Raw genomic sequence first — 57671 nt, 5'->3', positions numbered from 1 at the left:
ATAACGTGAATCATGCGTTATATGCGAATACCATTTCAAGCTGCGGAAGTTATTTGGCCAAGGTTGCCGGTATTTCCGTAGGGCAGCCGTTAGCCTATCTAATAGCTCCCCCTCTTGAAGCAATGATTGGACTAGATGCTGCATTAAAGTCAGCTGACGTAAGAGTATGTGAGCTTTTTACACCTCCGTCTGAAACCAACTTTGGCGGTGGTTTACTCACAGGCAGTCAATCATCCTGCCAGGCAGCTGCGAATGCTTTTCGTGATGCTATCTTGAATATGGCGAAACGGCCGTTAGATTACTAAGAAAGGAGGGAGTGTGATGGTAACAGTTATAGATACTGATTTACTCGCTCTTCAGGAAATGCGCACAGCTGTAAAAGCAGCAAAAGAAGCGCAATTGGCTTATATGAGTTTTACACAAGAACAAGTGGACCGAATTGTTAAGGCAGTTGCTGATGCAGCATTTAAACAGTCCGAACGACTTGGCAAAATGGCAGTAGAGGAAACGGGAATGGGTGTGGCGGCTCATAAAAAAATAAAAAACGAGGTTGGCTCAAGAGACGTTTACGAAAGTATTAAAGATTTAAAGACAGTGGGTGTGGTTGGGGAAGACAAAGAAAAGAAAGTTATCGAAATCGCGGCCCCATTCGGCGTTGTCGCTGCAATTGTTCCAACGACAAACCCAACATCAACTGCCTTTTTTAAAACACTGATTGCTTTAAAAACAAGAAATTCAATTGTCGTCAGCCCTCATCCGTATGCCGTGCAATGTACACATGAAGCGTTAAAGGTCTGTGATACAGCTGCTGTGGCTGCAGGAGCACCCAAGGGACTGATTCAATGCTTAACGATGTCCTCCTTGGAAGCAACACAAGAATTGATGAAACACCCTGATGTGAATTTAATCTTGGCAACTGGCGGAGGAGGATTAGTTAAAGCGGCTTATAGTTCGGGAAAACCTGCTTATGGAGTTGGACCAGGAAACGTTCCAGTTTACATCGAACGGTCTGCAAAGATCGAAAAAGCCGTGGAAAACATCATTAATAGTAAATCCTTTGATCACGGAACGATTTGTGCAACAGAACAAGCCATCGTCGTGGATAGGAGTATTTTGGAGCTAGTTAACCGCGCATTAAAGAAAAATGGAGCCTATGTTTTGTCAGATGAAGAAAAACGTCTAATGGAAAAAGTGATTTCTCCGATTCCAGGGAAAGTAAATCCTAACATCGTTGGAAAGAGTCCGCAGGTAATCGCAAAATTTGCGGGAATTACCTTGCCGGAAGGAACCCGTGTCATCGTGGGAATGGAAAAAAATTTAGGTAAAGACATTCCTTTCTCACTTGAAAAACTATCGCCTATTTTCGCCATGTATGTTGCAGCGGATGTGAACCATGCAAAGGAACTATGTTTATCGCTGTTAAATTTGGGTGGAAGAGGACATTCGCTTTCCATTCATACGGAAACAGATATGATAGCCCGCGAATTTGCGATTGACATGCCGGTCTCTCGTATTCTAGTAAATACAATGTCATCGGTGGGAGCGGTTGGCGGCACAACCGGATTATTGCCATCCATGACATTAGGCTGCGGGACATTTGGTGGGAACATAACTTCAGATAATGTAACAGCCAAACATTTATTAAATATTAAACGTATGGCTTATGGCATTAAAGAAGTAGAACTTCCAAAACAAACAAATGATTTAACTGAAGGTGTTACAAATCAAGTCGTTTCACAGGTATTAAATTCAATGGATACTACTCAAAGTGTTGATCCTGATATGGTCAAAGACTTGGTTAGTGAAATCTTAAAACAATTACAAAATAATTAGTAGGAGGAAACAGAGATGAATAGAGAAGGAACAGCATTAGGAATGGTAGAAACTAAAGGATTAGTCGGATCAATTGAAGCTGCAGATGCAATGGTCAAGGCAGCAAATGTAAATTTGATTGGTAAAGTCCACGTTGGCGGCGGAATTGTAACGGTTTTAGTACGTGGTGATGTAGGTGCTGTTAAAGCTGCAACAGATGCTGGTTCAGCGGCAGCACAACGTGTTGGGGAATTGTTATCGGTTCACGTCATTCCACGACCACATAATGAATTGGAAATGATTTTACCAAAATTAGAAAGTTAAATTTTAATCGAAAGGTGGAAACGACTTGAACCAGCAATTGATTGAAAAGATTGTCGGAGAAGTACTCAGTCAATTAGGAAATGTTGAAGCAGCAAAACAACATCCTGCAAATGCAATTCCTATCGCTGTTTCTGCTCGTCACATCCATTTGTCGCAAGAACATGTCGAGGAACTATTTGGTGCTGGGTACAAGTTAACCAAAAAAGGTGATCTCTCCCAGTTAAACCAATTTGCAGCAAATGAGACAGTAATGATTGCTGGACCAAGAGGCAGTATTGAACGTGTTCGTGTGCTTGGTCCTGTACGCTCTTCTACGCAGGTGGAGGTTAGCTGGACAGATGCCATGAAGCTCGGAGTGAAACCACATCTCCGTGATTCAGGCAACATTATCGGTTCTGCTCCTTTTACATTGGTAGGTCCAAAAGGAAGTCTATATCTTGATGAGGGGTTAATCATCGCCCAAGCTCATATTCACATGGATCTCCAAGACGCAAAGCGTTTAAATGTAGAAGACGGCGAGTATGTAACGGTAGAAGTAGATGGAGTACGACCAATTGCCTACCGAAATGTAAAAATTAGAGTTTCTGAACGATACCGTTTGGAAATGCATATTGACACGGATGAAGCAAATGCAGGCTTCATTGCAAAAGGCACAATAGGCTATATAAGTCGACCAGGTGAGGAACGCACTAGATTAATAGAACAAGATTCATTGCCTGTTCGTTCAGAGAGCAAACCACATAACTATCGAAAAAAGTTACTTAGCAATAATGATATCAGAATAATAAATGAAACTGAGATTGTGATCGAAAAAGGAACAATTGTCACACCGCTTGCAAGAGATACAGCACGTGAACTGGGAAAAACGATTTCATTTAGAAAGTAGAAGAAGGTGACAGTGGGATGAGATTAGGGAGAGTTATCGGAAACGTTTGGGCAACTCGCAAAGAGGAAGGTTTACAAGGTTTGAAATTACTAATTGTTCAACCTATTGATGCTTATGGGAAGGCAGTCAGGACCCATTTTGTTGCTGCTGACCGTATCGGTGCTGGAAAAGGTGATCATGTCCTTGTAACAAGCGGGGGTTCATCACGTTTCATCGATAAGGATAATCCCATTCCCATTGATGCAGTCATTATAGGGATAATCGATTCAACCGAAGTGGAAAGAGGTGAATTTGGTGGGACAAGCAATTGGAATGATTGAAACAAAAGGATTAGTCGGTTCTATGGAAGCAGCAGATGCCATGATTAAAGCTGCGAATGTTTCATTAGTCAAACAAGAATTTGTTGATGGTGGAATTGTGACAGTCATTATTCAAGGAGATGTTGGTGCCGTTCAAGCTGCTGTGGATGCCGGTCGTGAAGCGGCGAAGCGTGTTGGCGAACTATTAGGGGCTCATGTCATTCCACGTCCGGACCAATCTGTTAGGGAGATGTTGGATACTACTAATCCTGATAAGCAAAAACAGAAGAAAAGGGCATCTAATATAGGAAAGAAAAATATAAAAGAAGTCAATGAATAATGATTGTGAAAGGGTGAGTTTATTTGGCGTTTCGAAGAAATAAAATCGCCGTTGTCGGTGCAGGTTATACCGGTGCCACTGTTGCTTTAATGATTGCGCAGAAGGAATTGGGCGATGTTGTATTAGTGGACATCCCGGACCAAGAGAACCCAGCAAAAGGGAAAGCACTTGATATCCTTCAGGCTGGGTCGGTACAACGTTATAATGTGAAAATTACTGGAACATCTAATTATCAGGATATTCAAGATGCAGACATGCTCATCATCACTGCAGGTATTGCCAGAAAACCGGGAATGAGCAGAGAAGATTTAGTCACAACCAATGCAAAAATCATGCGCCATGTATCTGAACAAGTAAAGACATACGCACCAAACAGCTATGTTTTAATCTTAAGTAATCCTGTAGATGCGATGACATATGTTTGCTATCAAACAACCGGTTTCCCAAAGAACCGGGTTATTGGCCAATCCGGTGTATTAGATACAGCCAGGTTTAATACCTTTGTAGCCGAAGAACTGGGTATCTCGGTGGAAGATATCTCTGGATTTGTTTTAGGCGGACATGGTGATGATATGGTACCTTTTGTCAGGTATTCCTATGCAGGCGGAATTCCCTTGGAAAAAATTATCCCGCAAAAACGTTTGGATGCAATTGTGGAGCGGACAAGAAAAGGCGGCGGGGAAATTGTCTCTTTGCTTGGAAATGGAAGTGCTTACTACGCACCAGCTGCTTCACTAGTAGAAATGGCCGAGGCAATTATTCGTGATAAAAAGAGAATTCTCCCCTCCATTGCATATTTAGAAGGAGAATATGGCTACAACAATTTATATTTAGGTGTACCGACAGTAATCGGCGGGAACGGAATAGAAAGCATTATAGAACTGCCAATAACGATTGAAGAAAAAGAAGCCCTAGATAAATCAGTAGAATCTGTAAGGAAAGTAATTAAAATTTTAAATTTTTAAAATTTATTGACTATTCTAAATGTAAACGTTATTATGAATTTAGGTTGTATCCCGCTTGTATACAAGTCGTATTTAAAAGTTAAAGGGCTTCTAATGTTAGATATAATTTAGTAGAGTGTGATTTTTTACTTTTAAAGGTAATTTATCCCTAACTTGTATACAAGTTGTACTCTTATTTTGTATACAAGTTGTACTCAAGGGAAAACATTAAACTATTTTGAGAGGGGGGAAGGACATCATTCACTATCAAACTAAACCTCAATTAAAGGATATAGCCTATCAGAAAATTAAAGAAATCATTATGTCAGGTGAGGAAGAGTTTACTTCAGAAAGCAGTTTAGTAAATTTACTAAGTATGAGTAGAACTCCTATAAGGGATGCTATTCATCGCTTAGAGAATGAAGGATTTCTTAAGGTTTATTCCAATCAAGGAATCTATTTTTGGAATCCTACTGCTGAAGAAAGAAATGAATTATTTGATATGAGAATAGCTATTGAAACTTATTCCATTAAACAAGTTCCTGTATTCACAGATGAAAATATTACATACCTTAGAGAAAATATTAGGGACCAATATCTTGCAGTAGAAAAAGAGGATTACTTAGTTTTTAATGAACTAGACATGGATTTTCATCAATATTTGCTAGAAGTAAACGGCAATTCGCAGTTCTTAAAGAGCTATAAGAATGCTAGAGAAAGACTAATGACTATCCGCAGTGCCAAGTATCTATTGAAAACCCAATCAGAAGTGATTAAAAGGTTAATCAAAGATCATGCAGAGATTGTAGATAACCTTAACAAGGATTCCAATGTTATTAGTGCAGAAATCCTAGAAAAACATATTAATAAAGGCAAAATAAATTTTTCATAAAGGGAGATATAAAAAATGACAGTTTTTTTGAAAAATATGAGCTGGGTAAACTTCCAGAAAAAGAAAGAAAATACTAATTTAGTAATTATCCCTACAGGAGCATTTGAAGTATATGGTCAGCATTTGCCACTTGGTTCTGATATTTTGGTTGCTGTGAAAATTTCTGAAATGGTTGCAGAAAAATTAGGTGCAATCGTTGGTCCATCTATGGAAGTAGGAGATTCATCGATGTTAGATGATTTCCCTGGAACGATAACCATCCGTCCAGAAAGCTTTAAAAATTATCTTTTGGACATCTTAGTAAGCTTAAAAAAATGGGGATTTAAGGACTTTTTATTTGTTAATAATCATCTTGGAAATGTTCCTATCATTGACCAACTTTCCAGGGATTTACAACGTGATGATTCCATAAGATGTGCGCAGATTGACTACTGGAGATTTGTTCAGACTGTTGATAAGGGTATCGTTGAAACCGAAATACCACACGGACATGCAAGTGAAGCAGGAACGTCAGTACTACAATATCTATATCCAGAATGTGTTGATATGGATTTGATTGTGGATGAACATCCTTCTATTTCAAACAACTTTCCTGATATTATTCAATATGTAAAATACGGTGATTTAAGTAAATCCGGAACCATTGGGGATGCAACTGCAGGAACACCTGAGAAAGGGAAACAACTTGTCGACCGTTCGGTAAACCGAATCGTAGAATTTTTAGTAGAAAGTTGGGGTTATAGTGCAAAAGATTGAAAAGATGCTTGAGGTAATCTCAGCAATCCTGCTAACTATACTCGCTTTGATTGTTACGGTTCAAGTGCTTGGCCGAGCATTATCGATGTCACTACCCTGGTCTGAAGAGTTGTCCAGGCAGGCATTGATTTGCCTTTCCTTCATAGGAGGAGCGCTAGCGTACTATAAAGGAGAGGAATTAAAGGTTACGATAATAGTAGATTTATTCCCTCCAACTGTACGCAAATGGAATGATTTAATCATCTCCATACTTTCAGTGCTAATTTCTTTATTAGTGTTGTACAGCGGGATCAACTTCCTAGGGGATGTCTGGGGTACACCGACAGTCGCTCTTCAATGGAATAAGGGAATCTTTTTCTTAGCCATTCCAATTAGTTTTGCTCTAATTTTTATAAAACTATTTAGAAATTTAATCAGCAGTTTTATACCGAAGGAAACAATATAGGAGGGATCGCATGTTAATCGCACTTTTCCTTGCGCTGTTTGTATTGTTACTTTTGGGAATGGATATTTCTCTAGTCATGATAACGAGTGCAGCGATTGTCGTATTTTTAAGTCAATATAGTGATTTTCCTCTATTAATTGAAACGTTGTCCCAACACCTTTTTAGCGGAGTGGATAACTTTAGTTTTACTGCCATCCCTCTATTCATTCTTGCGGGTGAAATCATGAATAGGGGAATGATTACCGATAGGCTGGTGAGATTTTCACAAACTTTTTTGGGTCATATTCCAGGTGGTGTGGCTCAGACAGGTGTGGGACTAAACGTTATTATGGCAGGTATGTCTGGCTCTGCTGTTGCAGATTGTGCTTCGACCGGAAGTATTTTAATCCCTGCTATGGAAAAAGATGGGTACAAACGGGAGCGTGCTGCAGCAATTATTGCGACTGCTTCTACGATCGCACCCGTTTTTCCTCCTAGTATTCCAATGATTATTATTGGGTCCATTGCAGGACTATCGGTAGGGCAACTTTTCTTGGCGGGTGTTGTCCCTGGGTTGTTAATGGGAATCTCCGTTATGATTTATATTTATTATCACGCAAAAAAAGTAAAAATGGTATTAAAACAGAAATCTACTTTTAAGGAAAAGTTAGTTGCTACAAAGGAAGCTTTTTTGGCATTATTATTGCCAATCATTATCATCGGAAGTATTATCTTTGGAATCGCGAGTCCAACAGAATCGGCAGTTTTAGGTGTACTATATGCTCTGTTTGTAACCATGTTTATTTATCGCTCTCTTAATCTTAAAAACTTATACAAAACATTAGTAGGTGCTTCAGTAGCTTCTGGAACGATCATGATAGTATCTGCAGCGGGAGTACTGTTTGGTTGGCTGGCTACTTATTATAATCTAGGAGATGTAGTAGAAACTTTACTATTCTCAATTAGTGAAAATAAGTACGTTATTTTAATTGTTGTCAACATCATTCTCATTATCTTAGGGATGGTGTTAGAGACAATTCCTATTATTCTATTAGTTGTACCAATTTTACTCCCAATACTGGGTAATCTTGGGATTGATCCTATTCATTTCTCTATTATGATGGTGGTTAACTTAATGATTGGCTTAATAACACCGCCAGTAGGATTACACCTATTTATTACATCATCCATCGCTAAAGTACCAATTACAGCTGTTATTAAAGAAGCCATACCATTTATATTTGTTCTTCTCATTGTGTTAGTTCTGGTCACTTTTGTTCCAAGTGTGTCCTTATTCTTGCCAAGTTTATTTAATTAAAAATTCTATTCAATTAATAAAAATTAAAGGGGTTGAGCTACTTGAAGAAAATTCGAAATATTCTTTTATTATTTGTGGTTATTGGTTTAATTGCAGGATGCGGAAATCAAGCAAATAAAAGCAGTGGGAATAGTTCAGAAAAAAGTTCTGGAACAGTTAAAATGCGGTCTGCAGATGTTGTAGACATTAACAGTCCTTACACAAAAGGAATGGAAGAATTTGCAAAAGATATTAATTCCGCAACGGATGGAAAGCTTTCTCTTGAGCATTTTCCAGCTGGGCAATTGGGTAATGACAGCCAAATTCTTGAATCAGTAAAACAAGGAAGTATTGATTTTGGTCTTCAAGGTGCTATACCTGGAAGCGCAGTTGCTGGTGCATTTTATCTTCCATACTTGTTTCAAGATGCTGATCATTTAAAAGCAGTAATTTTTGGAAGTACTGGGGACAAGATTAAAGCAAAAATTGAAGAAGAAACAGGAGTAAAAGTAATTGGTTTTGTCCCATTCGCTGCAAGAATGCTGACTACAAATGGAGTAGAGGTTAAAACTCCAGAAGATTTAAAGGGGTTAAAAATCCGTGTACCTGAGTCACCAGCAGTAATCGAAGCATGGAAAGAATTAGGTGCTAATCCAACTCCGCTATCATTTACTGAACTATTTACATCACTTCAAACCGGGGTTGTTGATGGGCAAGAAAATCCATATGAGATTATACTAAATAATAGTTTTTATGAAGTACAAGATACTTTAAATGAAACATACCATAACTTTCCGGTCCGCACTCTAATTATGAATAAAGAAAAATATGAATCTTTAACTGCAGACCAACAAAAAGCCCTTGAAGAAACTTGGGTTGAGGCTGCTAAAAGTATCGATAAGATGTATTCTGAACAAGAAGCAGGATATAAAGAACAATTGTTAGAAAAAGGCATGAAGTTTGTAGAGTCTGACATTGAAAGCTTTGCAGCGAAATCAAGAAAAGTAACTGATAAACTTGGAACTGAGATCTTTGGTGAAGAAATCTATCAAGAAATCGTTGAACTTAGAAAATAAATTTAAGGTGGTTTAGTTAATGTTAGTTTCAGCTATTCAATTAAATTCGAAACAAGATAAAGAAGAAAACTTACGAAAAGCAATCAGTTATATTGAGAAGGCTGCTGATGCCGGAGCTAAACTAATTGTATTACCTGAATACATGAATTATATTAGTAGCAAAAAACAGGCCCTTGAACATGCAGAAACGATTCCTGGTCCAACTACTAATCTTTTAATGGAAAAGGCAAAGGAATTAAATGTATTTATCCATTGTGGCAGTATCTTAGAATACTATGATAATGAACGTGCCTATAATACAAGTGTGCTTATCAATGATAATGGTGAAATCGAAGCAAAGTATCGGAAAATCCATCTTTTTGATATCGATGTAGAAGGAGTAGCCTCCTATAAAGAGTCTGATTTGATCAAAGCTGGAGATGAAATCGTTACTGCTGATACTTCTATTGGTAAAATCGGATTAAGTATTTGTTATGACCTTCGTTTTCCTGAGCTATTTAGAAATTTAATGCTGCAAGGCTCAGAGATTTTAGTGTTACCAGCGGCATTTAATCAGAACACAGGTATTCATCATTGGGAAACGTTATTAAAGGCAAGAGCAATAGAGAATCAATGTTATGTAATTGCAGCAGGGCAGATAGGTTCTTATGGTGAAGGAAGTTCCACTTTCGGAAGTTCAATGATTATTGACCCGTGGGGAATTGTCATTGCGAGAGCATCTGATACGGAAGGCTTTATTACTGCAGAAGTAGACAAGGAATATATTACTAGACTCCGACAGCAGTTACCATGTCTAGCAAACCGTAAACCTCATCTATATTAGGTTAGAATGATACAAAATTAGTAGGTCACACACAATACAGTTGGAAAAAGTAAGATAAAATCAGTTGTATAAGTGGTAACAAAAAAGACGATTCATCCCCCTCGAATCGTCTTTTTTCTATTTATTTCACTGCTTCTGCTAACAAATCTACGATATGAACGCCGCGCATTTTACCAGATAGACCTTCGCGCTCAATTCCGAGCTGCATTTGTAGCAAACAACCGGGGTTTGCGGTTACGATGGTGGTTGCATGCGTGGCTTTCGCCTGAACCATTTTATAATCGAGCATGACCATCGACATTTCAGATTCGACAATATTGTAAATTCCAGCAGAACCACAGCAGCGATCGGCTTCTTTCATTTCTTGGTACTGAACCCCTTTTATGGACTCCAACAGTGTTCGTGGAGCCGAGGCGGTCTTCATCACATTTCGTAAATGGCAGGAATCCTGATAAGTAATCACTTGAGGCGGGAGCTCTAATTTCACTTTTTTATGAAAAGAGACCGCTACAAGGATTTCAGAAATATCCTTTATCTTCTCTTTAAACGCCACTGCACGTTGTTTCCAAACGGGGTCATCCTTCAACAGATGATCATAATCAACAAGGAAGGCCCCACAGCCGCCGGCATTGGTAATAATAAAGTCTGCACCTAAATCCTCAAAAGCTGCGATGTTTTTCTTCGCAAGCTCTTTGGCAGAATCCTTTTCACCACTGTGTCCATGCAGTGCACCACAGCAGGTTTGCTCTTTCGGAATCACAATCTCGCAGCCTGCTAATTGCAACAATTTCATGGTAGAATCGTTTGTCTTCATGAACATCGTGTCCATCAAGCAGCCGCTGAAAAACGCCACTTTGTGTACTTTTTCAGAAAGAGCTGGCAGATGTTCTGGTCTATTCTTCATTTCTTTCATCGTTGGTACTTTCGGAAGCACTTTTTCCATTGTGGCTAAATTCTCTGGTAATAGCCCTAGGTAACCAGTTTTACGCGCCAATGTTTGAATCCCAGAGCGTTGATAAAATCCAAGAAGACCTACCATCGTCCGCATCCGATTTTGGTGAGGAAATAACCCTTCAAATACCGTTTTTCGGACAACCCTAACAGGCAGAGAATGCTTTTTATTTTGATTAATAATATCTCGTGCCTCTTCAAGTAAATGACCGTAATTGACACCGGAAGGGCAGACCGGCTCACAAGCACGGCAGCCGAGACAGAGCTCGAGGGAGCGTTCAAAATCCGCATCGGGTTCGACCATTCCATCAACAACGGCTTTCATCATCGCAATCCGACCGCGAGGCGAATGAGACTCTTTATAACCTGATTCAATATACGTTGGACAGGTTGGCAGACAAAAACCGCAGCGCATACAGTTTAGCAGCTCGTCCTCGTTCATCCGCTCTTTAAATTGCTGTTGAATTTTTTCTTGTTCGAGTAAGGTTGTCATCTTGTCATCACCACGCGTTTCTTGCTGTCCTTCGCAAAAACTTTCCCTGGATTCATGATATTGTTCGGATCAAATGCCTGTTTAATTCCCATCATCGCAGCGATTCCTTCTTTTTTCAGCTTCCACTCTAAGTACGGTGCCTTCATCGCTCCGACTCCGTGCTCGCCGGTAATCGTCCCACCTAGTTCAATCGCCTTTTCAAAAATCTCAGCGAACGCTTTTTCGACGCGTTCCATTTCTTCATGATTTCTAGCGTCTGTTGCACAGGTAGGGTGGAGATTACCGTCGCCTGCGTGTCCAAAGGTACAAATCGTCAACTGATATTTTTCTGTAATTTCATTAATGGCTTTCACCATATTGGCAATTTCTGAACGAGGAACGGTTGCATCCTCTAGAATGGTTGTCGGTGCTAAACGGGCAATGGCTGAAAGTGCAGCACGTCTTGCTGTTCTAAGCGCCATTGCTTCCTCTTCAGTTGCGGCGATTTGAATGGATACTGCATTCTCCTGCTTACAGACTTCGGCAATTTTTTTAATATCCCGGTCAACCACTTCAGCTGGACCATCCTGCTCAATTAAAAGCACAGCTTGAACATCTGTTGGTAGACCGATTTGTGCATAATCCTCCACGACCTTTAATGTTGCTTGGTCAAGGAATTCCAAAGTAGTTGGAATGATTTTATTGGCAATAATTTTGGATACGGACCTTGCTGCTGCCGAAAGGTCCTGATAGAGAGCCAGCATTGTTTTTCGTGTTTCCGGCATTGGAATCAGCTTCAATGTGGCCTCGGTAATCACGCATAAAGTTCCTTCTGAACCAACAAACAGACGAGTTAAATCATATCCGGCAACATCTTTTGCAAGCTTTCCGCCGGTCCGAATGATATCGCCGTTCGGCAATACCGCTTCAAGTCCAATTACATAATCCCGCGTTACCCCGTATTTTAGTCCACGTAAACCGCCTGAATTCTCGTTGATATTGCCGCCTATTGTAGATATTTTCATCGAACTTGGATCTGGCGGATAGAAAAGTCCTTTTTCTTCAATGGCATTAATCAAATCAAGGGTAATCACACCTGGCTGAACGGTAATCGTCAGGTTTTCTTCATCAATCTCAAGGATTTTGTTCATATGTTTAAAAAGAAGGACCACTCCGCCCTCCGTTGGGCACGTTCCTGCACAAAGGTTGGTACCTGAGCCGCGCGGAACAATCGGAACTCCATATTGATTACAAATCTTCAATATCTCTGATACTTCCTCTGTATTGCGCGGACTGACTACTGCATCCGGCATCGATTGGAAGTTTGGTGTTGCATCATAGGAGTAGACTAAACGTTCTATTTTAGAATCATCGAAGTTCTCTTTCGTTACAATCGAGATTAATTTATCTTTTACTTCATTCGAGAGCATGCTATTTCCCCCATTTACCCACTATTTTCATACTCCTTAAAGTATAAAAAAAACAGGCCTAAGCCTGCTATAGATAAACATCCAAATTATCAATCTAAAATTACTTTGTTTTTGGTTATTCATCTAAAAAGAGAACAGCAAGGTACAAACAAAACAAATCATGGATGGTGTTGGGGTTTAGCCGGGTCAGCTCCTCGATTTTCTTCAAACGATAATGAAGCGTGTTGATATGAATGTGTAGGGAGTGTGCTGTATTTTTTAACGAATGATTTTGTTTAAATAGCTCACTTAAGGTTTCCAGCAAGTCTTTTTCTTTTAAAAGGGGGCCAAGGGTCCGCTGAATGTATTCAGATTTGACCTCTGGTGTAAGCTCACTCGTGATCATTTCAAGGACTAGTTCCTCATCAAAAACGATATTCCTAGTACGTCTAGCTATTTTCAATGCTCGTTCTGCTTGAGCATAAGAAAGGTGCAGACCTGAGGGAGGTGCACACTGGCCAACCCCGGCATAAGAGGTTATTCCAAAACTATGATTGATATACTGCAGAAAGTGTTCTAGGCGGGTTTTAAGGGAGGTCGGTTGAACAGAATCAGAGCAATCAATTAAAACAATGATTCGCTCGTTTCCAGACCTTGTGATCACATCGTTTTTATTTTGGGAAAAAGAATTCAAAATCGTGGACCATACGTCCCTTGATAAAGGAAATTTACTTTGTCCAAGTTCAATGATGACCGCTGTGCGGTGAAGGTCAAGATTAATCGTGAGTGCACGGGCGCGTTCAAGCAAACTGGGACTTGGTTCTTTGTTCTGCAGCCACTCGAGGACGAAGGTTTCCATCGCTCGGGAGTGATATTCAAACTGTTCACCAAAGTAATTTTCACTAATCAACAGCTCGGTCATTTTACGAATGATTTCTCCAAAAGGGGTGACACTTTCAGGGTCACCTGTAATCCCAATAACTCCAATGACCTCATGCTGAAAGAATATCGGGAGATTGATTCCGGCTTTTACCCCCTTTAATTGAAGAGTTTCTTTTTCGCTAATAATCAGCTTTTTCTTCTGCTGTGAGGTGATTAAGGCTCCTTCATGGAAGGTACCTAGTCGGTCCCGATTGGTGCTTGCCATGATGATGCCATCGGTGTTCACCACGATAATTTCTTCTGTCATTAATTTCTGAACTTCCCTCACTATTTTTTCAGCGAGTTCTGGTTGAAGCATTTGGCATCACCATCCCTTGTATATCAGTATTTCCATTAGTAGGGTAAAAACTATTTTTGAAATAATATTTTAGTTAATATTATAATTATAATGAAATAAAAGTACAAAGGGGAGAATATCTTGAAATATAAAATGTTAGCGACAGATTTGGACGGAACACTATTAAATGAGCAAAGAGAGATTGATAAGGAAAATATTGAAGCGATTCATGAATACCGCAAAAATGGGGGAAGGGTTGTCATCTGCAGCGGCCGGTCTCCACTTTCAACCAAGTGGATTGCCAATACCATTGGTCTTAAGGGTGAGCCGATAATTGCTTATAATGGCGCTGTTATCCTTGATGAAAATGGAGAAATTAGTGAGCAGGCTGTTTTCGAACATGACCACCTCATGAGTTTCTGGGAATTATGTGAAGGAGAAGGAATTTATGCTCATTTTTATGAGGGAGATACCTTACTCGTTCCGAGTGAAACGAAATGGAATCAGAACTGGATTGAGAATAATATCCTCGCCCTTGAAAAAACAGGGGCAAACTTGGAAGAATGTGAGAGTTTCCGCAGCCGCTGTCAGGTGAAAATGGTCGATGATTTTTATCGCTATGTAAAAAGTAATCAACCTGTAATCACGAAAATTGCTGTTTTTGACGATGAGGGTAAACTCGCTGATTTTTCAAAAGCGATTGATAAACAGGTGGGTGGAATGGAGATCAGCAGCAGTTTCAACTTTCTGAATCTAGAAATTTCACCGGCTGGTGTGAGTAAGGCTTCATCTTTAATAAAACTCGGTGCTATGCATGATATTCACATCTCGCAAATGGCTGCGATTGGGGATAATTACAATGATTCCCTTATGCTAACTGCTGCGGGACTTGGAATTGCAATGGGAAATGCACCGGACGATGTGAAAAAACTGGCTGATCAGGTGACAGCAAGTAATCATGAAGCAGGTGTTGCAAAAGCGATTCGCCGTTTTTTACTAGAATAATTTTGAAATGACATTTCATTATTTTTATAAAAATATTGAATTATTATTTCACTCGCGATATAATGAGTGCATAGTAATCGCTTACAACTAGAAAAACTTACGAGGAGGATAAGGAAATGATCGAAGAAAATCTCGAATTATTAACGACCGAATCCCGAAATAATGAGACTATGCAGATTGATACGGCAAGTCCAATTGATATATTACGAATCATGAATAAACAAGACCAACTGGTATCACTTGCTGTCAACGAAGTACTACCAGATATAGAAGCAGCCGTTCAGTTTGTTTTTGAATCCTTTAAAAAGAGCGGCCGCCTGATTTATTTAGGGGCAGGAACAAGCGGCAGGTTAGGTGTACTGGACGCCGTTGAATGTCCGCCAACCTTTAGCACCGAACCAGAAATGGTTGTAGGATTAATGGCTGGAGGAGAGGGCGCCTTTTTAAAGGCGGTTGAAGGTGCTGAGGATGATATGGAGCTTGGCGTAAGTGACCTGAAGGATTTGAATCTTACGGAGAACGACACAGTAATTGGAATCGCAGCCAGCGGCCGGACACCTTATGTAATTGGAGCGCTTCGTTATGCTAGAAGCATTGGAGCAAAAACCGTTGCTTTATCTTGTAATAAGAATGCAGCTATTAGTAAGGAAGCACATCAGGCCATTGAAGTTATTGTCGGCCCAGAGGTACTAACTGGTTCAACCCGTTTGAAATCAGGTACAGCTCATAAAATGATTTTAAATATGATTTCAACTTCATCGATGATTCTTTTGGGCAAGGCTTATGAGAATTTAATGGTTGATGTAAAGGTGAGTAACCTGAAATTAAAGGAACGTGCGATTGGGATTATCCGCAAAATCACCGGCGTTTCCTATGAAGTTGCTTTAGAAACGTTAGAAAAATCAGGGCTGCAGGTGAAAACAGCCATTGTGATGATCAAACGAGAGACAACGAAAGAGCAAGCAGAAAAGCTATTAACGGAAGCGAATGGCTATGTGAAAATCGCCATTCAACAATAGATTTGTGAAAAGGTGGTAATAGGCGTGGCTGCAGGCGGACTCAAAATGCTTCAAAATATGCTCGAACAGCTTCCAGCTTCTGAGCGGAAAATTGCTCAATTCATTCTTGAAAATCCACAAAGTATTTTAAACAGTACGGTCAATGATATCGGAGTCCAGGCCAAAACGAGTGGAGCAGCAGTCATAAGATTGTGTAAGTCACTTGGTTTGAATGGATTTCAGGATTTAAAAGTGAGGATTGCAGGCGATTTGGTAAAGCCCGCTGAACAAGGCTATCGTGACATCGAGCCTGGGGAATCTTATTTTTCGATTGTCCAGAAGACAACCAGCAATAGTATTCAGAGTATCCGAGATTCTGCCGAGATGATCAATTACGAGGAATTGGAGAGGGCTGTGCAGACATTACTGTCAGCTCAGAACGTCCATTTCTTCGGGATTGGTGCCTCTAATATTATTGCGAAGGATGCGCAGCAGAAGTTCCTAAGGATACAAAAAAATGCAACCGCTTTTACCGATACACATCTTGTGGCTACCTTGATTGCGAATGCCAAAGAGGAGGATGTGGTGTTTGCCATCTCTCACTCGGGGGAAACGGCTGAGGTCATTAAAGTCATCTCACTCGCAAAAGAGCGTGGTGTGAAGACAATCAGTTTGACCAAATACGGACAATCGTCTGTCGCTTCGCTTGCAGATATAAAGCTGTTTACCTCTTATTCAGGGGAAGCTGCTTTCCGAAGTGCAGCAACATCATCAAGACTTGCACAGTTATACATGATGGATATTATGTTTTTATCTATGGCAACGGTTCAGTATGAGCAAACCGTTCAAGCGATTGACCAAACAAGAGAAGCCATCCAATTTATTAAAAAAGAAAATTAACTTGTAGGTGGTGATGTGAACACTATTTACACTGTGTTTACTAGGGGAAGAGCTTCATGATTAAAAAAATAAAATACAATAGAGAGTAGGGGAAATGATATGGCTGGAGAGAATAAAATTTTAGCTGAAAAGATCCTTGAACAATTAGGCGGAGCAACGAACATTGGCAATTACACACATTGTATGACAAGACTTCGTGTGACACCAAAGGATGATTCAGTTATCAATAAGGCTGCTTTAAAGAAGATAGACGGGGTTATTGGAGTGGTAGAAGAGGAAACCCTTCAAATCATTCTTGGACCTGGAAAAGTAAATAAAGTAACAGAAGAGTTTGGTAAGTTGATTGGCGAAGCGGGCGGAATCAATCTAAAGGAGAAAGCAGCGAGCACGAAAGCTGAAATCAATAAAAAGAATGCAACACCATTTAAGATGTTTTTACGTAAAATCGCTGGAATCTTCATTCCATTAATCCCAGCCCTTGTTGCATCAGGATTAATTACAGGGATCACAAAAGCGGTTATCCAAGCTGGTTGGTTAGCGGGTGATTCTCAGCTAGCAACGATTTTATCCGTAATTGGCGGTGGATTATTCGGTTACCTTGGAATTTTAGTGGGTACGAATGCAGCAAAGGAATTTGGCGGTTCACCAGCACTTGGTGCCATTGCGGGTATCTTAATTATTAACCCGGCTGTTGCAGGTATCCATTTGTTTGGCACAGATTTACTTCCTGGTCGCGGTGGTTTAATTGGCGTATTGTTTGCAGCCATCTTTATCGCTTTAGTCGAAAAACGAGTACGTAAGTTTGTTCCAACATCTCTAGATCTTTTCATCACACCAACTGTGGCTTTATTGGTTACTGGTATTGTTACTTATCTTGTATTTATGCCGCTTGGTGGTTTCTTCTCAGATATTATCACAAAAGGTTTAACATCATTGCTTGATATGGGCGGTGTCGTTGCAGGATTTGTTCTTGGTGCAACATTCCTTCCGCTTGTTGTAACTGGTTTACACCAAGGTTTAACACCAATCCATTTAGAGTTAATTAATACAATCGGTGATGACCCACTTCTTCCAATCCTAGCAATGGGTGGAGCAGGTCAAGTCGGCGCAGCGTTTGCCATCTATCTTAAAACCAAGAAAACTCGCTTAAAAAGAGCGATTGGCGGTGGTCTGCCAGCAGGAATTCTTGGAATCGGTGAGCCATTAATCTTTGGTGTTACACTTCCATTAGGCCGTCCGTTCTTAACTGCATGTCTAGGTGCCGGTGTCGGAGGTGCGTTCCAAGCAGCGTTTGGAATTGCAACCGTTGCAATCGGGGTATCTGGTTTACCACTTGCGTTCCTAGTTGTTACAGGTCAAGTTCTCCTTTATTTAGTAGGGGTATTAATCGCCTATGCAGCAGGATTTTTGTTCACGTACCTATTCGGTTTCAATGATGATATGGCTGGTGAATTTGATTGATCGGCATTTCCTTCTATCTAAATGATTCTTTAGCAGAAGAACGAATTGCACTAGCTGGAAAAATGGGTGTGAAGCGGGCGTTTACCTCGCTTCACATTCCAGAAGAGTCTGGAGATTTGGCGGGGCGTGCGATGAACCTGCTTCAGTGTGCAAAGGAAGCCGGGATAGAAGTTTATGCAGATGTTTCATTAAAAACACCTGGGCACTTGGGGTTAGACAGTTTGTTTGATTTAAAGTCACTTGGGGTCAGCGGCCTCAGGCTGGATGATTTTTTTGAGAATGAGTTGATTTTGAAACTTGCGGGAGAATTCAAGCTTGCGCTGAATGCGAGCATTATCTTTGAGGATGATGTCCGGGCACTTTTGGAAGGCGGTTTGCGAGCAAACCAGCTTTTAGCTTGGCATAATTTTTATCCAAGAAGAGACACGGGATTATCTGATACCTTTTTCCAAAAGCAAAATGAACTCTTTAAAAAGTATGAAATTCCGGTTAGTGCCTATATTCCAGGTGACGGGGAGAAACGCGGACCGTTGTTTGAAGGACTGCCGACCTTAGAGGAGCATCGTGACCTCGATTCCTTTATGTCAGCATTGGGATTGTTCCATTCTGGGATTGAGGATGTTTATATCGGTGACCCAGGGGTAAGTGAGAGTCTTCTTCGAAAACTAATTGACTTTGATGAGCATCATTGTGTAGAGGTGCGAATCGAAGGGTTTCAAGAGGGGGTTTATAGACTCCGGCCAGATCTTTCTCGTGATGTTCTTAGGTTTATGGACACGAGAAGTGAGAATTCTATCTCCCCTTTGAATACGGAGGCTCGATTGACTGGTTCCATTACGATTGATAACGATCTCTATGGAAGGTACCGAGGTGAGGTTCAAATCACGCTTTGGGATATGCCGGCTGATGAACGGGTGAATGTAGTGGGAAGAGTCATAGAAGACGATTGGCTGCTTCTTTCCTATCTCAAACCTGGTCAAAAAGTTAAATTCGTACATGTTTAATGAACTGCCCTCCTTTTGGGGGCAGTTTTTGCATTGGGCGCTTATGGTGAATATGGAAAAAACTTTATTTACACTTTGTTCAAACCTTCCTTAACTTTTGTTCACTTATTATGCTATATTGGTACAGGTATTATATTACGATATTTTTTAAGAAGGCAATTTCTTTTCTTATAGGAGAGGGGAAAGTGCTTTTTCTATTTTAAAGGAGGGGAAAGTTGTGAAAATTCAATTTTCGCAGCGATTACTATGAGTTTTGTTGGTCTATTTTTATCAGGTGCTGTTCTTTTTCTTAATGGACTTATGCTATTAGGGAAGGCAGACGGAAAAGCTGTTGGCTATTTTAATCTTTTCGTTGGAATCATCCAAATTATTAATCCATTTTATTTACTCATGACTTCTAGTCAAGGTAATTGGGATTTATATAATAATGCTGCTATCTTTCTATTTGGATTAACGTATTTATACGTAGGGGTCACCTCCGTAAAGGGGCTTGAAGGAAACGGTCTTGGCTGGTTTAGCTTATGGGTAGCCATTATTGCCGTTGTGTATACAGTGATTTCTTTTGTTCAATTCGATGATGTTGTCAATGGATTAACATGGGGACTGTGGGCATTCTTATGGTCACTATTCTTTTTAACAGGCTCTCTCAATAAGAAAATTGATGGCTATGTTGGAATGGTTGCCATTGTACTATCTTGGGTAACACTTACGATTCCAGCCATGCTTTACTTCTTAGGCGTTTGGAATACACCGGCAGTCCAACAAATCTGGACCTGGGTGCTGATTCTGACCATTGCCTTTTTCGTAGTAAGCCTTCTAAGCCCAAAGCTTTCATTCAAAAAAGAGAAAAGTGGCCAAGAGGTTCAAGCTGCATAGAAAAAGTACACGCAGAAATTGCGTGTGCTTTTTTTGTTTGGGCAATCATAATAGTGGGAGGGATATTGTGGAAGAGCTAAAGTATTTAAATCCAACACAACTGCTGGAGAAAATCTATGACACACTTTGTTCTGAGTATGAAGATGAAGCACACTACGACAATGAAAAGGATAAACAAGATATCGAAGTAACCAAAAGACGGTTAACGAAAAAAGTGTTTAACGAATTTGTCGTTGATGATGAGTATTTTCTAACCATGGATTCGAAAACCTTTAAGGAGCGCTATCATTTATATGAAAAGGACCTCCTCAAAATGATTACCGGCTGCAGCGAAAACGGTGTACCCTATGGAAAATTCATTGTCATCATTGATGACCTGCTCGCAAGCGCCAACCATAGACTCAATGCATTCGAACAACTAAACGAAGAAATAACCAGAATCAAAGCAGAAAAAGAACAGGAAGAAGACGCCGAACAAGGTGCCGAAGAAGTAATAGAGGCAGAAGAATCAGAGGAAGAGGAAGGGTGAAAATATACAGCGATGTATAAATGGTGCCTGTCCACGAGCGGTGACAGGCACCCATTTTATTCATATTGCTGATTAAAACTGGAAAGGCTAAGGATGAAAGGAGGTTGATTGGAATGAAGTGGAAAAGGTTATTATTGATGTTACTTTTAAGTGGGTCTCTTTTCTCTCTAACGGGTTGCGGGAATGATGAGGAGCCTGAGGAAGGGGAAAAGATTGAGGATGTGGAAGAGGAAGATGAAATTGGCGATGGCGAGGTAGATGATGAATAAAGGCATCTATAATCCTAGCCTCAGGCGGTAATAAAACAAGGAGTGCCTCAAACGGGCACTCCTTCGCTGTAAGCCAGCTTATTTACGGCAGAATATTTCCAGCAGCACGATAAATGCTGTACCATTCTTCACGAGTTAAATGAACCTCACTAGCTTTACAGCAGTCCTTCAATCTGTCCACATTCATCGTACCAATCACTGGCTGCATTTTTGCTGGATGACGGAGCAGCCAGGCGATGGCGATGGTGGTATTGCTAACCCCATATTTTGCTGCAATTTCATCAATCTTTTGATTTAATTCTGGAAACTTTTCGTTCCCAAGAAACACACCTTCAAAGAATCCATACTGGAAAGGTGACCATGGTTGAATCGTAATATCGTTCAGTCTGCAGAAATCAAGGACACTGCCATCGCGATCAATCGCTGAGTCATTCTCCATGTTTACATTGATTCCATTGGAAATCATATTGGCATTCGTGATGCTTAGCTGCAGCTGATTCGCAACAAGTGGCTGCTTCACATATTTCTGCAGCAGTTGAATCTGCAAAGGTTTCTGATTGGACACGCCAAAGTGGCGGACTTTTCCTGAACTTTCAAGTGTATCAAAAGCCTCTGCTACTTCTTCTGGCTCCACCAGTGCATCCGGACGGTGCAGGAGTAAAACATCAAGATACTCGGTGTTCAGCCTTTTTAGAATTCCGTCTACTGAATCTAAAATATGCTCTTTTGAAAAATCAAACATTCCCTTGCGAATTCCGCATTTTGACTGGAGGATGATACTTTCACGAACTTCCGCATTCATATGTATCGCTTCGGCGAAAATTTCCTCACAGGCTCCACCGCCATAAATATCAGCATGGTCAAAGAAGTTCGCACCTTCCTCTAATGCCGTTTGGACAAATGTTTCCGCCTCATTCTTTTCAAGCGAGTTAATTCGCATGCAGCCAACTGCAACCACTGGCACTTCTAAAGTGCTGTTTCCTAATTTCATTGTTCTCATTTTCTAAACCTCCATTAAGGATAATTTTCTATTGAAATTCCACTTCCTATTTTGACACATCAGCTGGCGTGTATCAAAGTTTACAAATGGCTGCCAATTTTCATGTGCTAGAGTCTAGTATTATTTAAATGCTATAATGGAGTATTCCTATTATTTAATCATTGTAAGGGGTTTCTGGACTTCTTGTTTGGAAAGGAGGGAAACATGCTTTTTTCATTACGAAATCGGCTATTGCTTATTTTTACATGTTTGTTAACCATACCATTCGTTATTCTTTCAATCGTGATTCCAAATTTCTTTACGTCTGTTATTCGAGAACAGACACAAGAATTAACCATAGAAATGATGGATCAGTTTTCGCTTTATGTTGATTCCATTACCACCCAGGCTGAGGATATAGGCAAGCAGGTGCTCGTTAACCAGACCACACAAGAATGGCTGAGATTAACTAGACAAGGTGCTGAGAAGGAAGAGATTGATTCATCGATGAATCAGCTCAGACAGGGTCTATCCTCGATTATGATTAATAATTCTAATGCGATGTCCATTTCAGTGCTGCTTGATGATGGAACTGGGACATGGGGAAATCATTCTTCACTAAATGAAAGTGATTGGTACCAAGATTTTACCCAAAATAACCAGGACTATGTTCAATCACATTTAGATCCTTTTCAGCCAAGTCATGAAATGCAGGTGAAGAAGATCAATAGCTATATTCTCCCCCTCATTGATACGAATACAATGATTTCGGCAGGCGTTATAAAGGTGAACTTCCCTTCCGTATTACTTGAAAGTGCCTTAAATAAAATCAAGAAGGGACAAAATGAGCATACCTATTTGTTAAATCAGCAGGGTGAAAACGTTTTGCCAGGGAAGATAAAGACCCCAAGTTCGATCCTGAAGGAAAGTTTGAAGCAAATTACCGCTAGCGTTGATCAAGAAGGGCTCATTGAGGCTTCTTATCAGAAAGAAAAATATCTGGTTTTCTTTCAAAAGCTGCCAGTTGGTGATTGGATAGTAGTCAGTGAAGTGACGGAGTCTGAATTGTTCGCAAGAGCCAATCATTTGCAGCAGAACCTTCTGCTAGCCAGTGCAATCCTTTTTATCCTAACGATTGTGGCTTCCTTTATTATGTCTAACACTGTTACAAGTCCTTTAGGAAAACTAGCAAAAGCGATGAGATTAATCGAAAGGGGAGATTTTGCAGGGGCAAAAGTGTTGCTGCCAGACAGTAAATATCAAAATAATGAAGTTGATTACCTTATCGACGTTACAAACCATACGGTTGACCGATTGCAGAATTTAATTGAAACAGAATATGAAGCCAATTTACGCCGGAAAGATGCGGAATACAAAGCCTTATTGTTACAGATAAATCCTCACTTTTTAAACAACACACTTGAAATTATTGGAAGTTTAGCACTTCAAGGGAAAAATAAAGAGGTTATGAATGTTAGCGTTTCTTTAGGGAAAATGTTGAGATATTCGTTGAATACAAATAGCAATGTCGTACCGTTAGGTGAAGAAGTAAACTACATCAAAAGTTACACGAACATATTAAAGCTAAGATATGAGGACATGATTACGGTTGAAATGGATGTGGATTCCGACAGTGTTACCTTCCCCGCTATTAAGTTCATTTTACAGCCACTTGTGGAAAATGCTGTGAAATATAGTTTTAGCGAAAAGACGTTTGCCGATATTTTTATTAAAACTGAAAAGAATGGAGGCCAGATTAGCATATCCGTAGAAGACAAAGGTATAGGGATGTCAGAAGAGTTGATTTCAAACTTACAGCAAAATGATGAAACGAAGATTGTGTTGGAAAGCAAAGGGAGTAGCATTGGGCTAAGAAATGTACTTGGTCGATTAAAGCTTACCTATGGAGATGGATTTTCCTATCGAATTGATTCTACTAAAAATGAAGGCACAAAGATTACATTGATGATTGATTTGAAAAGGGGGGAGCGTCAGGATGAAGGTGTTAATCGCGGACGATGAAATCCAAATTCGTAAAGGATTACGATTAAAAGTAGACTGGGAAGAAGAAGGCTTCCAAATTACGGAAGAGGCTTCAAATGGAAAAGAAGCTCTCGAAATCCTCCAAACCAAAGATATCGATGTAGTGATTACGGATATGAGAATGCCTATTATGGATGGGGTGGAGTTTGCAAAACGTTGTCATCAAGAATTCCCCCATGTAAAAGTCATCGTTTTATCAGGTTATTCTGATTTTGACTATGTGCGGAATTCCCTACAACAAGGTGTTAAAGACTACTTATTGAAACCTGTTGCACCTGATGAATTAGTAGAAGCATTGAGGAAGATACGAAAAGAAGTAGAGGAAGAGAAAAGAAAACAAGTTGAATTTGCACAAATGAGCCGACTCGTTCATTCTCATTTACAAGAATTACAGGAAGAATTTATCCTTCATTTAGTAAAAGAAGAAAGATTACAGCTTCCGATTGTGATTGAAAGGCTTCAGCAGCTTCAACTTGAAGACCTAGCAATTGAAAATAGAAAAGTACAGTTTTTAACTGTGGAAATCAGAGAAAGCCACGATCACAATCGACTAGAGGAACTAAGGATTCCATTTCAGTTGTTGTGTAAGGAAATCGCCCAACAGCAGAAAGCGACTTATGTGTTTACCGATCCCAGCTACCCGAATATGGTTCAATTTTTACAGTTGGTCGATTCTACTTCTTCAGCGACCAATCATTTCGTTTTGCTCATTCAACAAAATGTTAACAAGCTTTTAAAATTAGAAACGGTCATTGGTATTGGTACGATTGTGAATGGGCTGTCAGAATACAGGAGCGGCTATATATCAAGTTTACTTGCTTGGAGCCAAAGCCAGCTTGGTTCAAAGTCTCAGATAATGGACCAAACTGCTGCAAGCGAAGAAGTGTTTGATTTTTCTCCAGATTACGAGAAACGGATAACGAATTCAATTGAAAATCTCGATTTTGCTGCTTTTAAAGATAATTTACAAATGGTTCTTGAAGGTTCCGAAGGTCGGTCGGTTATGTCATTCTCCTTTGCAGCCAACCAAGTGTTATTTATGTTAGGATCATTAGCCAAAAAGTACGATGTCGAGACGAAAGACATTCAAAATACGATTTGGAATTGCCAGCAAAATATTTGGAAGCTTTATTCTCAACATAAAGTGAAAAAGGACCTGATTCAATTAGCCTCATTAATCATTGAAAAAGTACGTCTTGCTCGTTTTTCCAATAAGAAATTAATCGATAGTATCCGTCATTATTTGGACCAGCATTATGCAAGTGAAATTTCCCTTACCACATTATCTACTTTATTTCACATTAATAGTGCCCATTTATCAGAAACCTTCAAACATCATGTCGGCCAGAACTTCAGTGACTATCTAGTTACATTAAGAATGGACAAGGCCAAACAATTACTGAAAGATAAACAGCTGAAAATCATTGATGTCAGCAACTTAGTTGGTTTTTCAAACTCAGGGTATTTTAGTACGGTCTTTAAAAAACACTTTGGACAAACTCCGGTTGAATTTCGTAACTCGATAGGGGAATAGGTCGGTTTGAAGGAGGAGCAAATACAGGTGAAGAAATGGATAGCTGTCATAGTACTTTTTTTGTTAGCAGGTTTTGCCTTTTTCTTTTTTTTCCCACTTTCAAGCAAAAGTCCAGATAAAGAGAAACCAGTAAAACAAGTTGAGCTGACCTTTTTACGGAATTTAGGCAATCCAGCGTTTAATCAAGCCTATGAAGAGATAATCGCTGCTTTTGAAGCATCGCACCCCGATATTAAAATTAATATGCAATCGATGCACTGGGGAAATGAATACGAATTAAGGCTGCGTACGGAACTGGCTGCAGGAAACCATCCTGATATTATGGCGATTGATAGTCCAAACCTGGCTCTTTATGCCAATTCAGGTTCGCTCTTATCGATGGATTCTTATATGAAAGAAGAAGGGAATATTAAGGATATCCCTGAAGAGGTACTAAACGGGCTAACCTACAAGGGTGAGATTTACCTTGCCCCAATTGTCGAATCAAGTATTGCATTATTTTACAATATGAATCTTTTCAGGGAGGCCGGAATCCCCTTTCCATCAGGAAATCCTAACCAACCCCTGACGTGGGACGAAGTGCTGGAGATTGCTAAAAAAATCAACAATCCAGCAAATGGTGTGATAGGGATAGACCCTGCCCAAGGATTTAAAGTGGGAGAAGGTGCTGCTTATTTTAAAATGCCAATTCTATGGCAGTTCGGAGCAAGTGTAATTAGTCCAGATGGAACAACCGCAGAAGGGTATATCAATTCTAAAGAGGCATTAGAAGCCCTTCAATTTTATCAAGATTTATATCGTAAGCATAAGGTAGCGGCGGTTGAAATGCCTCCGGCTCCTTTTGAAAATGATCAGCTTGGGATGACGATATTAGGTTCTTGGGCCATATCAGAATTACAGCAAACCCCAGGTTTTGTTCTCGGAGAAGATTTTGGGATTGCTCCGCTTCCTAAGGGTCGAAACCAGGTAGTTCCGAATGGGGGCTGGGCGCTTGGAATTTCATCCAAAACCAAGCATCCGGATGAGGCATGGGAATTTGTAAAATTCGCTACAGGCTATGAGGGTTCGAAAATGTTCGTCGAAATTTCTGGTGATTTACCTGCAAGGTATTCGGTTGCGAAGGCCTTTCCAGAACTCAATGAATATCCGAAAAATATCTTTATCCAACAAGACCAAAACTACTCGAAAAATCGACCGGTAACTCCAGCCTATCCAGTCATCAGCGAAGCGATTAAGGACCTTTTCGAAGAAGTCGGGTTGGAAGGGAAAAATGTCGAGGAGGCAGCGAACAGAGCGGTAGAGAAAATTAATAATGGCTTAAAAGATATCAAAAAGTAATCCTCTAGTTTTAGGAACTAGGGGATTTTGCTATTTATGTGAACTTGAACTCCTAGTGTACGCGTGCTAGAGGACAAAACTGGTAAGGGCGCAATAAGGATTCGTCCTCAATTAGGGGTATTGAGGACAAATCTTGGTTGAAGCCAATGAACTCAAAAAGGGAATAGGTCTCTTGAAAAATAAGGGATGAATCCAGTTGAAAGCTAGACTTGCTGCTCTCAAGCTGTAAATCATTCAATATATGACAGCTACGTTTAAGTTTCTCTGTCAATTTATCAAACTGGACTTCCCCTTGAAACCCTTTTTCTTGGTTTAAATAATACCAATGCTCATCCCCGGTTAATTTCATTCGTTTGTTCAAAATTCGTAAAATCTTCAATATTAATGATTCACTTCGAACCTTGTATGGCATATCCCACATCCTTTCTCCTTCCCATCATATCGAAAAAGAAGAGTGAAAGCGATGTCAAACTTCCGAAAATTTTAAACTACTCTAACCAAAAATATTAAACTCTTATTTTTCATCGTTTTGTTATATTTAACCCAAGTTGAAAGTGCTTTCAGCTGAACTAAGTTGATAGGAGGGTAAGAGAGTGGAAGAAATAGTAAAAAGAGAGCATGCCATACCAGTTAGTAAACCAGCAACAACAACAAAACTAAGCAAGAACCTTACTTACATCAAAAAGAACTATATTCTATATTTGCTTATTGCTCCTGCCGTTATTCTAACCATTATTTTTAAGTACATCCCAATATACGGGGCTACGATAGCCTTTAAAGATTTTAGTCCCATTAGGGGGATTGCGGGAAGTGAGTGGGTAGGTTTAAAACATTTTACAAGTTTCCTAACATCTCCAAATTTCATGGAAATCTTGATGAACACGATTAAATTAAGTTCATTTGAACTACTAATTGGTTTTCCGATTCCCATAATTCTGGCCTTGATGTTGAACCAGCTGCGTAAATCGAGTGTGAAAAAGAATGTCCAGCTAGCCCTATATGCACCGCATTTTATATCTGTGGTCGTCGTTTCGGGGATGGTCTTTCTTTTCCTATCACCAGTTGGACCCGTTAATGCACTGTTATCAACCTTTTTAGATAAGCCGATATCATTTATGTCTGACCCTGATTATTTTAGATCGATATACATTTGGTCGGGTGTGTGGCAAGGCGCAGGCTGGGCATCGATTGTTTATGTTGCTGCACTTGCAAACGTTGACCCACAGCTTCATGAGGCCGCAACCCTTGACGGTGCTTCACTCCTCCAACGAATCTGGCATATCGACCTTCCAACACTGAAACCAGTGATGGCTGTCTTGTTTATCCTAGCGGCTGGAGGAATCATGGGAATTGGTTTTGAAAAGGCGTATTTAATGCAAACATCAATGAATTCACCATCATCAGAAATTATCGCCACTTATGTATATAAACGTGGGTTGCTAGCAGGTGATTATTCGTTTGCGACCGCCGTTGGTTTATTTAATGCCGTTGTGAATGTGATTTTACTTGGAGTTGTCAATCAAGTGGTTAAGAAACTAAACGAAGGCGAAGGACTCGTTTAAGGAAGGAGGAACAGTATGAACAATCAAATCAAACATTCAAAGGGCGACCGAATGCTGCTTCTTACCAATAATATTCTACTAACGATTATCATCCTTGTCATAGTAGGACCTTTATTGTATGTATTTCTGTCATCCTTCTTAGAACCGAATGCCATCATTCGAAAAGGACTTTCCTTAAATGCTTCTGATTGGTCATTAGAAGGGTATAAGCGACTCTTTACGGATGACACCATTGTGAGAGGATTTTTCAATTCACTCCTGTATTCAACTGGCTTTACAATTGTGACCGTAGTTGTTTGTCTCTTTGCCGGATATGCGTTATCGGTAGAAGGGTTAGTTGGTAAAAAGGCATTTATGATTTTCTTCTTATTTACCATGTTTTTTGGAGGAGGTTTAATCCCAACATATTTTGTTATCCGTGATTTAGGAATGCTGAATACGATTTGGGCGATTATTCTACCTGGGGCAGTGAATGTCTGGTTTATTATTCTCGCCAGAACTTACTTTAAAGCGGTTCCAAATGAGCTGAAGGAGGCTGCGAGAATTGATGGCGCTTCCGATTTGAAAATATTCTTTCGTATTATTTTACCGCTATCAAAACCGATTATCTTTGTTCTAGCACTCTATGCCTTCATTGGACAATGGAACGCCTACTTCGATGCGATGATTTATCTGGATGATCGTCAATTACATCCGCTGCAATTAGTATTGCGTTCGATTTTAATTCAAAACGAAGTACAGCCTGGAATGGTTGCGGATGTAGAGGCAAGGAACGAGTTGATGAGAATTTCGGAGATGATCCGCTATTCATCAATCGTCATTGCAAGTTTACCGTTATTGATTATGTACCCATTCTTCCAAAAGTATTTTGAAAAGGGAGTAATGGTTGGTTCTCTAAAATAATACAAAAAAGTGAGGGTTTATGATGAAAAAAAGAATGTTTACAACGGCTTCAGCTCTATTACTTTCAGGTTCGTTACTTCTTACAGGCTGCAGCAGCAAAAGCGGCGGCAGCGAAAGTTTTTCTTCTAAGGATTATGGGCTAAAGGAAGTAACCTTCCCATTGAAAGAGGAAAAAACACTAAAGATTATGACATCCAGTTCTCCATTAGCTCCTGAAAATCCAAACGAGAAGTTAATTTTTCAACGCTTAGAAGATCAAACGGGTGTAAAAATTGATTGGAGAAACTATACAACGGATATTTTTAATGAAAAAAGAAATCTAGCCATTGCTAGTGGAGAGCTTCCAGACGCTATCTTTAATGCCGGTTTCAGCGATTATGAACTATTAAAGCATGCGAAGGATGGAGTGATTGTACCGGTTGAGGATTTAATTCAGTATATGCCGAACTTACAAGCTGTTCTTGAAAAAGCACCACAGTACAAAGCAATGATGACGGCTCCTGATGGTCATATCTATGCGTTCCCATGGATTGAGGAGTTAGGTGAAGGAAAAGAAAGTATTCACTCTCTTGATGCGTTTCCTTGGATTAATATGGAATGGTTAAATAAATTAGGATTAGAAGTTCCGAAAACAACAGAAGAGTTAAAGCAAGTATTACTGGCGTTTAAAACCCAGGATCCAAATGGAAACGGTGAAGCGGATGAGATTCCAATGTCATTCATTATTAATGATGGCGGGCAGGATCCACATTCCTTATTCGGTGCATTTGGTCTAGGCGATAACTGGGATTTCACCGTTGTCACGAATGATGGAGAAGTAAAACTTACAGCAGCTGATGAAAGTTATAAAAAGGCGATTAGCTGGTTGAATGATTTATATAATGAAGGATTAATCGATATCGAAGCCTTTGAACATGATTGGAACACATATCTAGCAAAAGGCCGAGACAAAAAATATGGTTTGTACTTCACATGGGATAAAGGAAATATCACGGGGATGGGCGATGATTACGATCTGTTAGCTCCATTAAAAGGTCCAGAAGGACATCAAAATGTTGCGAGAACAAATGGAATGGGCTTTGACCGTTCACGCTTAGTGGTAACATCAGCAAATAAAAACCTTGAATTAACAGCGAAGTGGATTGACCAGCTTTATGATCCGTCTCAATCCGTACAGAATAATTGGGGTACGTATGGGGACGAAAAGCAACAAAACATTTTTGGAATGGATGAGGCAACAAAAATGTTAAAACACCTTCCTTTAGAAGGAACAGCACCAGTTGAATTAAGAGAAAAAACATCTGTCGCTGGGCCATTAGCGATCTTAGACAGCTACTACGGTACGGTGACGACAAAACCAGATGATGCTGCTTGGAGACTGAACTTAATGAAAGAAGTAATGGTTCCTTACATGGAAGCAGATAATATTTACCCGCGTGTCTTCTTCTCACTTGAGGACCTTGATCGTATTTCCGTGATTGAAACAGATTTGTTTGCTTATATTAAGCGAAAGCGTGCGGAATGGATTGCCAACGGCGGCGTTGAAAAAGAATGGACTGAGTATCTAGCAGAATTAGACCGACTTGGATTGCAAGAGTGGTTAGACATTAAACAGAAGGGCTATGACCGAAATCAAGAATAAAAACGAAAAGGCTGTGCAGTGCTTGGACATTGCTGCAGTCTTTTTACTTAAATAAGGGAGCGAAAACAATGACACAACTATATAAAGAGCTGCACCGGCCACAATTTCATTTTTCACCAGAGGAAAAGTGGATGAATGATCCGAATGGAATGGTCTATTTTAACAATGAATATCATTTGTTTTATCAATACCATCCCTCTGGTACGACGTGGGGCCCGATGCACTGGGGACATGCCGTTAGTAAAGACTTGATTCATTGGGAGCATTTGCCGATTGCCTTATATCCGGATGAGCTGGGAGCCATTTTTTCAGGAAGTGCGGTCGTTGATTGGAACAACACAACAGGATTTTTTGAAAAAAATCAACCAGGATTGGTTGCGATTTATACAAGTGCTGGCACGTATCCAGATTCTGACCGACCTCTTCAGCAGCAAAGCCTAGCGTATAGTAAGGATAACGGCAGAACGTGGGTAAAATATGAAGGTAACCCTGTTCTTTCAGATGTATCGATAACAGATTACCGGGATCCTAAAGTGTTTTGGAATGAGGAAACCAATAAATGGGTGATGGTATTAGCAACTGGTCAATCGATTACGATTTACACTTCTAGTAACTTAAAAGAATGGGAATTTGCTAGTGAGTTCGGTCAGACCGCCGGATCGCATGATGGTGTGTGGGAATGCCCTGACTTATTCAAACTACCAGTAGATGGCGGACAAGAAAAGTGGGTAATGATTGTAAGTATCGGTGATAACGGTCAATCAGCAGAAGGGTCCAGAACACAATATTTTATCGGTCAGTTTGATGGGACGACGTTTGTGAATGACCATGACGATTCGACGATACTTTGGTTAGATCACGGCCGTGATAATTATGCCGGTGTAAGCTGGTCCGATATCCAAGATGGAAGACGTATTTATCTCGGCTGGATGAGTAATTGGCGCTATGCCAATCAAGTTCCAACGCAAGGGTGGCGAAGCGCCATGACATTACCAAGAGAATTATCCCTAGCTACAACTAAGGCTGGCATCCGCTTATTCCAAAAACCCGTTGCTGAAGTTAATAGAATTAGAAAAGAAACGGAATCTTATCCAAAAATGTCAGTTGAATCAGGGAACGCAGTATCCATTCCGTTACCTCATTCTTTAATGGAAATAACGATCGAATTCGAAAAAGAAAGTTCAAGCCAATTTGGATTTAGCATCCAGCATTCTGTGGAGGAAAAAACCATAATTGGTTATGATGCTACAGAGGAAAAGTTATTTGTTGACCGCACACGTACTGGAGATCATAGCTTTTCGACGTCTTTCCAAGCTATACAGGAAGCCCCATTAAAGCTGGATCATCAAAGGGTGAAACTTCAATTGTTTTTAGATGCCTCCTCCATTGAGGTGTTTGCAAACAATGGTGAGGCTGCCATTACAAGCTTATTGTTTCCGTCAGAATCAGGGCAAGAACTCCGTTTATTTTCAAATGAAGGAACTACAAATGTGTTGGAATTAAACGTAACAGAACTTGATTCCATTTGGAGCAAGTAAGTTACGTGTGGAAGCTCTAATCGTCTAATTGGTTAGAGCTTTATTTTATAAAGGGATGGTGTTTGGTTTGAGTTCATCAATTATATGCATGGGTGAATTATTAATCGATTTTTTCTGTACCGATGTGGATATTAACTTACTAGAGGGACAAAATTTCCAAAAACAAGCTGGGGGAGCGCCTGCTAATGTCTGTGCAACGATTGCGAAATTAGGAGGTACTGCTCTTTTTAGCGGAAAAGTTGGGAATGACCCATTTGGACAATATCTAAAAAAGACACTTGATGACGTCCAAGTAGATACATCAATGGTCGTGTTCGATGATTTCCATCCAACCACCTTGGCCTTTGTATCCTTACAGGCAAATGGCGAGCGAGATTTCGTATTTAATCGCGGGGCGGATGCCTTTTTAGTGGAGGAAGAAATTGATCGTGTTAAGTTAAATGAGGCGGCCATTCATCATTTTGGCTCTGCGACTGCTTTGTTAAGCGATCCCTTTCAATCCACTTATTTTTCTGTAATGCGTAATGCGAAAGAACAAGGGAAATTTATTTCATTTGATCCTAATTATCGAAAAGATTTATGGAAAAACAGAATTCCTGAATTTATTGAGTTGGCAAAGGAAGGAATCGCCTTAGCTGATTTTGTAAAAGTGAGTGACGAGGAGCTAAAACTCATTTCGGGAATCAAAACAATGGCTGAGGGAACAAATTATCTTCATGAATTAGGAGCAAAAATAGTCGCTGTAACATTAGGCAGTGAGGGAACGTATCTGTCCAATGGGCAAAATAGCGAAATTGTTCCAAGTGTAAAAATAAAATCGATTGACTCCACAGGTGCAGGTGACGCATTCGTTGGTGCAACACTATACCAATTCGCAAAAGCTAAACCTGAGATTGCAGACTTTGAAAAACTTAAAGAAATTATATTTTTTAGTAATAAAGTAGGTGCCTTGGTGTGTACCAAGGTTGGAGCAATTTCGGCAATACCTACGTTAGAAGACATTTTATCTGAAATATCCTGATAGCACCATAAATGGTTTAACAAGAAAGACAATTCGGTTCTTCGAAGTGTCTTTTTTGCTTTGCCAAACCAGAGTGTTCAACATTCCGTCAAAGCATTTTGAACATATTGTGAAATTATTCACATAACCATGTTTTAAACGGTAATAACGAGTATAGTGTGAGTATAAGGAACAAACAATTATTGAAAGAAGGAATGACTTATGTTTAACCATTTTCTAAGAGAAAATAAAATCTCAGCAGCTATCTTAACTATTTTTCGTTTATACCTAGGCTACTCATGGTTCACAGCTGGTTTTCATAAAATTACAGGTGGCTTCGATGCTTCTGGCTTCTTAAAAGGAGCAATTGCAAATCCAGTGAAAGGCCCAGATGGCAACATGGTTTACAGCTGGTATGTCAACTTCTTAGAAAGCTTTGCATTACCGAACATCGATGTTTTCAACTTTATCGTTCCTTGGGGCGAAACATTAATCGGACTTGGACTACTACTAGGATGTTTAACAACAGCGGCGATGTTCTTCGGATTAGTGATGAACTTCAGCTTCTTCTTAGCTGGAACAGTATCTCATAACCCAACAGACATCTTCTTAGGCTTCATCATCTTAACAGCAGGTTTCAACGCAGGTAAATTTGGTTTAGACTACTGGGTAGTTCCATTCATCAACAAAACAATTGGAAAAGACAAAGCAAAAGCATCAGCATAAAGTAAGCAGCAAAAAAGACGATTCGGTCCCCCTAGAATTGTCTTTTTTTTGTTTAGAATTAGTGGCCTTACAATGATTTCTCTTACTAGTAGGAATACCTTCCCTATATTTTTAAAAAAAATAGGGAAACTAAGGGGATAATAATATTGCTTCCAATCCTACATAATGAAAATAAAAAAAACCCGCTTAATTAAACCAATAACCCATGCTGTGAGGAGTAAACGGTTTAGAGGAGGATACAGAGTTTGAGTATACACCCACAAAAACCTAAATCAAAAGTTGATAAAATAGACTACTTTGCAAAAAATCGACCGATTCAGGATCAAAGCGAAGTGGATTTAGTAAAAATAACTAACAGTTTAAACCTTGCTCAAGAAATCGCAAAGCTTGGAAGCTGGGATTATGATGTTGAAAATAATACGATTTATTGTTCGGATCCCTTATACAGCATTTTGGGAATAGAGAAAGATGGAGACATTCAACCGCTATATGAAAATTTACTTGCGATGATTCTTCCTGAGGATAGGGAAAGCTTTGATTATTTATTCCAACAGACAAAAAAACTTGGGACTGAAATGGATATAGAATATAAAATTCAAAAATTCGATGGGTCGATTATTACGGCGCACGTCAGAGCCGTGGGGAAAAAAGGTCCCAATGGACAAGTCACCAGAATCATTGGCATATTACATGATATTTCGGATCGTATCTTAACCGAGAATAGGTTAAAAGAAAGTGAAGAAAAAATTAGAAACATTACTACAAACATCGATATAGGAATATGGTCAATGGATTATCAAACGAAAAAAGTGACATTTGCTTCTCCTGCTATTGAGAAAATTTCTGGGTATCCTGCAGAGGATTTTTTATCTGGAAAAGTAAAGTGGAAAGCTCTTATCCATCCAGAGGATAAGGGGAAATTTAGCAATCAACAGAAGGATCTTCTTCGGGGGAAAATGTACAATCATAACTACCGAATTATTGATCGAAATGGACAGGTAAAATGGATAGAAAATAAAACGATCCCGATTCTAAATGCAGAAGGTCAACTCATTAGGCTAGATGGTATTGTTCAAGACATAAGTATCAGAAAGAAAAATGAGGAGAGAATCAATTATTTCGCCTATCATGATTATCTAACTGAACTACCGAATCGGAGAATGTTTGATGAACAGCTAGAACAAATGATAGTGACTAAGAAGGGCACTAATGAAAAATTTGCCTTATTTTACTTAGATATGGATCGATTTAAATTTGTGAATGATACCCTGGGTCATGACATTGGGGACTTACTTCTCGGCAAGGTTGCGAAAAGACTTTCTGCAATTGCTGGGGAACATACTGTTTTTAGAGTGGGCGGTGATGAATTTACTATCATTCAGGATCGTATCCTTGAAAAGGACCCTGTTAAATTGGGCGAGGAATTGATTTGCAAAATGGAAGAGCCATTCCAAATAGAAGGCTATGAAATCCATATGACCACGAGTATTGGGATTAGTATCTTTCCGGAAGATGGAAATAGTATAAAAAGGCTTATCATGAATGCTGATGTTGCCTTATACCGCGCCAAAGAACTTGGGAAAAATAATGTTCAGCTTTTTACGAAGTCGTTAATTGCTGAGTCCTATAAGTTGTTTACATTAGAAAGTGATTTACGAAAAGCGATTCAGCGAAAAGAATTTATTCTTCACTATCAGCCTCGAGTAGATGCGCTAACGGGAGAAATAGTCGGTGCAGAAGCGTTATCCCGTTGGAATCATACTCGTTTGGGGTTGGTTCCACCTTGTGAGTTTATTCCTTTGGCAGAGGAAACAGGATTTATACATGAGTTGAGTGAGTGGGTCATTCAGGAAGTTTGTAAACAGCAGAAAGAATGGAGAGAGGAGGGGTGTACACTTGTCCCAATTTCAATCAATCTTTCGGCGAAAACACTTATGAAAGCAGATTTAGTCCAAAAGGTCAAAGCATGTCTAGACGAATATTCCGTCCCGGCCCAACTACTTGAAATTGAAATTACGGAGGATTCGTTAATTAAAAACGAGGGTTTAGGGCTATCTACGATAAAACATTTAAGGAAACTGGGACTGGCCATCGCCATCGATGATTTTGGAATCGGTTATTCCTCGCTTAGTTATTTAAAAAAATTCACAGTCGATTATATAAAAATTGATCGCTCCTTTATCAGAGAGATACATCTAAATGATGGTGATTCAACCATTGTTCAATCGATTATACTTTTGGCAAAAGGATTTCACTTGAAGATTGTAGCTGAGGGTGTAGAGACGGTAGAGCAATGGGAGTTATTGAAATCATTAAATTGCCATTACATCCAGGGCTTTTTATTCAGCAAACCATTGCCGGCCAAGCAGCTTACAAATTTACTTCAGTTAAATAAAATCAATATCCAACCTTGAGAAAAAAGGCGGTTCGAACACTCGAAATCGTCTTTTTCTTGTGAAAAGAGGAAAAATGAATGGCGATGTTGAATTGTTAATTCTTGAAATAGATAAAAACAAAGGGGAAAAGTATGCAAATTTCTAGTGAATTTCAGGATAAAATTATTAATGCCTTTGGGTCTGATGGACAGACATGGTTACAATCTTTAGAGTCCACGGTCCAAACCTATATAGAAAAGTGGGAGCTTACGAGTGATGGGCCTGTTGCGAACCTTTCTTATAATTATGTAATAAAAGTGAGAGATTCAGAAGGAACACCTTTAATTTTAAAGCTGGGTGTCCCAAACTTTGATACACGAAATGAGATGGTGACGCTTCAGGTATATGATGGCGATGGCTGTGCGAGGATTTTGAAGTCAGATCCGAAACATGGCGTTATGCTGCTTGAGAGGCTTGTCCCGGGAACCATGCTTTCAGAGGAAACCGATGAAAGGATGGTACTGGAGAATTACATAAAGGTTTGGAAGGCTATTCGCAAACCGGTCCCAAAGGAAGGGGCAACGCCATCGCTTACACACTGGTTCGAGGGGCTTAAACGGTACCGAGAATCAGGAGATGTACAGATTTCAATGGAACATGTTCAGTTAGCAGAAGAATTTTTTCAACAGGTAATGGAAACTTCTGAAGGACCCCAACTGCTTCACGGCGATTTACACCATGAAAATATTCTGCTTTCCGAGCAAAAAGGCTGGATGGCCATTGACCCAAAAGGAGTTGCAGGGGACCCGTATTTTGATGTTGTTTCCTTCTTGATTAACCAATTAGAGTCAAAGTCTGATCCAAAAAGTATCCTTAAGCTCCGAGTGGATACAATTAGTAAACAGCTGGGCTTTGATCGTGGGCGACTGCTAAAAGTTGCAATTGCACTAGGTACACTATATGCATGCTGGGGAGTAGAAGATTTAGCGGATTGGGAAACAACCTATCAATGTGTGAAATGGTTTATTGAATTTCAGGAATAAGCACAGGCGATTCAATTTGAATTGTCCAAATTGAAGTCCGAAAAGTGCAATACATGATGGTATTACAATACAATTGATAAATATATTGCTTCCTTACCGGGATTTGTCCATCATCTCCATGATGAAAGACAAATGTCTTGCTTCCGTTACGAGATTTGTCCTTCATCCCTATGATGAACAACAAAAACTCTTGCCTCCTTTTTTCTGCCAAATAATTCCGAATGAACCCAAACCTATTTAAATAGAATGAAAGAGGTAAAGATTTATAAAAAAGTCATCGTGAATGGTGGGAATGGAATGAAGGAAATAACCATTGACCCTTATATACACGTGCGTATGGTGAAAAGCTTTGAATACGATCCAAAGGGCAAGAAAATCAGTTTTATTTCTGATTATACAGGGGTACCACAGGTTTGGGAGCTTGATAGAGAGGACAGGTGGCCTGCGCAAACCTCTTTTTCTATGAAAGGAATTACGTTTATTAAATATATTGCAGGTTCGTCGGATTTGGTTTACGGGATGGATGCAGATGGCGATGAAAAGGAGCAATTGTACGTATTAAAGGAGAATGGTGAAAAAATTGCCCTGACAAACTCCCCAGAACATCTTCATATGTTTGGTGACAGCTCTCCCGACGGAAAATGGATTGCCTGGTCGAGCAACCGCCGGAATCCAGCTTTTTTAGATATTTATATACAAAACTTGGAGACCTTGGAAATCCGCTCTGTATTTACCGGAGATGGAACGTATTCGGTGGAAAAGTGGTTTCCAGATGGAAATTCACTATTAGTGAAAAAAACAAACACGCCCCTTGATCATGATTTAGGGGTATTTTCGCTTTTGACAGGAAAAATGGACTGGATTACACAGCATAAGGGCGAAGCAGGCTATAAAGATATCCATTTTAATAAGGATGCTGATCATCTCTATCTATTAACCAATCAGGACAGAGAATTCTTCGGGCTGGCCATGATTCAGATTGCAAGTAAACAATTTACCTGGCTTGAGCGGGGCGAATGGGACTTTGAAGACTTAGTCATAAACAAAGTTAAGAATAAATTAGCATTTTCGATGAATCAAGGAGGAATATCCAAGGGCTTTCTAATCGACTTGGAGCGAACAACCTTGTATAACTGGGAAACTCCTATCGGTGTAATGTTCAATCTCAGATTTTCACCAGATAATCAAAAGCTGGGCTTTGTTTTAAATGGACCTGCTCATCCCCCTGACATATGGGAGGTTGACCTAAAGACCATCCAAGCAAAGCGGCTTACCTATATTTCTCGTACACCCATTCTCGAGGAAAAACTAGTGGAGCCCGAGCCGATAACATTTCCATCCTTTGACAACCTGCAAATTCCTGCTTTTTACTATAAGCCTGCTAATAAGAAGGAGAAATCTCCTGTGGTTGTCTATATTCACGGAGGGCCGGAGAGTCAAAGCCGCGCCGTCTATAGCCCCTTTTTGCAATATTTTATAAGCCAAGGATATGCGGTAGTTGCCCCAAATATCCGTGGCAGTACAGGTTATGGAAAAGCCTTTACTCATCTTGATGATGGGCGAAAACGGATGGATGCAGTAAAGGATGTTATTTTTTTAATGGAGTGGCTGAAAAAAACAGGCGATATTGATGCCCAAAGGTGCGCGATTGTCGGCGGGAGCTATGGGGGATTTGTCGTCCTGGCGGCGATTAGTCACTTCCCGGAATTTTGGGCCGCAGCCATCGATATCGTTGGAATGTCTAGTATCCGGACCTTCCTTCAAACAACAAGTCCCTGGCGGAAAAAGCTAAGAGAGACGGAGTATGGAACCATTGAAAATGATGGCGACTTTTTTGATAAAATCGACCCGCTGAATCATTCCGATAAAATTAAAGCACCGCTAATGGTGATTCATGGCGTCAATGACCCGCGAGTTCCTATCCAAGAATCCGATCAGATTGTGAGGAAGCTTAAGGAGCGAAATCATCCCCTCCAATATAGCCGAATTGAAGAGGAAGGGCATACGATGATGAAGCTGAAGAATAAAATAACTTCCTATACAGAGATGGCGGAGTTTCTAGAAAAATATTTAGGAAAGTAGTCAGGTGGATGCCTGGCTACTTTTTTCATGGGATAATAGTAGGGTTTTTGGTGAAATTACTAAACAGAACAAATGTTTTGATGTAGGATAGGGATATCAACAAAAATAGAGGTGGAATTAACATTGAATGGTACCGCACATACAGCAATCGGAGCCGCGACAGGATTTGTCGCTGCCAACACCTTTCATTCTTCTCCCACGGAGACAATCATTCTCGTTGGACTAGGAGCGGTTTCGGGCTTAATGCCTGATTTAGATATTGATGGAAAGCTCCGCGGTAAAATTACCTTATCTCATAAGGTGATTCGGTTGACGGCTTTATTTATTGGAGTCTTGATGGTTTTTTATAGTTTTTATGAGGGAAGGGCATTAGATAAATGGTTTGGTATTGGAAGCGGATTGGTGATTATGATTGTCTCGTCACTCATCAAACAAAAGCATATGTTAACTATTACAGGAATAGGGGTCCTAATCGGAGGAATATCGTTGTCTGAAGTATGGTTACTTCTGCTTGGGGTTTATATCGTGATTGCGTCCATTTCCTCGCATCGCAGCTATACACATTCCATCTTGGGTGTCCTATTCTTCGGAATCATCGCATTAAAACTAGAGGTGTCACTTGGAATCAATGGTGTTTTCTATGCCTGTCTTGGGGGATACATCAGTCATTTAATAGCCGACCTAAAAATATTGCCGTTTAATAAACGTGGGATAAAGCTATTCTTACCTGTTTCAAAGATAGAATTATAGTTTAGAACAGGTCACATCAAAGTTGGTGTGACCTGTTTTTTATAAATTATCTATAGCCAGTGGATTGCAGGACTTATTTGTAAATTTCATTACCTAAGACAGTATAAATCCGCGGAACCCGCTTCCCAATCAAACAGACTACCTCATAGTTAATCGTCCCCATGAGAAGTGCGATTTCATCAATGGATTGAAATTCTTCGTCATTTCCTCCAAAAATAATTACTTCATCCCCCTGTTGGCAGGAGAGGAGGCCAGTTACATCTATCATCGTTTGGTCCATGCAGACTCGACCTGCTACTAGTGCCTTTTGTCCATTTACCAGAAATTGGCCGCAGTTGGAGAGGTGTCTTGAGAGTCCATCTGCATACCCGATTGGAAGGGTGGCAATTACCCTTTCACTTGATGGAGTATAGGTGCATCCATAGCTAACAGGCTGCGACTTGACTATTTTTTTTAGTCCAACAATTTTCGTTTTTAGCGTCATGGCTTGCTTGAGGGAAATAGGATGCTCCTTCAACGAAAGGTCTGGGTACAGACCGTATAATCCAATTCCGACACGGACCATATCAAGGTGCATTTCAGGAAAATTCATTGTCCCAGCGGTATTACAACAATGCTTTAATGGGATAGAAATGCCGTTGTCATTTATAAAGGAAGAAACAGAAAGAAATCGTTCGAATTGCTGTAGTGTATAAGATGGATCCTCACTATCAGCATTAGCAAAGTGAGTGAAAATGCCTTTTAGAGTGACAAATGGTGATGTTAACGCTTTAAATGCTAATTCCAGTGCTTCTTCTCGGGTCTGTACACCTATTCTTGTCATTCCCGTATCGATTTTTAAATGGATGGATACCGTTTTCTGAAGAACCTCGGACTGAAAAATAATTTCGTCAAGTACGTCCTCACTAAAAACGGTTAACTCAACCCCGGCAATAATCGCCTGCCGAATGGATCGGATGGGGGTATATCCTAATACAAGAATGGGCTCGGTTATTTCGGCCTCACGTAGTTCAATTGCTTCGTCCAAGATGGCGACTGCTAGATAATCTGCACCAGCTTCTACTGCTGTTCTAGCAGCCGGAACAGCCCCATGACCGTAACCATCTGCTTTTACCACAGCCATCATGTTCACGGAAGCTCCAATATATTTTTTAAATTGATTGGTATTATGTTTAATGGCGCATAAGGATACTTCAGCACATGTATCTCGATAACTTTGTAGATTCACAATTCTCCCTCCCTGAGTTCCTATGAAAAAACCCTCAAGATAAACTTGAGGGTACCAAGATGGTTAGTTCAATACAATTTCTTTTTCCAATGCTTCTTCTACTGGTACATATTCATAATTTAGGTCTTTTGCTACCGCTTCGTAAGTAATTTCGCCGTTCGCAACGTTTACACCAAGCTTTAATGCTGGATTTTCAGAGATTGCCTTTTGGACACCCTTGTTCGCAATTTGCAATGCATATGGAACAGTTGCATTAGTAAGAGCCATAGTAGATGTTCTTGGAACCGCTCCAGGCATGTTGGCTACGGAATAGTGAACGACACCGTGTTTTTCAAATGTTGGGTTGTCGTGAGTGGTTACATGGTCAATGGTTTCAACACTTCCGCCTTGGTCTATTGCAACGTCAACGATCACAGACCCAGGTTTCATCGTTTTAACCATTTCTTCTGTTACTAGCTTAGGAGCTTTTGCCCCCGGGATTAATACTGCACCAATGACTAAGTCTGCTTCTTTCACTGCTTCAGCAATGTTGAATGGATTTGAAATTAATGTTTTAATTTGGTTTCCGAAAACATCATCTAAGTAACGAAGACGATCTGCGCTTAGATCGATAATGGTTACATCTGCACCTAAACCAATCGCCATCTTTGCAGCGTTTGTTCCGACAATGCCGCCGCCAATGATGGTAACCTTACCACGGCTTACCCCAGGAACACCTGCTAATAGGATCCCTTTACCGCCATTGAATTTCTGTAAAAATTGTGCCCCGATTTGTGCTGACATACGGCCTGCTACTTCGCTCATTGGTGTAAGCAACGGAAGCGTACGATTTACAGAAACTGTTTCGTAGGCAATCGCGATTACTCCACTGTTTTTAAGTGCTTGTGCTAAAGCAGGCTCTGCAGCCAAATGAAGGTAGGTAAATAATACTAATCCTTGACGGAAGTATTTGTATTCACCTTCTAGAGGTTCTTTCACTTTCATGATCATTTCAGACTGATTCCATACATCAGCTGCTAAATCGATCATTTCAGCGCCTGCCTGAGTGTAATCCACATCCACGAAACCGCTTCCAATTCCAGCCCCTTTTTCAACGATTACTTTATGTCCAGCTTGTACAAATGAAACCACCCCTGCTGGAGTAAGTGCTACACGGTTTTCATTGTTTTTAATTTCCTTCACTACGCCAATAATCATTATCGTTATCCCCCTTAGAAGTCTTAAGTGATTTTTTCTGACTTTAGAATAATCCTTCCAAAACCATTTTTCTTTGTTTAGAATGCAGAAATAATTTGATCCTATTTGTGGATTTACACAAAACGTACACAAATTCCTTGATATAAAAGGAAAAATAGCAGGGACAACAAATAAATTTGTTTTGTTTATTTTTTCAAACAGATGGTGCCTGTCACCGCCCGCGGTGACAGGCACCACTATTATTTGAACTTTTCAAGTTTAAGGTCTAGGTAGAGGGTTATTTTTTGGTTTGGATCTTTTAGATTAATTTCACCAATTTCGGATATACGTTTGAGCCGGTAATTTAGTGTGTTTGTATGTACATTTAATTGATTTGCTGCTTCGTGGACATTACTGTCTTTGTTTAAAAAAACTTCTAATGTTTCGACGAGATCGGTGTTGTTTTTTTTATCATATTCTTGAAGACTTTTCAGAGAGTAGTTTTCGTTCTGGTCTGTACCTGACTTTTCTATCAATATATCAATATACTTATATATTCCTAAACTTTGGTAGCCATGGATATTTATTGCTTCACTAGGGAATTTTCTCTTTACTGCTAGTACAGTACCTGCTTCTTTGTACGCTTTTTCCACTTTTCTTAAATCGCATTTAACACTGCTATGGCTCTGGACGATGGATTTAATTCCAAATCGTTCTTTCATTTTGGCGACAAACAGTTCACAAAATGCATTTAGTTTATTTACGGGCTGCTGGATTCCATCAAAAGAAATTAACAAGATTAATTGTTGATGGTCAATGGTGTGCAGTAAAATCTTTGGTAGTTGAATTGTTTTTAACAGATAAGCGATATGCTTTTCATCATCTCTTCCTACTTCCTTTGAAAAGTGAAAAACGGCAACACCAAATAATGTAGGAGGCGAAATTTGCAACGCATGAAACTTATTTATTATTTCTTCATTGGAAGAAAGATGACTTGTTAACAGTTGCCAGAAAAACTCTTGAAATTGTTCTTCCTTTTTATTTTTTCGGTTTTGTAGTTGGATTAGTTTATTTTTAGTTGCGTCCGCTGCCCGCTTTAAACAGTCCATTTCTTCTTCGCCTAATGTTTTTTCAATCTCTAATGCCCAAATGAAGCCGAGTACTTCATCATTTTTCCAAATGGAGACCGCAACTCTATTTCCTAGCCCTATCTCATCCACAGTCTTAACCCGTACAGGTTCAGTGCTGTTTAATAATGAAGGAATGACCCCTTCTTTCCATAAGGAATTGATAACCTTTTCCGGTACCCGGCGGCCGATGATTGTGGCAATCCGTGCTGGGTCGGTTCGGTCATCATGGGTACTATAGGCAAGGAGACGATGGTTCGCATCTTCTATCGTTATTGGACAATGTAAGACTTCACTTACCATATCTGCGAATTCTTCTAAACTATCAAAACTTGCGCGAAACGGATCATTTTTCATCTATAAACCACCTCTTGATTGAGATTGTGCACAATGTAACGTATTTGTCATTTATAACAATATTCTTTTAATAGATTTGTCTTTATTCTACAATATAAAATGTTCACAGATATGTTATATTAATTTCACAAAGTTTTAACTTTTTGTATTGTATAGGCACTTGAAAACGCTATCATTTAGAAAAAGAATAGGGGGATATTATTTAAATATAAACAGTAGTTTTTATTCGAATAATATTGTATCTTTTTTACTGAAAAAGGGAAATAGGAGATTTAAACTAAAAATTGGGGGTAGACTATGCAGAAAAATCCAAATCAATTACAACGAGGTTTAGAAGAAAGACATATTACACTCATGTCTTTAGGAGCAGCCATTGGGGTAGGTTTGTTTCTAGGGTCAGCAACTGCGATTAAGCTTGCGGGACCTGGAATTATTCTGGGATATGCATTTGCTGGAATGATTATGTTCTTTATTATGAGAGCGCTTGGTGAGATGGCGATTCAAAAACCAGTTGCCGGATCCTTCAGTCAATATGCCCGGGACTATTTAGGTTCCTTGCCTGGTTTCTTAACAGGGTGGAATTATTGGTTCCTATGGGTTGTTACCTGTATGGCTGAGATTACGGCAGCAGGAATCTACATGGAGTATTGGTTCCCAGAAGTACCACGCTGGATTTGGGCATTAGCTGCACTTGTCATCATGGCATCTGTCAATTTCCTTAATGTAAAAGCATATGGTGAACTTGAATTTTGGTTTGCGCTAATTAAGATTATTACGATTGTATTCATGATTGTAAGTGGTCTTGGAATGATTGTATTAGGGATTGGTAATGGCGGTATTGCTACTGGAATCAGCAATCTTTGGGAGAATGGTGGAATCCTTCCAAATGGAATCACTGGTGTATTAATGTCCTTACAAATGGTTATGTTTGCATTCTTAGGTATTGAGATGATTGGTATTACTGCCGGGGAAGTAAAGAATCCGGAAAAAACGTTATCTAAAGCGATTGATTCTGTTTTCTGGCGAATTCTTATTTTCTATGTTGGTGCCTTGTTTGTAATTATGTCGATTTATCCTTGGACCGAAATCGGAGCGCAAGGCAGTCCGTTTGTTTTGACCTTTGATAAGCTTGGAATCCCTGCTGCAGCTGGGATCATTAACTTTGTTGTCTTAACCGCTGCGCTTTCATCGTGTAACGGCGGTATTTTTAGTACAGCACGTATGTTATTCAACTTAGCTGAAAATGATGAGGCACCAAAGGGCCTTGGTAAATTAAACAAGAATGGTGTTCCTAGTAAAGCCGTTTTCGTAACAGCGGGTGCACTGTTAGTGGGCGTTGTTCTGAACTATTTAGTACCAGCTAAAGTATTTACATGGGTAACTGCTATTTCAACGTTTGGTGCGATTTGGACGTGGTCGATGATTCTATTATCACAGATTAAGTATCGTAAGAGTTTAACTCCAGCTAACGTAAAAGCTTTAAAATATAAGATGCCGTTATTCCCATTCACATCTTATTTTTCATTAGCATTCTTACTTCTAGTTGTAGGGTTAATGGCGTTTTTCCCAGATACAAGGATTGCTTTAATCGTTGGGCCGCTTTGGCTTGGAATCTTAACAGCTTTCTATTATGGTAAGGGATATCATAAACGGGGAAAACAAAAACATGATCGAGTAGAGCAAGTCGGATAAAAAATAAAGCATGTTTTTGGTAGGCAGTAGTCTTCCAAGAACATGCTTTTTTACTATTTGAATTTTCTGGTATAATTTTGTTAAGCAACAAACATTTAGACATAGTAGGGAGAGGGAGTTTTGGAAAGTTTCTTTGGGCTGGCTTTAAATATCATCATCACCATTTATTTAGTTATCGATTCTAAAAAGCATGGTAAAAGTCCTATTCTATGGGGGATTCTAGGTTTCGTTTTTGGTGCGATTTCTTTAGGAATCTATTTCATTAAGACTGGCCGAAAAGTGGCAGGCTGGATTATTACGATTCTGAGTATCCTCGGATATATACTTTTAATCTTGTTATTTGGCTTGGCGATTTTGTTTGCAGTCGTAGGATTTTCATGATTTTTTTCAAAAAAGGAGGGGAGTTCCCTTCCTTTTTCTTATCTAGCAGCAACAATGGACTTTCGTTTATACAACCAAGAACCAAGTATAAAGGTTGCAGCTCCCCAAAGGATCAATACTCCAATTCCAAACCAGAGTGTGCCAGTAAAGAGACCTGTTTCATACACCATACTGTCTCTCAATCCCTCCGCAAAATAGGTAAGCGGAAGAATATTGGATATCGGCTGCAGCCAATCGGGCATCGTTTCAATAGGAAAGAACACGCCGCTTAGAAACATCATGACAAAGCTGACAATGTTTGCCACTCCCATATAAGCATTTTGTGTCTGGCTAAAGGAAGAGATAAGGTAACCTAAAGCATTAAAGGAAAGCGCCCCTATTAAAAAGACAATAATAAGGCTCGGAAAATTAATAAAGAGATTTGCCCCAAAGATGAAAACCCCGATTAACGATAAAAGAAGAATTTGGACAACGCTAAATAGCAGCCTCATGACCATATCACTTAAACCGAAAATACCCATTTTTGCTGGCGTCATCCGCAGTCTCTTGATTAAGCCTTTACGGCGCATTTCTACCATATCCACCATTCCAAACATCCCGCCCTGAGCAATGGACAAAGCAATCATCCCTGTTAATAGGAAGTCTGTATAGTTTAATTCGTTACTGCCAGAGGTAACAGATTCAAATTGAATATCAAAGGTAGGTGCTGCCCTGACAGCGGCTAGGTTTGCCTGCTGAACCATTTTATCGAGAATCGCCGATAGTGCTTGCGTGGTTACCCCTTGTTCATCTTCCTTGTTAACGACAAGAACGAAAGACGTATCTTCAGCGGATTCAGGTAAAACAATCGCGGCATCGACTTCTTGATCTTTTACCCATTGGTCTGCCGTTTCTCGGCTAACCGGTTCACCACTTTTCACATCCAGGATGGGTAGCTGATTGATTTGTGCTAACAGCATTTCTGAGGTCGGATTTGGATTGTCCGCTACAACCGCGATTTCAGATTTAAATTCGTCATCGGAACTTCCACTGAAAATCACCATAAAGATGACCATCAAGATAACAGGGAAGAAGATGCCCCAAAACCAAGCTTGTTTTTCACGAAGGGTTAATTTTAATTGTGCAGAGAACATTTTTTTGAACTGATTAAAGTTATTCATGTTAATCCCTCCATTCCTTACCCGTAAAAGCAATGAAGACATCCTCGAGACTCATTTCACGAATGGAGACCTGCTCGACCTGATATTCCTTTTCCTTCGTAAACTTAAACAAATCTAATAGTGTATCTTCAGGCCTAATTGTCCAAAGCTTTAAAACCTCACCTTCACGCTCTGTACGAGAAACCGAGTTAAGATTGTCAGCGAAAATAGCTGTCTCAGTGGCCGCGCTTTCACCATCTAGGAAGGATAAGCGAACTTCTCTTTCTTTGGTTAGTTTTTCAATGAGAGCGGAAGGTGTATCAATTGTCACGATATTCCCTTGGTCCACGATACATACCCGATCGCTTAGCTTTTCGGCTTCTTCCATATAATGCGTCGTTAAAATAGTCGTTTTACCTAACTTCTTTAGTTCGAGGATAATGTCCCATATATGACGGCGTGCCTGGGGGTCTAGACCTGTAGTCGGTTCATCAAGGAAAATAATATCGGGATCACTAATCATCGCCAGTCCAATCGCTAGCCTTTGGCGCTGCCCGCCCGATAGTTTTTTTACCTGATTTTTACGATGTTCGGTTAAATTGATGAGTTCAAGAATTTCTTCAGTAGGACGTGCCTTTTCGTAAAAAGTGGCGAAAAGGTCTAGATTTTCTTCAGGTGTTAACAGGTCAAACATCGCACTAGCTTGGGGCTGTACACCAATCTTCATCTTAATGGCTACGGCATGATTGCCCCAATTCATGTCTCCGAAATGGATTTCTCCCTGGTCGGGTGTAACCAACCCCTCAATCATTTCTAGTGTGGTTGTCTTTCCAGCTCCGTTTGGCCCAATGATGGTGAACACTTCTCCTGCTCCTACCGAGAAGCTAATGTCCTGTACCGCCTTAATGGATCCAAATGATTTTTGTAAGTTCTTCACTTCTAAAACGTTCATTTCCTCTCCTGCCTTTCCTTAACACAATGGACTATGGCCCTGTTTCTCTATATGTTCTTTTTAAGGAAATCATTCGAACTTTTGTCTTACTACGTGTAAATTCAATCTTATAAAAAGGTCAACAAAAAGACGGTCCGCCATTCGCGAATCGCCTTACACTTTACTATGTAACTCTGCCAGTTGTTAATGGTGAATAGAAAGGTTGGTACCATTATGTTCGTGATGTTTTTTATATTCATGGGGAGATTCTTTTTCATACTTTAAAAACACCTTACTAAAGTAAGCGGCGTCCGAGAAACCTAATTCAACTGCAATCCGATAGATTGGCAGATTTGTTTCTGTCAATAGAGCTTTTGCTTTATCAATACGTATCTTTGTTACGTATTCCGTAAATGTAGTACCTAATTCCTTTTTAAAAAGCCTGCTAAAATATTGTGGATTTAAATGAACCATTTTGGCAACTTCTGTTAGCCGAATTTCACTCTTATAGTTCTTCTCGATGTAACCTATTGCCTCCATTAGGAGTTGTTGGGTTGAATTACTATCAAAAATAGGTGTTGTGCTTGTCGGAACTACCTTTATGTTCAATGAAATCGCCTTTTCAATTGCCTTTTTTATATCCGCAGGTTTAGCTGGTTTTAGCAAGTAATCGGTTACACCGTATTTAATGGCTTCTTGTGCATAGCTGAAGTCACCATATGCCGTGACAATAATCGTCTTCACAGTTGGCAGGAATTGAATAATCTTCTTTTGTGCTTCGATACCAGTTGTTTCAGGCATTCTAATATCCATTAATATCACATCTGGACGATGGGCCTTTGCCTTCTCTATCGCTTCTATACCATTTTTTGCGTCCTCTATAATTTCAATGTTATTAAAATCTCGTTGAATAATTTTTCTTAAAGCTACTCTTTCCAAGGGTTCATCTTCAACAATCAATAGTTTAATCATTTCATATCTCCCTTATTTCGGATAGTCTTTAATACATGGAATAAGGACTGTTACACTTGTTCCGGCGTTAGGGATACTCTCAAAATGCAACCCGTACCTTGAGCCGAAGAAGTGTCTGATTCTTTCTTGAGTATTGATAATTCCGATACCCGCAGAGCCATTGTTCTCTAATTGATTGAGTCTTTCTAGTAATTCTGCTGTAATCCCTACTCCATTATCTTCAATTTTTAGAACTACTTCATTTTGATCATTGATCGTTCCGCTTATTTCAACCTTCCCTCCATCCTTTTTTGTCTCAAGGCCGTGGACCAAGCAATTTTCAACCAACGGCTGTAAAGTCATGGATGGGATTCTATAGTCTAATAAGGCTTCGCTAATTGAAATATTATATGTAATCCGATCACTAAATCGTAATGTTTGAATAAAAAGATACCTTTCAATATTATTCATTTCATCTCTTATTTTAGGAAAGTCCTCAATATTCTTTAGGCTATATCGTAATAAATCTGACAGATTGTAGATAAGCTCTTCTGTTTGCGGGGCGTCTTCGATTAACGCCATACGGGCAATGGAATTTAAGGTATTGAATAGAAAATGGGGGTTAATCTGTGCCTGAATCGTTTTTAGTTCCATTTTCTTTGCCTTTTGTTCAAGACGGAGTTTATCCCTGCTTTCCCGCAGATATTTCTCTTGTGTTAACCTGTGCATTCCCATTTGGGCAAAATAGCTTGCTAGAAAATTATAAAAGTCAAAGCAATTCTCTAAAAATTCCTGTGATACGAGTGGAATTTGATCAATGACTTCTTGTAATGCATCTACAGGAATATCAAACTCATGCGCAACCTTTTCCACATTAATGCTATCTCTAGTTTGTTCACCCTCTATCAATACCTGTCCGCCTAATACAGCCCCTAAGAAGATATCATTTACAAATATGGGTGAGACGCAATCCTTCAATCCTAAGTGACAATCATAAATTCTAGCTTGTCGGTATTTTACAGCTAGTTTTCCAGCTTGGGAATCACAAGAAACACATTGTTCCGCACCTTTCTTTGAAGAGCGGATTAGACTGCAGAAGGGAGTGAAATTATTTTGACCAATTGGATTACCATCACAATCAACTGTAATAACAGGAATATTAACAATCTTTGCTAGTTTTGCCTGCGCCTTTTTTAAGGTCTGAGTATCGATTAAATCGATTAGCCGAAAATTTTCTTCTAAATTCATATAAACCCCCTAATAGAAAAGAATGTGAGGGAAACAAGATCAAAAAGCAGTATGTAAATGAAACTAACTAAATTTTATCACAGTCAAATCGTCTAAATGATGACACTTTAATGAACGGGTATCTCTATACCTGAATTGTCATTAAAAGTTAATAGATTTGAAAAATAAACGTATTAATAGTGTTTAACTTTTCATGTAATTTCTTGTGGGAATGTCAAAAATGTATAAACTTGAAAGTTATTATTTTCATAGTTCAAGTCATAATAGTCAAATGCAAACAAGCAAATGAAGAGTAACATTTGAACTAGGTTTACAACAAATTTTTTGGAGGTGTTTTCTTGTGGGACAAGAAGCATTAGGAATGATTGAGACTAAAGGATTAGTAGCAGCAGTTGAAGCAGCAGATTCAATGGTAAAGGCGGCAAATGTAGAGCTAATTGGTTATGAAAAAATCGGCTCCGGCCTTGTTACTGTGATGGTTCGCGGGGATGTTGGAGCAGTTAAAGCATCTACTGATGCAGGTGTAGCTTCTGCAAAACGTGTGGGTGAGGTTGTTTCTGTTCATGTTATTCCAAGACCACATATGGATGTTGAAAGAATTTTACCGAAGTTTGCTTCTGAAATGCAAACAGTGAGGTAAGAAGATGGATCAATATTTGTTACAAAAGGTGCTGGAAGAAGCTCAAAGGCAATTACATTCAGCTAATGATGTAAGCCTTTCTAATGAAAAAAGCACAAATGATGGTCATCTATTAGAACAAGGAAAGAAGGTTGGAACCATGACAGTTGAAATCCCTACAATTACGGAATACGTCGGCTCAGGTATTGGCGATACAGTTGGATTGGTAATCGCTAATCTAGATAGAAATCTCCATGAAAGTGTTGGATTAGATCCAAAATATCGGTCAATCGGAATCATAAGTGCGAGAACCGGTGGCGGCCCTCATATTATGGCAGCGGATGAAGCTGTTAAAGCAACCAATTCTGAAATTGTATCAATTGAATTGGCAAGAGATACAAAAGGTGGAGCAGGCCATGGAGCAACCATTATCTTTGCTGCTGAGGATGTTTCGGATGCTAGAAGAGCAGTAGAAGTCACTTTAAAAGAAATTGAGCGTACGTTTGGTGATGTGTATGGCTGTGATGCTGGACATATCGAGCTTCACTATACTGCGAGAGCAAGCTTAGCAATTGAAAAAGCATTTGGTGCTCCTGTAGGAAAATCGTTTGGAATTATTGTCGGTGCACCTGCAGCTGTAGGATTGGTAATGGCCGATACAGCACTTAAAACCGCTAATGTAGATATTGTAACGTATGCAAGTCCAGATAAGGGCACAGCCCATTCAAATGAAATTATTGTCACAATCACTGGAGATTCTGGTGCGGTGAGACAATCCCTACTATCCGCAAGAGAAGTTGGCTTAGGCATCTTACGGTCAATGGGACAAGATCCGCAACCTGTAACAACACCAAACCTTTAATCCATCCAGGTATCAATAGCCACTTGAGCTAAAGGACGAAGGTGCCATTATTATAAAAACGCCTAAAGTTCAATTTTAGCTCTTTGGTTTTACTTTCCTATAGAGATGATTGGAAGAAGGTACAGTAGGAGTGTTATTTATGGAACAAAAAGCTCTAGGGTTAATAGAAGTAATCGGACTGGTTCCAGCACTTGAAGCTGCAGATGCCTGTTTAAAAGCTGCGAATGTCCAATTTGTTGGATATGAAACGGTCACTCCAGGCTTAGTCACAGTGAAAATACAGGGAGATATTGGTGCCGTACAAGCTGCAATTGCTGCTGGGAAGGTTAGTGCTGCTAGAATTGGCACAGTTGTTTCCTCATTAGTGATTCCAAGACCAGCTCCAGCACTCAATTATTTCCATCAAATGGTGGAAAAACAGAGCAAGAAAAAAGCTGTTAGTGAGGAAAAACCATATACGAATGAACCTGAATTGGTTGAGCAAACTGTGGTTCATTCCACTGAGGCTGTAATACAAGTGATTGAAGAGGGTTCCCTGGAACAGGATAGTGGTTCTATGAATTCTTCAGATTCTTCAGAGCATAGAACAGAAGAAGCGAGCTGTAATCTTTGTAATGATCCAGCTTGTGAACGAGAAAAAGGGCAGCCGAGAACACAATGCCTCCATTATAAAGAACAAAAAGTAGTGTTAGGATGATTGGAATGATGAAGCTAGACGAAACACTTATCAAAGAATTTGCTTCGGAACTAAACAAAAAGATGAGTATAAAAGACAGAAGCCTGAGCATACCTGTTGGTGTTTCGAATAGGCATATTCATCTTAGTCAAGAAGACCTTGAAATTCTCTTTGGAACAGGCTATGAACTAACTTTTAAGTCACCTTTAAGCCAAACGCGTCAATATGCTGCCCGAGAAACAGTTTGTATTGCCGGGCCAAAAGGATGCTTTCCAAATGTTCGTGTCCTTGGACCAGTTCGGAGCTACAGTCAAATTGAAATTTCAAGAACAGACTCCTTCCATTTAGGAATTAAACCGCCTATTCGAGTATCTGGGGATATCGATGCTTCATCCAATCTATGTGTTATCGGACCAAAAGGTATGACGGTCTTTAAAGAAAAGGTCATCTGTGCAAAAAGACATATTCACATGTCCCCACGTGATGCAGAGCGTTTTGGTGTCACGGATGGTGATTTAGTGGATGTAGAGACTGTTGGAGAGAAAAAGGCGATTCTCCACCATGTTTTAGTCCGGATCACAGAAGACTCTACCTTGGAATTACACATTGATACAGACGAGGCAAATGCAACGGAAATGAAGAATAAGGATTTGGTTCGGATAATAGGTCGGAGTAGGTGAAAGAGATGCAACAGTCAGTAGATGGATTGATCAAGGATTTGGAGACCAAAATACTCACTGAAAAAATAGATCCTGCATTCGATTTGAAAGCAGGGCTAAAAGTGGGTGTAGATTTAGGTACCTCCAATATTGTCATAGTCGTTTTAGATAAAAACGATCAACCAGTAACCGGGGCGATGGAATCAGCAAAAGTTGTTAGAGATGGGATTGTTGTTGATTTTATCGGGGCCGTGAAGATTGTCAGCAGGTTAAAGCTTAAACTCGAACAGCGCTTGGGAATCAAACTTGAAGAGGCTGCTACAGCCATTCCCCCAGGGATTTTAAAGGGGAATATTAAAGTAATTACGAACGTTGTAGAAGCTGCAGGATTTAGGGTTACTAATGTTGTCGAAGAGCCTGTCGCAGCGGCCAGGGTATTAAATATCACAGATGGTGCTGTTGTGGATATGGGCGGTGGAACAACAGGGATATCCGTTTTAAAGAATGGTGAGATTCTTTATTCTGTAGATGAACCCACTGGAGGTACGCATTTAACACTGGTCCTTTCTGGTAGCCTGCAAGTTGATTATGATGAAGCAGAAAAATTCAAGCAACAACCAGAAAATTATCGATTGGTGTTTCCAATTGTTCGTCCTGTTATTGAAAAAATGGCTGAGATTACAAAGAGAAATATTATTAAAGATGTCATGCAAATCTACTTGGTGGGTGGGACAGCCTGTCTCGATGGAATTGAAGAAGTTTTTCAAAAGTATACTTCTATTTACACAACAAAACCTTATAATCCATTACTTGTGACTCCCTTAGGAATTGCGATGTATGCAAAATAAGGGGAGGGTTGAAAAATGAATATAGAAGAACTTGTCAGGAACATGCTGCAAAACCTACTTCCTGAGTGGAATATGAGAGTGACCATTTTTCTTAGCGGAGGATCTGTTAATACAGAAATTTTATTAAAAGTATTGGCTGATTTTGACCATAAGAATTATGACCTTGTCATTTCGGAAAGTGGGAAAATGTCCATTTCTACTGATGCGATTAAGGCTCTTAATGGAAATGTGATTAATTCCTTTTCTGAACTAGAAAAGTCATTGGAAGAGGCAGACTTTATTTTAATTCCCGTGATGACACGTAACACACTTACTAAGGCAGCCCTAGGGATTGCAGACAATCTAGTGACAACTGGAATTGCAAGAGCTTTGATGATGACTAAGGAAGTGTGGGCTGTAAAGGATAGCTTTGACGCAAATCATCCGATTAATCGAGTGAAAGGGCTAGCCTATAATCAGGCCTACAACGATATGCTTAAAGGCTATGAAACACAGTTAGAATACTTTGGGGTGAAATTTATACCATTAGAAGAGTTTAAATCTGCTCTCCAAAATAAGATAAATTATGGTTATGGTTCTTTAACTAAAACAAACGTATTCGAAGCACATGTTCCAGTAATAAAAAATGATCAATCAACATCAAGTAGTGACATGGTAAAAGTAGATTCCTCCATATTAACCGTAGGGGATATACGAAAATACGAACATCATGGTGTGATACAAATAAAACCTTCCACCATTGTTACACCATTAGCTAGAGATTTTATTAGCAGCAAACAAATGAAGCTAGAAATTGCAAAGGAATAAGTTGCTCCATGTGCAAGTAGGAGGTAAAGGAATGGAAATCTGGGATAAAGATTTAGTATCAATTCAGGAAACTAGGAATCTTGTTGCCAAAGCAAAAACTGCACAACATCTTTTCAGCCAATTTTCCCAAGAGGAAATCGATCGAATTGTTTTAAAAATGTCTGAAGCAGCCCAACAGGAGGCCGAAAGACTGGCAAAATTGGCACATGAGGAAACAGGCTTTGGAAAATGGCAGGACAAAGTATTAAAAAATCAGTTTGCCAGTTCCGTAGTCTATGAGTATATAAAAGACTTAAAGACCGTTGGCATCATTCAAAATAACCTGGAAAATAAAGTAATGGAAGTAGGTGTTCCTGTTGGTATTGTTGCAGGGTTAATACCTTCCACAAACCCTACATCCACGACCATCTATAAAGCATTAATTGCACTAAAGTCAGGCAATGCGATTATTTTCTCGCCGCACCCATCAGCAAAGCATTGCATTGTGGAAACCGTACACGTTCTCACTACCGCTGCCTTACAAGCAGGAGCACCGGATGGATTGATTGGCTGTATCCAGACACCAACTCTTCAAGCGACAAACGAATTAATGAAGCATAAGGATGTTGCGTTGATTCTAGCTACCGGCGGTGAAGCGATGGTAAGAGCTGCCTATAGTTCAGGAACACCTGCCATTGGTGTAGGTCCTGGAAATGGTCCAGCTTTTATTGAAAAGTCAGCTGATATACCTCTAGCCGTTAAAAGAATTTTGGACAGTAAGACCTTCGATAATGGTGTCATTTGTGCATCTGAACAATCGATTGTCGTTGAAAAGGAAATCGAAGCGCAAGTGGTAGCTGAACTAGTAAAACAAGGAGCCTATTTCCTATCAAAAGAAGAATCAGAGAACCTCGGAAAATGGCTGCTACGTGCAAACGGAACCATGAATCCTCAGATTGTTGGAAAAAGTGTTGAGGTGATTGCAAGCTTAGCAGACCTAACCATTCCAAAAGGTACAAAAGTGCTAATATCTGAACAAAATACCGTTTCAATTAAAAATCCTTATTCACGTGAGAAGCTGGCCCCAATCTTAGCATTTTACTGCGAGGAGAATTGGGAGAAAGCATGTGAGAGATGTATTGAATTACTCTTTAACGAGGGTAAAGGTCATACACTAATCATGCATTCTACTAATGAGGAAATAATTAAAGAATTTGCACTTAAAAAACCAGTATCAAGACTGTTGGTCAACACACCAGGTGCACTAGGTGGAATTGGCGGTACGACAAACTTAGTTCCAGCCTTAACGCTTGGATGTGGAGCTGTAGGCGGCAGTTCAACTTCGGATAATGTTGGCCCATTAAACCTCATTAATATTCGAAGAGTTGCTTATGGAGTGAAGGAACTGGAAGATCTTAAAAGCACCCCACAATCAACACAAGCTGTTGAGGTTTCACAGACAGATGTAGAGGATATCATCAGAAACCTGCTTCACCAGTTAATGGGATAATCCCCGAAATAGAGTAAAGGGAGTCGGATTTTATGTTTATTGCAAAGGTAATTGGCAAGGTTGTCGCCACCCAAAAGGCAGAAAAGCTAGTGGGCTCAAAACTACTAGTCATAAAATCTATTAATGAAAATCAGCAATTCTCAGAAGAAAATGCATTAGTAGCGGTTGATAGAGTTGGTGCCGGTATGGGAGACATCGTCCTTGTAGACTGGGGAGACTCTCTTTATGAAGAAGCAAAACTTGCAGCTGATATGGCGATTGTCGGGATTATCGATGAAATTCAAATGGAAGGCAAGTAAGATGGTGAAGTTGATATTGATATCTCTAAAGAAGGAGGGCAGTTATGGAACGTTTTAAGGTTAAACCAGAGGTTTATTTTAACACGGGAGCTTTGGAATATTTAACAACGGTAGATAAAGAAAGGGCTTTGGTTATTACAGATCCTTTTATGCTTGAAGTAGGGTTTTCTGATCAGCTTCTTGCTATCTTGAAGAATTCTGTTCCTGATTGTAATCTCTTTTCAAACATAAAGCCTGATCCATCGATTGATGTAGTAGCTGATGGAGTCAAACAAATGCTAAAAGTGAAACCGGATATTTTGATTGCTCTGGGTGGGGGATCGACTATAGATGCAGCAAAAAGTATCCTATGGTTTTACGAAAAAATCCTCAGGCTGAATGGTGAGTCTGAATATGAAAGACCGCTGTTCGTTGCCATTCCAACGACAAGTGGAACTGGATCTGAAGTTACTACTTTCGCTGTCATCACCCTGGGTGACAAAAAAATTCCATTGGTAGATGATCAGTTGCTGCCGGATGTAGCAATTATTGATCCGATGTTTGTGAAAACAGTCCCGCCACAAATAACGGCGGATACTGCCATTGACGCATTAACACATGCAATCGAAGCATATGTATCAACGGAGGCTTCTGATTACAGTGATGCCCTATCGGAAAAAGCAGTAAAAATAATCTTTGATTATTTATTAGCAGCCTATAAG

Annotated in this window: 58 protein-coding genes (2 of these 58 running past the window's edge); 45 read left to right on the top strand and 13 right to left on the bottom strand. The window is 39.7% G+C overall.

Annotated features, from left to right (window positions below):
* From eutL to M3189_RS11450, 13 genes are all read left to right on the top strand, one after another.
* Positions 1-305: the 3' end of an ethanolamine utilization microcompartment protein EutL gene (gene eutL, locus M3189_RS11510; protein ID WP_251634207.1), read on the top strand. Its footprint begins 343 nt before the window's first position; the window shows 305 of its 648 coding nt (coding positions 344-648); its start codon lies off the left edge, out of view; the stop codon is at positions 303-305.
* Between the two features lie 16 nt (positions 306-321).
* Positions 322-1833 carry an aldehyde dehydrogenase family protein gene (locus M3189_RS11505; RefSeq protein ID WP_251634206.1) on the top strand — a complete coding sequence of 504 codons (1512 nt, stop codon included), beginning with the start codon at positions 322-324 and terminating at the stop codon, positions 1831-1833.
* Between the two features lie 15 nt (positions 1834-1848).
* Positions 1849-2136: a BMC domain-containing protein gene (locus M3189_RS11500; protein WP_251634205.1), complete on the top strand. Its 288-nt coding sequence runs from the start codon at positions 1849-1851 to the stop codon at positions 2134-2136.
* A gap of 25 nt (positions 2137-2161) precedes the next feature.
* On the top strand, positions 2162-3022 hold the full coding sequence (gene pduL / locus M3189_RS11495; protein ID WP_251634204.1) for a phosphate propanoyltransferase: 861 nt from the start codon (positions 2162-2164) through the stop codon (positions 3020-3022).
* A 17-nt stretch (positions 3023-3039) separates the two neighbouring features.
* Positions 3040-3342 (top strand): EutN/CcmL family microcompartment protein, encoded by a 303-nt coding sequence (locus M3189_RS11490; protein WP_251634203.1) that lies wholly within the window; start codon positions 3040-3042, stop codon positions 3340-3342.
* A complete protein-coding gene (locus M3189_RS11485) occupies positions 3317-3661 on the top strand; it encodes a BMC domain-containing protein (RefSeq protein ID WP_353057420.1) in 345 nt (114 codons plus the stop codon). Before M3189_RS11490 ends, M3189_RS11485 begins: the two co-directional genes overlap by 26 nt.
* Before the next feature lie 23 nt (positions 3662-3684).
* A complete protein-coding gene (gene mdh / locus M3189_RS11480) occupies positions 3685-4626 on the top strand; it encodes a malate dehydrogenase (RefSeq protein WP_251634201.1) in 942 nt (313 codons plus the stop codon).
* Positions 4627-4843: 217 nt separating this feature from the next.
* Positions 4844-5497 carry a GntR family transcriptional regulator gene (locus M3189_RS11475; protein ID WP_251634200.1) on the top strand — a complete coding sequence of 218 codons (654 nt, stop codon included), beginning with the start codon at positions 4844-4846 and terminating at the stop codon, positions 5495-5497.
* Between the two features lie 15 nt (positions 5498-5512).
* A complete protein-coding gene (locus tag M3189_RS11470) occupies positions 5513-6253 on the top strand; it encodes a creatininase family protein (RefSeq protein ID WP_251634199.1) in 741 nt (246 codons plus the stop codon).
* On the top strand, positions 6240-6698 hold the full coding sequence (locus M3189_RS11465; protein WP_251634198.1) for a TRAP transporter small permease: 459 nt from the start codon (positions 6240-6242) through the stop codon (positions 6696-6698). Before M3189_RS11470 ends, M3189_RS11465 begins: the two co-directional genes overlap by 14 nt.
* Positions 6699-6708: 10 nt before the next feature.
* Positions 6709-7995: a TRAP transporter large permease gene (locus M3189_RS11460; protein WP_251634197.1), complete on the top strand. Its 1287-nt coding sequence runs from the start codon at positions 6709-6711 to the stop codon at positions 7993-7995.
* 41 nt (positions 7996-8036) lie between these two features.
* A complete protein-coding gene (locus M3189_RS11455; RefSeq protein WP_251634196.1) occupies positions 8037-9050 on the top strand; it encodes a TRAP transporter substrate-binding protein in 1014 nt (337 codons plus the stop codon).
* Between the two features lie 19 nt (positions 9051-9069).
* Positions 9070-9873 (top strand): carbon-nitrogen hydrolase family protein, encoded by an 804-nt coding sequence (locus tag M3189_RS11450; protein WP_251634195.1) that lies wholly within the window; start codon positions 9070-9072, stop codon positions 9871-9873.
* A gap of 121 nt (positions 9874-9994) precedes the next feature.
* Here the strand turns inward: M3189_RS11450 and M3189_RS11445 are convergent, their stop codons facing one another.
* From M3189_RS11445 to M3189_RS11435, 3 genes are all read right to left on the bottom strand, one after another.
* On the bottom strand, positions 9995-11317 hold the full coding sequence (locus M3189_RS11445) for a (Fe-S)-binding protein (RefSeq protein WP_251634194.1): 1323 nt from the start codon (positions 11315-11317) through the stop codon (positions 9995-9997).
* Positions 11314-12726: a glycolate oxidase subunit GlcD gene (gene glcD, locus M3189_RS11440; RefSeq protein WP_251634193.1), complete on the bottom strand. Its 1413-nt coding sequence runs from the start codon at positions 12724-12726 to the stop codon at positions 11314-11316. The genes M3189_RS11445 and glcD overlap by 4 nt, the downstream gene beginning before the upstream one ends.
* A 115-nt stretch (positions 12727-12841) precedes the next feature.
* Entirely contained in the window at positions 12842-13945 is a 1104-nt protein-coding gene (locus tag M3189_RS11435) for a CdaR family transcriptional regulator (protein WP_251634192.1), read from the bottom strand.
* Between the two features lie 120 nt (positions 13946-14065).
* On the opposite strand from M3189_RS11435, the gene M3189_RS11430 reads away from it, so the two are divergent.
* From M3189_RS11430 to M3189_RS11395, 8 genes are all read left to right on the top strand, one after another.
* Positions 14066-14929 (top strand): HAD family hydrolase, encoded by an 864-nt coding sequence (locus M3189_RS11430; protein WP_251634191.1) that lies wholly within the window; start codon positions 14066-14068, stop codon positions 14927-14929.
* Positions 14930-15045: 116 nt separating this feature from the next.
* A complete protein-coding gene (gene murQ / locus M3189_RS11425) occupies positions 15046-15948 on the top strand; it encodes an N-acetylmuramic acid 6-phosphate etherase (protein WP_251634190.1) in 903 nt (300 codons plus the stop codon).
* 24 nt (positions 15949-15972) lie between these two features.
* Positions 15973-16827, top strand: a complete 855-nt coding sequence (locus M3189_RS11420; RefSeq protein WP_251634189.1) for a MurR/RpiR family transcriptional regulator — start codon at positions 15973-15975, stop codon at positions 16825-16827.
* A gap of 99 nt (positions 16828-16926) precedes the next feature.
* Positions 16927-18288 carry a PTS transporter subunit EIIC gene (locus M3189_RS11415; RefSeq protein ID WP_251634188.1) on the top strand — a complete coding sequence of 454 codons (1362 nt, stop codon included), beginning with the start codon at positions 16927-16929 and terminating at the stop codon, positions 18286-18288.
* Positions 18285-19292 carry a MupG family TIM beta-alpha barrel fold protein gene (locus M3189_RS11410; protein WP_251634187.1) on the top strand — a complete coding sequence of 336 codons (1008 nt, stop codon included), beginning with the start codon at positions 18285-18287 and terminating at the stop codon, positions 19290-19292. Before M3189_RS11415 ends, M3189_RS11410 begins: the two co-directional genes overlap by 4 nt.
* Positions 19293-19538: 246 nt before the next feature.
* A complete protein-coding gene (locus M3189_RS11405) occupies positions 19539-20168 on the top strand; it encodes an AmiS/UreI family transporter (RefSeq protein ID WP_251634186.1) in 630 nt (209 codons plus the stop codon).
* Positions 20169-20235: 67 nt separating this feature from the next.
* Positions 20236-20697: a hypothetical protein gene (locus M3189_RS11400; protein ID WP_251634185.1), complete on the top strand. Its 462-nt coding sequence runs from the start codon at positions 20236-20238 to the stop codon at positions 20695-20697.
* Between the two features lie 113 nt (positions 20698-20810).
* Positions 20811-20966, top strand: coding sequence for a hypothetical protein (locus M3189_RS11395; protein ID WP_251634184.1), 156 nt, complete (start codon positions 20811-20813; stop codon positions 20964-20966).
* Positions 20967-21048: 82 nt separating this feature from the next.
* Here the strand turns inward: M3189_RS11395 and M3189_RS11390 are convergent, their stop codons facing one another.
* A complete protein-coding gene (locus tag M3189_RS11390) occupies positions 21049-21966 on the bottom strand; it encodes an aldo/keto reductase (protein WP_251634183.1) in 918 nt (305 codons plus the stop codon).
* Between the two features lie 204 nt (positions 21967-22170).
* Between M3189_RS11390 and M3189_RS11385 the strand changes: the two genes are divergently transcribed.
* From M3189_RS11385 to M3189_RS11375, 3 genes are read left to right on the top strand one after another with little or no spacing between them, the layout of a single operon-like run.
* Positions 22171-23967, top strand: coding sequence for a sensor histidine kinase (locus M3189_RS11385; RefSeq protein ID WP_251634182.1), 1797 nt, complete (start codon positions 22171-22173; stop codon positions 23965-23967).
* Complete coding sequence (locus M3189_RS11380; RefSeq protein WP_251634181.1) at positions 23942-25522, top strand: response regulator transcription factor; 1581 nt, start codon at positions 23942-23944, stop codon at positions 25520-25522. Before M3189_RS11385 ends, M3189_RS11380 begins: the two co-directional genes overlap by 26 nt.
* 27 nt (positions 25523-25549) lie before the next feature.
* Complete coding sequence (locus M3189_RS11375) at positions 25550-26860, top strand: ABC transporter substrate-binding protein (RefSeq protein WP_251634180.1); 1311 nt, start codon at positions 25550-25552, stop codon at positions 26858-26860.
* Between the two features lie 52 nt (positions 26861-26912).
* On the opposite strand, the gene M3189_RS11370 is transcribed toward M3189_RS11375, so the two are convergent.
* Entirely contained in the window at positions 26913-27272 is a 360-nt protein-coding gene (locus M3189_RS11370) for a hypothetical protein (RefSeq protein WP_251634179.1), read from the bottom strand.
* A gap of 211 nt (positions 27273-27483) precedes the next feature.
* Between M3189_RS11370 and M3189_RS11365 the strand changes: the two genes are divergently transcribed.
* The 8 genes from M3189_RS11365 to M3189_RS11330 all read left to right on the top strand — a co-directional run bounded on the left by M3189_RS11365 (position 27484) and on the right by M3189_RS11330 (position 37649).
* Positions 27484-28422, top strand: coding sequence for an ABC transporter permease (locus M3189_RS11365; RefSeq protein WP_251634279.1), 939 nt, complete (start codon positions 27484-27486; stop codon positions 28420-28422).
* Between the two features lie 15 nt (positions 28423-28437).
* Complete coding sequence (locus tag M3189_RS11360; RefSeq protein ID WP_251634178.1) at positions 28438-29325, top strand: carbohydrate ABC transporter permease; 888 nt, start codon at positions 28438-28440, stop codon at positions 29323-29325.
* Between the two features lie 22 nt (positions 29326-29347).
* A complete protein-coding gene (locus tag M3189_RS11355) occupies positions 29348-30967 on the top strand; it encodes an ABC transporter substrate-binding protein (protein ID WP_251634177.1) in 1620 nt (539 codons plus the stop codon).
* 68 nt (positions 30968-31035) lie between these two features.
* Positions 31036-32505, top strand: coding sequence for a glycoside hydrolase family 32 protein (locus tag M3189_RS11350; RefSeq protein WP_251634176.1), 1470 nt, complete (start codon positions 31036-31038; stop codon positions 32503-32505).
* Between the two features lie 88 nt (positions 32506-32593).
* The gene (locus tag M3189_RS11345; RefSeq protein ID WP_285889565.1) at positions 32594-33526 is read left to right on the top strand and encodes a carbohydrate kinase family protein; all 933 of its coding nucleotides are present in this window, start codon (positions 32594-32596) and stop codon (positions 33524-33526) included.
* Between the two features lie 201 nt (positions 33527-33727).
* Positions 33728-34231 (top strand): DoxX family membrane protein, encoded by a 504-nt coding sequence (locus tag M3189_RS11340; protein ID WP_251634175.1) that lies wholly within the window; start codon positions 33728-33730, stop codon positions 34229-34231.
* Between the two features lie 245 nt (positions 34232-34476).
* Complete coding sequence (locus M3189_RS11335) at positions 34477-36645, top strand: bifunctional diguanylate cyclase/phosphodiesterase (RefSeq protein ID WP_251634174.1); 2169 nt, start codon at positions 34477-34479, stop codon at positions 36643-36645.
* A 113-nt stretch (positions 36646-36758) separates the two neighbouring features.
* Positions 36759-37649, top strand: a complete 891-nt coding sequence (locus M3189_RS11330; protein ID WP_251634173.1) for an aminoglycoside phosphotransferase family protein — start codon at positions 36759-36761, stop codon at positions 37647-37649.
* On the opposite strand, the gene M3189_RS11325 is transcribed toward M3189_RS11330, so the two are convergent.
* A complete protein-coding gene (locus tag M3189_RS11325) occupies positions 37630-37833 on the bottom strand; it encodes a hypothetical protein (RefSeq protein WP_251634172.1) in 204 nt (67 codons plus the stop codon). The genes M3189_RS11330 and M3189_RS11325 overlap by 20 nt on opposite strands.
* A 62-nt stretch (positions 37834-37895) precedes the next feature.
* Here M3189_RS11325 and M3189_RS11320 point away from each other — a divergent pair, with 62 nt between their 5' ends.
* Both M3189_RS11320 and M3189_RS11315 read left to right on the top strand, forming a co-directional pair.
* Positions 37896-39731, top strand: a complete 1836-nt coding sequence (locus M3189_RS11320) for a S9 family peptidase (protein ID WP_251634171.1) — start codon at positions 37896-37898, stop codon at positions 39729-39731.
* Between the two features lie 123 nt (positions 39732-39854).
* The gene (locus M3189_RS11315; RefSeq protein WP_251634170.1) at positions 39855-40481 is read left to right on the top strand and encodes a metal-dependent hydrolase; all 627 of its coding nucleotides are present in this window, start codon (positions 39855-39857) and stop codon (positions 40479-40481) included.
* A gap of 73 nt (positions 40482-40554) precedes the next feature.
* On the opposite strand, the gene alr is transcribed toward M3189_RS11315, so the two are convergent.
* The 3 genes from alr to M3189_RS11300 all read right to left on the bottom strand — a co-directional run bounded on the left by alr (position 40555) and on the right by M3189_RS11300 (position 44369).
* Positions 40555-41709, bottom strand: a complete 1155-nt coding sequence (gene alr / locus M3189_RS11310; RefSeq protein WP_251634169.1) for an alanine racemase — start codon at positions 41707-41709, stop codon at positions 40555-40557.
* Between the two features lie 63 nt (positions 41710-41772).
* Positions 41773-42906 (bottom strand): alanine dehydrogenase, encoded by a 1134-nt coding sequence (gene ald / locus M3189_RS11305; RefSeq protein ID WP_251634168.1) that lies wholly within the window; start codon positions 42904-42906, stop codon positions 41773-41775.
* 239 nt (positions 42907-43145) lie between these two features.
* Positions 43146-44369 carry a PucR family transcriptional regulator gene (locus tag M3189_RS11300; RefSeq protein WP_251634167.1) on the bottom strand — a complete coding sequence of 408 codons (1224 nt, stop codon included), beginning with the start codon at positions 44367-44369 and terminating at the stop codon, positions 43146-43148.
* A 297-nt stretch (positions 44370-44666) separates the two neighbouring features.
* Here M3189_RS11300 and M3189_RS11295 point away from each other — a divergent pair, with 297 nt between their 5' ends.
* Together M3189_RS11295 and M3189_RS11290 are read left to right on the top strand one after the other, a co-directional pair.
* On the top strand, positions 44667-46061 hold the full coding sequence (locus tag M3189_RS11295; RefSeq protein WP_251634166.1) for an amino acid permease: 1395 nt from the start codon (positions 44667-44669) through the stop codon (positions 46059-46061).
* 120 nt (positions 46062-46181) lie between these two features.
* The gene (locus M3189_RS11290; protein ID WP_251634165.1) at positions 46182-46442 is read left to right on the top strand and encodes a hypothetical protein; all 261 of its coding nucleotides are present in this window, start codon (positions 46182-46184) and stop codon (positions 46440-46442) included.
* A 38-nt stretch (positions 46443-46480) separates the two neighbouring features.
* Here M3189_RS11290 and M3189_RS11285 read toward each other — a convergent pair whose 3' ends face one another.
* From M3189_RS11285 to M3189_RS11270, 4 genes are all read right to left on the bottom strand, one after another.
* On the bottom strand, positions 46481-47602 hold the full coding sequence (locus tag M3189_RS11285) for an ABC transporter permease (protein WP_251634164.1): 1122 nt from the start codon (positions 47600-47602) through the stop codon (positions 46481-46483).
* A gap of 1 nt (position 47603) precedes the next feature.
* On the bottom strand, positions 47604-48518 hold the full coding sequence (locus M3189_RS11280) for an ABC transporter ATP-binding protein (protein ID WP_251634163.1): 915 nt from the start codon (positions 48516-48518) through the stop codon (positions 47604-47606).
* 198 nt (positions 48519-48716) lie between these two features.
* Positions 48717-49484 carry a response regulator transcription factor gene (locus M3189_RS11275; protein ID WP_251634162.1) on the bottom strand — a complete coding sequence of 256 codons (768 nt, stop codon included), beginning with the start codon at positions 49482-49484 and terminating at the stop codon, positions 48717-48719.
* Positions 49485-49496: 12 nt separating this feature from the next.
* The gene (locus M3189_RS11270; RefSeq protein ID WP_251634161.1) at positions 49497-50711 is read right to left on the bottom strand and encodes a sensor histidine kinase; all 1215 of its coding nucleotides are present in this window, start codon (positions 50709-50711) and stop codon (positions 49497-49499) included.
* 361 nt (positions 50712-51072) lie between these two features.
* Between M3189_RS11270 and M3189_RS11265 the strand changes: the two genes are divergently transcribed.
* The 9 genes from M3189_RS11265 to M3189_RS11225 all read left to right on the top strand — a co-directional run.
* On the top strand, positions 51073-51351 hold the full coding sequence (locus tag M3189_RS11265) for a BMC domain-containing protein (RefSeq protein WP_251634277.1): 279 nt from the start codon (positions 51073-51075) through the stop codon (positions 51349-51351).
* A gap of 4 nt (positions 51352-51355) precedes the next feature.
* The gene (gene pduB / locus M3189_RS11260) at positions 51356-52192 is read left to right on the top strand and encodes a propanediol utilization microcompartment protein PduB (protein WP_251634160.1); all 837 of its coding nucleotides are present in this window, start codon (positions 51356-51358) and stop codon (positions 52190-52192) included.
* 139 nt (positions 52193-52331) lie between these two features.
* Positions 52332-52889 carry a BMC domain-containing protein gene (locus tag M3189_RS27320; RefSeq protein ID WP_285889563.1) on the top strand — a complete coding sequence of 186 codons (558 nt, stop codon included), beginning with the start codon at positions 52332-52334 and terminating at the stop codon, positions 52887-52889.
* A 5-nt stretch (positions 52890-52894) separates the two neighbouring features.
* Complete coding sequence (locus M3189_RS11250) at positions 52895-53548, top strand: phosphate propanoyltransferase (protein WP_435368080.1); 654 nt, start codon at positions 52895-52897, stop codon at positions 53546-53548.
* 5 nt (positions 53549-53553) lie between these two features.
* Entirely contained in the window at positions 53554-54375 is an 822-nt protein-coding gene (gene eutJ, locus M3189_RS11245) for an ethanolamine utilization protein EutJ (RefSeq protein WP_251634158.1), read from the top strand.
* A 15-nt stretch (positions 54376-54390) separates the two neighbouring features.
* Entirely contained in the window at positions 54391-55182 is a 792-nt protein-coding gene (locus tag M3189_RS11240) for a flavoprotein (RefSeq protein WP_251634157.1), read from the top strand.
* 31 nt (positions 55183-55213) lie between these two features.
* On the top strand, positions 55214-56671 hold the full coding sequence (locus M3189_RS11235) for an acetaldehyde dehydrogenase (acetylating) (RefSeq protein WP_251634156.1): 1458 nt from the start codon (positions 55214-55216) through the stop codon (positions 56669-56671).
* Positions 56672-56703: 32 nt separating this feature from the next.
* A complete protein-coding gene (locus M3189_RS11230; RefSeq protein WP_251634155.1) occupies positions 56704-56970 on the top strand; it encodes a EutN/CcmL family microcompartment protein in 267 nt (88 codons plus the stop codon).
* 44 nt (positions 56971-57014) lie between these two features.
* Positions 57015-57671, top strand: partial view of a 1-propanol dehydrogenase PduQ gene (locus M3189_RS11225; RefSeq protein ID WP_251634154.1) — the 5' portion only. It continues 528 nt past the right edge of the window; the window shows 657 of its 1185 coding nt (coding positions 1-657); the start codon lies at positions 57015-57017; its stop codon lies off the right edge, out of view.

The sequence above is a fragment of the Neobacillus niacini genome (genome assembly GCF_023715415.1).
Taxonomy (GTDB): Bacteria; Bacillota; Bacilli; order Bacillales; family Cytobacillaceae; genus Neobacillus; species Neobacillus niacini_C.
This window is presented reverse-complemented; position numbering and strand designations above follow the sequence as displayed.

Bases quoted from the DNA above. Each gene is read 5' to 3' on its own strand.
- M3189_RS11270 (WP_251634161.1), bottom strand. From the start codon at position 50,711: ATGAATTTAGAAGAAAATTTTCGGCTAATCGATTTAATCGATACTCAG.
- M3189_RS11405 (WP_251634186.1), top strand. From the start codon at position 19,539: ATGAGTTTTGTTGGTCTATTTTTATCAGGTGCTGTTCTTTTTCTTAAT.
- M3189_RS11500 (WP_251634205.1), top strand. From the start codon at position 1,849: ATGAATAGAGAAGGAACAGCATTAGGAATGGTAGAAACTAAAGGATTA.
- M3189_RS11350 (WP_251634176.1), top strand. From the start codon at position 31,036: ATGACACAACTATATAAAGAGCTGCACCGGCCACAATTTCATTTTTCA.
- M3189_RS11300 (WP_251634167.1), bottom strand. From the start codon at position 44,369: ATGAAAAATGATCCGTTTCGCGCAAGTTTTGATAGTTTAGAAGAATTC.
- M3189_RS11340 (WP_251634175.1), top strand. From the start codon at position 33,728: ATGTTTAACCATTTTCTAAGAGAAAATAAAATCTCAGCAGCTATCTTA.
- M3189_RS11275 (WP_251634162.1), bottom strand. From the start codon at position 49,484: ATGATTAAACTATTGATTGTTGAAGATGAACCCTTGGAAAGAGTAGCT.
- M3189_RS11490 (WP_251634203.1), top strand. From the start codon at position 3,040: ATGAGATTAGGGAGAGTTATCGGAAACGTTTGGGCAACTCGCAAAGAG.
- M3189_RS11505 (WP_251634206.1), top strand. From the start codon at position 322: ATGGTAACAGTTATAGATACTGATTTACTCGCTCTTCAGGAAATGCGC.
- M3189_RS11285 (WP_251634164.1), bottom strand. From the start codon at position 47,602: ATGAATAACTTTAATCAGTTCAAAAAAATGTTCTCTGCACAATTAAAA.
- M3189_RS11445 (WP_251634194.1), bottom strand. From the start codon at position 11,317: ATGACAACCTTACTCGAACAAGAAAAAATTCAACAGCAATTTAAAGAG.
- M3189_RS11395 (WP_251634184.1), top strand. From the start codon at position 20,811: ATGAAGTGGAAAAGGTTATTATTGATGTTACTTTTAAGTGGGTCTCTT.
- pduB (WP_251634160.1), top strand. From the start codon at position 51,356: ATGGATCAATATTTGTTACAAAAGGTGCTGGAAGAAGCTCAAAGGCAA.
- murQ (WP_251634190.1), top strand. From the start codon at position 15,046: ATGATCGAAGAAAATCTCGAATTATTAACGACCGAATCCCGAAATAAT.
- M3189_RS11435 (WP_251634192.1), bottom strand. From the start codon at position 13,945: ATGCTTCAACCAGAACTCGCTGAAAAAATAGTGAGGGAAGTTCAGAAA.
- M3189_RS11385 (WP_251634182.1), top strand. From the start codon at position 22,171: ATGCTTTTTTCATTACGAAATCGGCTATTGCTTATTTTTACATGTTTG.
- eutJ (WP_251634158.1), top strand. From the start codon at position 53,554: ATGCAACAGTCAGTAGATGGATTGATCAAGGATTTGGAGACCAAAATA.
- M3189_RS11240 (WP_251634157.1), top strand. From the start codon at position 54,391: ATGAATATAGAAGAACTTGTCAGGAACATGCTGCAAAACCTACTTCCT.
- M3189_RS11330 (WP_251634173.1), top strand. From the start codon at position 36,759: ATGCAAATTTCTAGTGAATTTCAGGATAAAATTATTAATGCCTTTGGG.
- M3189_RS11470 (WP_251634199.1), top strand. From the start codon at position 5,513: ATGACAGTTTTTTTGAAAAATATGAGCTGGGTAAACTTCCAGAAAAAG.
- M3189_RS11265 (WP_251634277.1), top strand. From the start codon at position 51,073: ATGATTGAGACTAAAGGATTAGTAGCAGCAGTTGAAGCAGCAGATTCA.
- M3189_RS11235 (WP_251634156.1), top strand. From the start codon at position 55,214: ATGGAAATCTGGGATAAAGATTTAGTATCAATTCAGGAAACTAGGAAT.
- M3189_RS11390 (WP_251634183.1), bottom strand. From the start codon at position 21,966: ATGAGAACAATGAAATTAGGAAACAGCACTTTAGAAGTGCCAGTGGTT.
- M3189_RS11295 (WP_251634166.1), top strand. From the start codon at position 44,667: ATGCAGAAAAATCCAAATCAATTACAACGAGGTTTAGAAGAAAGACAT.
- glcD (WP_251634193.1), bottom strand. From the start codon at position 12,726: ATGCTCTCGAATGAAGTAAAAGATAAATTAATCTCGATTGTAACGAAA.
- M3189_RS11450 (WP_251634195.1), top strand. From the start codon at position 9,070: ATGTTAGTTTCAGCTATTCAATTAAATTCGAAACAAGATAAAGAAGAA.
- M3189_RS11460 (WP_251634197.1), top strand. From the start codon at position 6,709: ATGTTAATCGCACTTTTCCTTGCGCTGTTTGTATTGTTACTTTTGGGA.
- ald (WP_251634168.1), bottom strand. From the start codon at position 42,906: ATGATTATTGGCGTAGTGAAGGAAATTAAAAACAATGAAAACCGTGTA.
- M3189_RS11380 (WP_251634181.1), top strand. From the start codon at position 23,942: ATGAAGGTGTTAATCGCGGACGATGAAATCCAAATTCGTAAAGGATTA.
- M3189_RS11230 (WP_251634155.1), top strand. From the start codon at position 56,704: ATGTTTATTGCAAAGGTAATTGGCAAGGTTGTCGCCACCCAAAAGGCA.
- M3189_RS11370 (WP_251634179.1), bottom strand. From the start codon at position 27,272: ATGCCATACAAGGTTCGAAGTGAATCATTAATATTGAAGATTTTACGA.
- M3189_RS27320 (WP_285889563.1), top strand. From the start codon at position 52,332: ATGGAACAAAAAGCTCTAGGGTTAATAGAAGTAATCGGACTGGTTCCA.
- M3189_RS11345 (WP_285889565.1), top strand. From the start codon at position 32,594: ATGGGTGAATTATTAATCGATTTTTTCTGTACCGATGTGGATATTAAC.
- M3189_RS11415 (WP_251634188.1), top strand. From the start codon at position 16,927: ATGGCTGGAGAGAATAAAATTTTAGCTGAAAAGATCCTTGAACAATTA.
- M3189_RS11320 (WP_251634171.1), top strand. From the start codon at position 37,896: ATGAAAGAGGTAAAGATTTATAAAAAAGTCATCGTGAATGGTGGGAAT.
- M3189_RS11360 (WP_251634178.1), top strand. From the start codon at position 28,438: ATGAACAATCAAATCAAACATTCAAAGGGCGACCGAATGCTGCTTCTT.
- M3189_RS11355 (WP_251634177.1), top strand. From the start codon at position 29,348: ATGAAAAAAAGAATGTTTACAACGGCTTCAGCTCTATTACTTTCAGGT.
- M3189_RS11250 (WP_435368080.1), top strand. From the start codon at position 52,895: ATGATGAAGCTAGACGAAACACTTATCAAAGAATTTGCTTCGGAACTA.